Origin of the sequence: Achromobacter sp. ACM04 (assembly GCF_014851465.1) — a bacterium.
GTDB classification, from domain to species: domain Bacteria; phylum Pseudomonadota; class Gammaproteobacteria; order Burkholderiales; family Burkholderiaceae_B; genus Achromobacter; species Achromobacter aegrifaciens.
The window spans coordinates 2034512-2092182 of sequence record NZ_JACUZS010000001.1; the positions used below are offsets into that span (position 1 = coordinate 2034512).

A 57671-nucleotide genomic window follows, 5' to 3' on the forward strand; every position below is an offset into this window, starting at 1 on the left:
TGCAACTGGAACTGGTGGTCTTCAAGTCGGCCGGCGAATCCGTCAATGCCGTAGCCGCAGAAGAGGCCGACGTGGGCTTCTTCGCCATCGATCCGCTGCGCGGCGCGCAGATCGCATTCACCGCGCCCTACGTGGTCATCGAAGGCGCGTACCTGGTGCGCCAGGACTCGCCCATCGCCAGCATGGACCAGGTGGACCGCAAGGGCCAGCGCGTGGTGGTCGGCAAGGGCAGCGCCTACGACCTGCACCTCACGCGGGAACTCAAGCAGGCGGAGATCTTCCGCGCGCCAACCTCGCCCGCCGTCGTCGACACCTTCATGCAGGAAAACATGGAAGTCGCCGCAGGCGTGAAGCAGCAGCTTGAAGCCGACGCGCAGCGCCTGGGCGGCCTGCGCCTGTTGGACGGCCACTTCATGCTGATCCGGCAGGCCATGGGCGTGCCCAAGAGCCGCGGCGACAAGGCCAGCGCCTACCTGGCCGCCTTCGTCGAGGCCATGAAGAAATCGGGCTTCGTCGCCGAAGCCCTGGCCCGCCACAAGATCCAGGGCGCCGCGGTGGCGCCACTGGAGGCCTGAGCCCGCTGCTCGCGCCTCGCAAGAACAAGGCCCCGCTCGAGCGGGGCCTTGTTTTATGCGCCATCGTCGCGTCCTCAGTGGCTGATCATCCAGGGCCTTGCGCCCGCGAACGACTTCGCCCCATCGGGCGTGGTGCGCGTCTTGCCCGCCGTCTTGCCGCCGGAGCAGCATCCGCAATTCATGCCGTGGCCGGAACGCGAACTGCGCGGCTCGTGGGCGCTGCGCTCATTGACCGCGCGCGCCCGGTTCACCGCGGAAGATAGCGCCGATATCGCCGGCGCCCCGCCCAGGATGCGGCCGCACATCGCGCCGCATTGCGGGCAGGCCGCGGGATCGCGCCACTGGGCCAGGGGCACCAGCGCCGCGAACTCGCCGCAATCGCCGCAGGCATAGTCATACATGGGCATGGGATGGCTCCTAGCGGTCGCGCGACAGCGGCATGTCCACGCCGCCCTGGATGTGCTTGACGGGGCCGGACGCTGACGGTTGGATGTCGAAGTCGAAAATCTCCGTCGGCAGCCACAGCGTGGCGCAGGAGTTGGGGATGTCCACCACCCCGCTGATATGCCCCTGCACCGGCGCGCAGCCCAGCAACGAATACGCCTGGGCGCCCGAATAGCCGAACTTCTTCAGGTACTCGATGGCGTTCAGGCAGGCCTGCCGGTACGCGACGTTCACGTCCAGGTAGTGCTGCTTGCCGGATTCGTCCACCGAAATGCCTTCGAAGATCAGGAAGTCCTTGTAGGCCGGCGTGATCGGGCTGGGCTTGAAGATCGGATTCCTGATCGCGTACTTGTCCATGCCGCCCTTGATCAGCGACACGCGCATGTGCACCCAGCCCGCCATTTCAATGGCGCCGCAGAACGTGATCTCGCCGTCGCCCTGCGAAAAATGCAGGTCGCCCACCGACAGGCCGCCGCCCTTCACATAGACCGGAAAGAACACGCGCGCGCCGCGCGAAAGATCCTTGATGTCGCAGTTGCCGCCGTGCTCGCGCGGCGGCACCGTGCGCGCGCCTTCGCCCGCCGCCTTGTCGCGCTCCGCTCCCTGCATGGCGCCCATGTGCGCCGTCTTCGGCGCGGGCGGATTGGCCAGCGGCGGCACGCGGTTGGGATTGGTGTCGATCAGCGCCTGCTCGCGCCGGTTCCAGGTATCCAGAAGCTTCTTGTCCGGCAGGCAGCCGATCAGCCCGGGATGGATCAACCCGGCGAAGTTCACGCCCGGGATATGGCGGGACGACGTGAACATGCCATGGAAATCCCAGATGGATTTCTGCGCGTGCGGAAAATGCTCGGTCAGGAAGCCGCCGCCGTTATTGCGGCTGAAGAAGCCGTTGAACCCCCACAGGCTGTCCGGCTTGGCGCCGATGTCCAGCAGGTCCACCACCAGCAAGTCGCCAGGCTCGGCCCCTTCCACGCCCACCGGCCCCGAGAGAAAGTGCACCGTGGACAGGTCTACGTCGCGGACGTCGTCGGCGCTGTCGTCGTTCTTGATTGCGCCGCCGGTCCAGTCATAGGTTTCCAGCACGAAGTCATCCCCGGGCTTGACCCACACGGCCATCGGAATGTCCGGATGCCAGCGATTGTGGATCTGTGCGTTCTCGTAGGGGGATTGGGCCAGGTCGACCTTGATGAGGGTATCGGTCATTCTCTTTCATCTCCAACGTAACTTGTTGATAAAACAGAAATTTCTATCTCCGACTGTCTCGCGAGCGCGCCAGGCGGCGTTGCAAGTCGTTGATATGTAAAGAACAGTAGGCGAGTTTCAGGCAACCGTAAACTGGGTTTTCGACCAGTAACCAGGGGATAAATTGGAGTAGAACTTAAGAGGCATGGGATGCGTCATGCGCCCGCTGCACCCCCACCTGCCATCACCTGATCCAGGGCCATCGCACAACACTCTTTCCATATATTCAATACAAAAAACTACACACGCAGGAAACATACCTCCGCCAGACTAATGGATCCGAAATTCAGTTCCTTTTCAAAGGGCAGTGAGCGTATCTATTGGATGCCATGTCGACCGCCCCCTCCGTCTCGTGCAGCACTGCGCGAAATTGTGCGATTTATATTTCCGGCGGCATCGGCGACGGAGTGCTCAGCATGGTTTTTGCCCGGGCATTGGCCGAACAAGCCGGAGGGACGGTCTCATTGCTCATGACTCAAAATGAGTCCGCGCAAGAACTGTTCCGCGCTCAGCCCTATGTAGGGGAAGTCATCTCGCTGCGATCGGAAAACCGGCTGCAAGGCTGGGAACGAATCACACGGGTGAAGCAGGTCCTGGCGGATCGCGCCTACGACAGCCTGTTTCTCTTTACCTTCCGTACTCACATTGCGCTGGCGGCCCGCTTGGCAGGAATTCCACGGCGCATCGGTTTCGTACGCATGCATCATCCGCATCTCGCGGCACTGCTCACGCATCGTCTCTGGGTACGCCGCAAAGGAACCCCGCACCCCGACATCTATACATGGCTGCCCTTGTTGTATGCCAAGGCTGGCTATCAGTATGAGCCACGTTATCCGTCGCTATTCTGTACGGATTCGGCGAGCAGCAAGGCCATCCAGTTCTGCCAAGCGCAATCGCGGACGGTTGGCTTCGGCTTGAATGGATCGATACCCTGTAAACGCTATAGCGGCAGAGCATTTGCGGAGGTCGCGCGCATCTTGCATGCGCAAGATAGCGGACTGCGTTTTGCATTGGTGGGCGGCAGCGATGTCCAGGAGATCGCCCAAGAAATTCGCAGCTTGCTGCCCGAGTCCATTGTTTTGTTGGACGCAACGCAACAGGCCACGGACATATGCGATAGCCAGGCGCTGATCGCGCGCTGTTCGGTGTTTGTTTCCAACGACAGCATGGGCATGCACATTGCGGCGGCCCACGGAATACCGACCATAGGTCTGTTCGGCGCCACTCCTGCGTTGCGGTATGTGCCCTGGCTGCATCCGATTGAAGCCGCCGTAAAGGGCGACATGGCCAGCATTGCGCCGCAGACAGTGGCCGAGGCGATCTGGAAGCATCTGGCGGCAGCGGGTTCGGACGGATCTGCCCATCCGGCGCACTGATGCTCGCGGCAGTTATGATGCTGCCCATTCAGTCGCATTCCCAAGGTATCCCCGCATGGCCGCTCTTGACCGACGCTCCCTCGCCGTCCTGCTCCTCTGCGCCGCCAGCGCCCCCGCCGTCGCGCAAGACTGCGTTGCGCAGGTCCAGGCAGAGCAGGCGCGCATCGACCGCGCGCAGGACGTGCAGCGCACGCGCGAAGCATCCAACGATCTGCAATTGAATCGCGAGCTGTGCCAGGGCCGGCTGGACCTGCTGGATGCGCGCTACGCCCTGGTCGACGACTTCGAGGCCTGCCGCCGCAAGGGGGTCGAGTTTCCGGCGAAGATGGCGCGCGCGCTGAGCGACGCGTCCGAGGAACTGGCCGACAAAAAGGCCGCATGGATCAGAACCTGCGGCCTGCAGATGAAGGATTGAGCGGCCCGCCAGCCGGCGGGCGCGCGGCTCAGGCGGCCTGCTTCTCAGCGCTGTGCGGGAAGAAGATGGCCCGGCTTGGATCGAAGCCGTAGCGGTGCTCGAACTCGGTCGCATCCGCGGCCAGCGCCAGCACCGAATCCAGGATGAAATCGGCTTTCTCGTCGGGCAGCAGCACGCTGAAGTTCAAGCGGATGAAGCCTGGCTTTTCCATTTCCCGGCCGTCCAGGATGGCCTGGCGCATCTGCTGCGATTCTTCAGCGTCGATATCCAGCAGGCGATGCACGTAGGGTCCCGCGCAGGCGCAACCGCCGCGCGCCTGGATGCCGAAGCGGTCGCTCAGCATGCGCGTCACCAGTTGCTGGTGCACGAAGCCGCCGCGTCCATTGCGCACCCGGAACGAGAAGATCGGCAGGCGCGCCGCCGTCAGCGAACCCAGCAGCTCCAGCTGCGCGATGCCTTGCCATCTGGCCAGCGCACGCTCCACGAAGTGTTGATTGCGCTGGCGCATGAAGTCGGCGCCCAGGGCTTCCTTCACCAGCAGCACCAGCGCGGCGCGGATATCGCCCACCACATTGGGCGTGCCCGCTTCCTCGCGCGCTTCCAGGCTGCCGCTGTAGTCGTGGCCCGCGGGCGAAACGAAGCGCACCGTACCGCCGCCGGGCCAGGTGGGCTTGGTGTCCAGCACCGCGTCGCGGCGCACGATCAGCACCCCAGACGCGCCCGGACCGCCGATGAATTTGTGCGGCGAAAAAACAATCGCGTCGATCGCCGCGTCGGCGGCGGGCGTCATCCGGATCGGCAGATAGGGCGCGCCGCCTGCGTAGTCCCACAGCATCTTGGCGCCCGCGGCCTTGACGCGCCGGGTCACTGCCGCCACGTCCGCCACGATGCCCGTCACGTTCGAAGCCGCCGACAGCGCGCAGACGACCAGCGCGCCCTTCCCGGCTTGCAGCGCCGCGTCCAGCTGGGCCAGCTCGGGGCCGCCTTCCGGGCTTTCCGCCAGCTCGACGACTTCAGCGCCGCATTCGCGCCACGGCAGGATGTTGGAATGGTGTTCGTAGGGGCCGATGATGATGCGCACCTTGCGGCCCGCGGCGATGGCCTCGCGCACGCCGAACAGATGCACCAGCCGGTTGATCCCCGCCGTCGCGCCAGACCCCGCAAAAATCACGGCATGCTCATCGCTCGCGCCGCAGCACCGCGCAATCGCCGCGCGCGCCTCGCGGCGCAGGCGGGTAATGAAACCGCCGCAGTATGACGCCTCGGTATGTGAGTTGGCGTAGTACGGCAGCACCTGCTCAAGAATGAAACGCTCGACCTGCATCAGCGCCCGGCCGGACGCAACGTAGTCGGCGTACACCAGCGGCTTGATGCCATAGGGCCCCTCGACCACCGCATCCTTGCCGATCAGCCCCTCGGCCAGCGCCGCGGCCACGTCGTCCGTCTTCAGGCTTTCCTGGAATTGCTGCAACGGAGTGATCTTGGCGGGGGTCGTTTTGGTAGGCGTATTCATGTCGGGGATGTTCCTGGGCACACCGAAATATCATACGATGGAAAGAAATTTGAAACCTCACCTAAATTTTGCCAAAAACCTAATAAATTGGGTCATTTGATCTTTTAAATGGAAAAAATAGATAAATTTGATCTGAATATCATCTCCTGCCTGCAAAAGGACGGCGCGCTGTCGCAACGCGAGCTGGCCGATCGCGTCGGCCTGTCGCAAAACGCCTGCTGGCGCAGGCTGCAGCGCTTGAACGCCTGCGGCATCATTCGCGGCACCCGGGCCGAGGTCAATCTGGTCGAACTGGGACTGGACCTGACGGTCTTCGTGATGATCCGCACCAGCCATCACGCCAAGGCCTGGGCTGACGGCTTTCGCCAACATGTGGAACGCCTGCCCGAAGTCACGGAGTTCTATCGCATCGGCGGGGACTGGGATTACCTGATCAAGGTGGTCTGCCGCGGCATGGCCGGGTACGACCGCTTCTACCAGAAGCTGATCACGGATTTCGAGCTTTCCACGGTGACCGGGTTCTTCAGCATGGAGGCCATCATCGAGAACCGGCCTCCGGATCTGGGGGGATTGGAGGGATAAGGCAGGCGGGGTACGACCCATGCGGACATGACAGAACCGTGACGCCGGGACGATCGGATTTGTAATTCCAATGACTGCGGATTGTCGGGCGACGGCCTGCACACTGGCCCTGCCAATCCGCCAGAAGACATGGTTTCCGTGGCTTCCGGTCGGTATGACGCATATCGATCTTCCCCGCTCACGGAGTCCCCATGAAAAAGCTATACGCCGCGGCGGCCGCCACGGCACTGTCTGGCGCCGCCTATGCGCAGCCCTCTTCCGTCACGCTCTATGGCCTTATCGACACCGGCATCGGCTACGCCAACGTCGACGGCGCCTACACCGATCCCGCCACCGGCAGCCGCACCCGCGTCGACAGCAGCCGCATCGGATCCACCACCGGCACCACCGCGGGTTCGCGCTGGGGCCTGCGCGGCAAGGAAGACCTGGGCGACGGCCTGTATGCGCTCTTTCAGCTGGAGTCCGGCTACGACAGCCGCAACGGCAACTCGCTGCAAAGCGGCCGCCTGTTCGGCCGCGAAGCCACCGTGGGCCTGGGCAGCGCCGACTGGGGCGAAGTCCGCCTGGGCCGGCAATACAACGTCGCCGCGCGCTACTTCACCGGCATGTTCGGCTCATCGTTCGGCGGCGGCTTCAATCAGTTGAACACCGGCGCGGGCCTGGGCTTCAGCTCGGCCTACTTCGTGCGCTACGACAACCTGGTCGTCTATGAAACCCCGTCGATGGGCGGCTTCAAGGGCGCAGTCGGCTATGCCTTCAACGCCGACGACCGCCGCCTGGCCCAGACAGGCTTCGCCACCGCCGACAACACCCGCGCCATCACGGCCGGCCTGCGCTACGACAACGGCCCCGTGATGGGCTTTGCCACCTATGACCAGCTCAATGCCTCGAACAAGCTGAGCCCAAGCCAGACCGACGCCACGCCGCGCTCCTACATTGTCGGCGGCTCCTACGACTTCGAGGTCGTCAAGGTCGCCCTGGCCTACAACCGCATGAGCGACGGCTGGTTCGCGGGCAAAGGCTTCCCCAATGGCGGCAGCATCGGCGGCTTCACCGGCACCCCGTCCTACGCATTCGTCAAGGGCTTCCGCTCCAACGCCTACATGCTGGCGCTGGCCGCCCCGGTCGGCAGATCCGGCGGCGCGTTCGCATCGTGGCAGCGCGCCGACGCCAACAACAAGCAGCTCACTGGTGGCGACGCCACCAGCAACACCTACAGCCTGGGCTACAACTACAACCTGTCCAAGCGGACCGATCTGTATGCGGTAGCGTCCTACACCACCAACTGGGCGTTCCTGGACAACGTCAAGGCGACCGAAGTGAACATGGGCATCCGCCACCGGTTCTAGCGCAAGCTTTCACAAGACGCTGTATGCAGGGAGTCCCTTGATCGCGCCCTCCTCCGCGAAGGGAAGGCCAGATGATCGCCGCGCGCCTTTCCGGCGCGCGTTTTTTTGACACCGCGCAGTTGCCCGCCGCGCATGAAGGCTTGTGCCGATCACAAAGGACCCGCCGCCAGCATATAGCTGCCGCCCCGTATCGTATGCAGCAGCTTGGGCCCCGGGCCTGCGTCCACTTTCTTGCGCAGCCTGCGCATGGCGACCGCAACCGCATGCGACTTGAAATTGCGCTTGTCGTGGATATGCAGCTTCATTTTCCAGACCTGCTCGGCCAGCTCCCATCCCACGCATACGACCCCAGGCCGCTGCATCAGAAAAGCCAGCAAGCCGAATTCCTTGGGCGTGAGCGGCAGGAACTGCCGGTCGCGGTAGGCGCGGCAACGCAACAAGTCCAGCTCCAGGTCGGCAAGCTGCAACCTGGGGCTGGACTCGGGGGGATTGATCACGGAGGATTCGGCCACGCCGGGCGCTCCTGCCGCGCCGGCGGCTATCGCCGCGACGCGTTCTGGCGTTGTACTTCAGCCTGGTACTCCGGCCCCGAACGCAGGCGGAAGTATTCGGTGAATGCCGCCTTGTACTCCGGGCTATAGATGTCCGGCGTCTCTTCGCCGCGCCAGAACCGGTCCACCCCCGCGCGCTTCCAGAGCGCCAGGTCGGCCAGCACTTCGGCGCGCGTCAACGAGGGGCCATAAGGATTGGCCAAACCAGCGGGCGGCGGCGCGGACTGCGCCAGCGCCGCGCCGGTAGCGGCGGCCGACAGTGCCAGGATGAATGCGGCTTTGCGGATGATCTGCATGCTTGTTTCCTATGTATCGTGGAGGGGACTGCACGATCAAATTCTAGGAAAGCGATGCGGACAGAAAGCGGATAGCGGGATTACGTTTTTGAAATGGCGGACCGCGGGCGCGTGGCCCGCGATGCCGCTACCAAGCCAGGCCCTGCTCAGCGAATCCCAGGCGCCGCGGCCTCAGGAACACATAGCAATGCTGGAATCCATCCGCCACGACGTGGCGCGCGCCCGTCGTCCCCGCGATACCGGGCTCGAATGTCTTGAAAACCTGAAACCCCTTGGCCTGCTCGACCACGAAACTCAGGCGCTCCGGTTTGTCGTTGTAGCCAAGCACCAGCATCCCATCGTCGGCCAGGACACGATGGCATTCAAACATCAGCTGATTGAATGCTTCTTCCGTATCCAGGCCGAAGCCGATCAGCCCATTGGCGAACACCACGTCAAAGCTATGGGGCGGATAGTAGGCAGACAGTTCAGTCGCCGAACCCACCACGTGCCTGTTGGGCGGGCCGTAGGCGGCGTTGCGCGGATTCAGGTCGATCGAATAGAAGTCCAGATCCAGCAGCCGGTCGTAATGCCAGTTGTGCTTGTCCAGGCCAATGAAAAGGCACCTGGCCGCCGGCGCCGCCGCGCCGCGGCGGAAATGTTCATTGACGTAGTCGAAGACCTCCTGCTCCATGAACATCCGGCTAGGCACACGCAGCCGGAAATCGACGCCTAGCGATTTGGCAAGAGCCGGAGAAGCCCTAAAAGCCGCGCGTTTCAGGGCATACGATATTTTTTTTATGAACTTCATGATCCCTAAAACCCCGAATAGCGCCTATATCCGAGTGGCCTTCCAGCAGGCCATCAGCGTCATTTTTTTGAATTCTAGGTTGAGGCTTTTTCTTCTATTCTGAGTTTTTCTGGACTCGTATTTACCTATTCTTGTAGCGGCAGCAGACCGCAGGTCCGGACCTGCAAGACAAGGCTCAAGGCGTCCATGATTCCTGGCGTCCGGCATTCACGTTGCGAACTGACTTGGCGTCGCGGGTCGTGAAATGGCCGTTCCGGGATCGATGAGAATGATGCTGTCAATCTCCTTTTTTTATCATCGCGGGCGGAGCTGCACGTCAACACCGGATTCACGGAACGTCCATCTCATAACTGAACACAAGCAGCGCCTGGCTCGGCACTGCGTTGCCATCCTGGATCGCGGGCATCATGCGCACCGCGCCCGAGGCTTCGACGGCAGCCTGATCCAAGGTGCGGTTCCCTGATGGGAACATCAGCGCGCTACGCAGCACCTTGCCCTGCGCATCCAGCATCACACGTACCCAGACTGTGCCCTTGGCCCCAGCCGACTTGGCCTGCGGTGGATAGGACAGCGCGGGAACGCCGGTAATGACCAGCGTCTTGGGCATGGCCGTCGGCCATGGCTCAGGCGACGCCTGATCCGCCTGCGCCACGGGACAACCCAACGGCGGCGAAAGCGGAGATCGAACCTGGCAGGGTTGAACTTCGGGTGCCGCGCGTTGCGCATGCACGGTCACCAGGCCATTCGCCAGTTGCTCCCGGGTCGGCCCTGGCTTCTCGTAGGTCGTGCCGTCGCGCGCGTCCCGGTACATCAAAACCAATCCCATGACGCAAATCGCCGCAAGCACCATCTTCAGCTTGTTGGCCGCCAACCACCGCAACGCGTTCCGGCCGCGGTCAAAGCGTGCGGAAGCCGCGCGCCATGCCTCGATGCGCGCCCATCCCAGGTCCAGCACCGACAGATCAGGCGCAATGCCCAACAACTGTGCGAAATCCCTTCCATGCCAGTACGCTTGTACAAGATTGGGTTCAGCCCACCTGTGCGCCAACCTCAGGACTGCATCCAGGCGCACACGCAAGGGCGGCGGCAGCTGGCTGTACTGCTCCATCTGGTCCAACAGCATGTCGACCCAATCGGATAGGTCCTGGTCATGCGGAAATGGCGCACTCAGGCCGTTCCAGCCGAACGCCCGGCGCGCGCCATTGAAGAGCGCCAGGCGGCCGTCCGGCTGCAGGCGCATCGCCCGGGCCAGGCTCCAGGCCAGAGCGTCCCTGGCCTCCAGATGGTCTAGCCGGCGGTCAGCCAGGGCGCTAGCGAGCATCTGCGCAACCTCGTCATCGGGCGCCTGCATCAGGCGGCCGGTCCAGTGCTCGATATCTGCTTCCAGTTCCTCTCGGGATGGCGGAAACCATTCTGCTTGAACCGCTGGCCCTGGCTCCTGCGCATGCGCTGGCGGTGCTTGCCTCGGGACCGCTTCCATCCCGGACTCGGGCGCGAACTCGGGCGTGTCCCCCGGCGCTGCGTCAGGTCCCGCTTGCGGCGCGTCGGACAAAGGCAACGCACTGCAAGCGGCGGATTCCCCTTCCTCGATCTGTATCTCGGCCCAGGATCGCGCATGCTCGTATGCGCCGCGCAGGTTGGCAAAGCCTTCCGGGTCAGCGGCCTGGTCGATCCGCTTGAGCGCCGCCGCATAGGCGCGGCGGATGACCTTCTGGTCGCTGGTGGGCTCGATGCCCAATCTGGTAAAGCTCGCTGCTGCCACCGTACTAGTCCTGTTGTGTGGGATCAAAACCTGGAGCAAACACGGCGGCCCGTTCAAGGACGTCGACCACGCGACGCAGCCGCTCTGCTGCACGCACGGCAAGCCGCTCCTCCTGGGTTTCCAGCGCCTGTTCAAACAGCACTATTTCGTGGGCGAGCAGTTCACGGTCATTGCCGCGCGCCACCTGGTAGACACGCTCGGCCCGCGCCACCAAGGCGCGGTTGACCGCCAGCTCCCGGGGATGGATCTTCAACTCGGCCAATACACCCAGGCGGCGCTGGATATCGGCGTCGCTCATCTGCGTGCCGCCGCCCTGAATCACCAGACGTTGTGCCGCGCCGCCCTGCGCCAGCGCAGCCTCGACCTCCAACAATCCGTTCACGTCATAGGTAAAACGCACATTGATGGCGCTTTCCAACCGCGACAAGCGCGGCAACGGCATGTTCAGGGTGCCTAGCAGGATGTTGTCGCGGACAAGGCGGGACTCTCCCTGGTAGATGTGCAGCTCGACCTCGCCCTGGCCGTCTTCCATCGGCATGTATGTTTCCTGGCGGCTGACCGGCACGATGGTGTTGCGTTCGATGATGGGCGAAAACTGGCCCGGCAAACGCTGTCCAGACGAGGTGGTGCGCGTGGTGCTGATGCCCAGCGTGTAGGGACATACGTCGGTCATCACGACCTCTTCCAGCGCCTGGTCCTTCATCTTTAGCCCCGCCATCACCGCAGCGCCTGCCGCCACCACTTGATCGGGATCCATCTCGGCATTCGGAAAGCGGCCGAACATGCGCGTGACCAGCTGGCGCACCAGCGGCATGCGCGTGGCGCCGCCCGCCAGCACCACGGTGGCGATGTCATGGCTCTTGATGTTGGCATCGCGCAATGAGCGCTCAACCGGCATGCGCAAACGCGTCAGCAGCGGCGTGCACAACTGCCCAAGCAGTTCCTGGCTCAATTCGAACGCATATTCTTCGCCGCGCCAGTCCAGCGCAATGCGGGCTGCAGCTTGCGTCGACAACTGGCGCTTGGCGCTTTCAGCCTGCGCCAGCAGCCGTTGCATGAAGCGCCGGTCCTCGCGCGCAGCCGCCGCCCGCGCATGGGTATCGAAGAATTTCTGAACGATCTCATTGACGAAATCCTCGCCGCCAAGGAAGTTGTCGCCGGCGGTGGCGCGCACCTCCATCACGCCTTCAAACAGTTCCAGCACCGACACATCGAACGTGCCGCCACCAAGGTCAAAAACCAGGAACTGAGTCTCGTCCTCGCTCTGGTGCAGACCATAGGCCAGGGCGGCCGCGGTGGGTTCGTTGACCAGACGTTCGACGGTCAGGCCCGCCAACATCCCCGCGTTGCGCGTTGCCTTGCGCTGCGAGTCGGAAAAGTAGGCCGGTACGCTGATCACGGCCTCGGTAACCGGGTGGCCCAGCACGGCTTCGGCGTCTGCCTTCAGCGCGCGCAGCACCAGCGACGATAGTTCTTCGGCGCGGAACTCCTTGTCGCCCAACTGGAACAGCTTGTCGCTGCCCATGTGCCGCTTGAACAACGCGGCGGTGCGCTCGGGATGCGTTTGAAGGCGCTCTTGGGCGGCCTGCCCCACCAGCACACGGCCATCTTCATCCAGGCTTACGCAGGAGGGTGTCAGAAAGCTCCCCAACGGATTGGGCACCAGGCGCGCCCGGCCGTCCTGCCACAGGGCCGCCAAGCTATTTGTCGTACCCAGGTCGATACCGATGATCATGAGAAAAGCCTGTTCCGGTTCCATAAATACGGGCGCTCCGCACAAGCGCGGAACGCCCCAAAGGACCTACGATTAACGGCCAGAAATGGGAAAAATGTAGCGGCCGCGACCCGGTCAGGCCGCAGCAACCAGATCCATCTGGCCCGCCGCATGACCCAAGCGCCGTGGACGAAGGAACACATAACAATGCCGGAACCCGTCCGCCACGATGTGACGCGCGCCAGTCATTCCTGTTATGCCGGGTTCAAAAGTCTTGAAGGCCTCAAAGCCTGCAGCCTGTTCAACCTTGAAGCTCAGACGGTCGGGCTTGTCGTTATAGCCCAGCACCAGCATCCCGTCGCTGGCCAGGACGCGATGGCATTCGAACATCAGCTGATTGAACGCTTCCTCGGTATCCAAACCGAAACCGATAAGCCCATTTGCAAAAATCACATCGAAGCTGTTCGGCGGATAGTACGAAGACAATTCGGTCGCCGAACCTACCACGTGCCTGCCGGGCGGGCCGTAGGCCGCATTGCGCGGATTCAGGTCTATCGAATAGAAGTCTAGGTCCAGCAGACGGTCGTAGTGCCAGTTGTGCTTATCCAAGCCGATGAACAAGCACCTCGCAGCCGGAGCGGTCGCCGCGCGGCGGAACTGCTGATTGACGTACTTGAAGACTTCTTGCTCCATGAACATCCGGCTAGGCACCCGCAAGCGGAAATCCAGGCCTAGTGTTCTGGCAAGGGCCGGAGACGCGCGAAAAACGGCGCGCTTCAGCCCGTAAGGTATTTTTTTTACGAACTTCATGATCCTCCAGAACTTCAAAAACAAACCCGTATGGCACCAAGTACCAAAGCAGCCCTCCGCAGGGTGCCAGCCTCACCTTTTTTGTGAGGTCTATTATTTATTCGAATTCTTCCTTGACTTTGGGGATAGCTGACGAATCGTAGCTATCTCAAGCTGGAATATTATTTATTCGAAGATTTGTCATTCCGATACCACTTCGGCAGTCGCAGGCCACGCCCCATTCGTCCAAAACCTTGGACATGAACAGGTTGCGTGGAGGGGAATCCTGGCTGGACCGTCCGATGGACGGTTATTTATTGATTCAATCTATCCAGCGTTCCCCCTATGCATCGCCCCGCAGCGCTGCATTGAGACAGGATTTCTACGCCCTACCGTTCCAGATGGAAGCCAAAAACCATGCCTTCTCTACTTATTCCTAACGGCAAGGCACGGCTATTCTTAATGCCGGTCTGATTTTTTATTTTTGGCCGAATGGCGCCAAAAAAAATAAACATAGTTTTATTAATTCTCACATACCCAACGCCACGCCCACTAACCGGCGTTGACAAGGCCGTCCGCCACCCCGCCTATTTAATTAAGGGGAAAAAAGGTGTCAGACTACATTTTCAGCTGTGAAAAATGTAGTCTGACACCTTTTTTTGAACGCCAACGGCGTGGCGTGCGGCAAGCATCGCGTCGCAAGACTGCGATGCCAGGCCGGCATCGAGGCGCTGCGCAAGCAGCGGTTTCGTCGGCTGGAGAAGCATTCGCTACTGGGGCCAGCCCCGAACCGCCTGCAACGTCAGTTCACCGTGCAATGTCCCAATAAAGTCTGGGTGGGCGACATAACGGTTGTACCAACACGGACAGGCTGGCTATATCTGGCCGTACTGCTGGATCTCTACTCTCGGTCGGTGATCGGCTGGAGCATGGCCGAGAAGGCCGACCGCAGGTTGTTGGTCCATGCACTTCAAATGGCCCTAGCCCGGCGCCGTCCCGATCCTGGACTGTTGCACCACAGCGATCGCGGTGCGCAGTACAGTTCGGCAGAGTACCGAGGCATGCTTAAGGACCACGGCATCATCATCAGCATGAGCGCCAAGGGGGATCCCTACGATAATGCCGTCGCAGAGAGCTTCTTCAGCAACTTAAAGAACGAATTAACGCATCACAAGGTCTTCCACAGCAGGGAGCATGCGCGGCTGGCGATCTTTAACTACATTGAGGTCTTCTATAACCGCCAGCGAATCCACCAGGGGCTAGGTTATCGAACCCCTGCCCAGGTCGAGGCCTCCGTGCCTTAACCAAACTGTCCGAGAAATCCGGGTCAGCTCAGTCTGACACCTTTATTGTGAAAAATGTAGTCTGACACCTTATTTTCTTCAGAGTCTGACACCATTTTTCAATCTCATATCTTATATTTTTTCTCAAGCTCTTTGCGAACATGTTTGGCCAATCCCAACATATCTTTATACGCTTTCAACGCAAAGTCAGGATAATGCTCCGACATAAAATCTTGTGAATTCCCTACATCCTCTCCCGCCATTGCAACCGCTTCGTCAACAAAAGCAGGACGAATCACCCAATTGACATCCGGAAACATCAATCTTTGGTGCGGAAACATCTTCCAAACCATATCTCCCTCGTAGCCTTCTACTGCCTTTCGCAGTTCTTCGACAAATTCTCGATTTTCACTCCTAAATCTAATTGTTGTAAACGGAGGGGCTTTGGAATTATCTCTCTGATAGACCCCTCCCCCTTTCAATCTAACCATTACCATTCTCGTCTGGAACTTTCTCCATTCCAAATCGGAAAACTCTTCTATTACTTTATATAGTTCATCACCATCAGCCAGACTCTTATTCATGCCGCCCCCTACTTAATCTTTGAAATTGAAATTCCGTCAGGATTGGTCCCTTTCATCAATTGAAGCCAATCACCTTGCGGCACCGGTCGTGACGACACTCGTGGATCGTATACGTACTGCCCATCGGAGTAAACTTGATGGTAAGTTTGCCTTTTTTCTAATACTCCATTTTCCAGAACGTTCAGGTTATTTCGCAGAGCTGGTTTAACATTCAATATTGCCCCCTTTTGTCCCGCCTCCTTATACAAGTAGGCCGCAATGTCCGAGCAATCTGCGCACGTAACATCCTTCACCATCTTCTGCACCTGCGGATCACTCATCGCTTCCACAACATTATGGTTAGGTGGAAAATCAGGATTTGGCTCACGAAACGGTCGACCAATCCCCGGTAGCGCTCGTTCTTCATACTCTGAGCCACCAAGATCGCCTTTATCAAATATTAACCATGGCCCGGGCTCATCCGGCAACGACGTAGTGGTCGTGACCCCCACCCACGGCCCCTTATTCTCCTTTCCCGGCACCCCACCACTCTCAGGCACATCCCCGACTTACCAGGCAACTGCGTATCCGGCACCGTTCCCACACCACCACCCGGCGGCACGCCCACCCGGTGGCACCGGGTCTCCGGGTTTCCCTGGAATGTTCTGTGGCTCGCCACCGGTGGCGATGTACTGAACAACCGCCAACAACAGCGCTTGGTCCTCCGATAAGCCAGGCGTCTTGCCCATCAAGTCTGCGGTCATCGCTGTGATCACTGCGAATGCAATTGGCCCGATCACCTTCTCTTCGCATGCCGGCGAACGGAAGCAAGCCCCTAGCGCCGCCATCCCACCGCGCTTGAGCAGGGTTGCTACCCCGTTGTTCTCCGTTTCCAGTCTGCCGCTGTTAACCACCGCACTCGGAAAAAAAGGTGTCAAACTACATTTTCAGGTGTGAAAAATGTAGTCTGACACCTTTTTTTTCCTGTCCCAGCCCCTTTTGCAGCTTAGGAACTAAAGTCTCAACTGCATCCTTACTTTCAGAGCAATATCTTTCACAATCTCACTCGGCCCACTGACGGTTAGACCGACAAAAGTCTCTGCCTCTACCGTTATCAAATCACTACCAAGCCTAACCACCAAAGCTTCAATCTCTTGAGATCCGCCAACACCCCAAGTTTTATCAACACCGACCGCTCCACTCTTTACAAGAACAATACGAAGAGCATCTCTGAGCGCATCATCATACTCATCACCGAGAATTATTTTTTCTATGTTCATACTCATTATTACAACCCTAAATCCTTACCCCCAGGTCGACTTGAGGATTCAATAATTTGCTCCCAACTCTTACCTTTAGCCCTAAGCCAATCAATTGTTGGCCCCAGCTTATCGCCATAGGTCTTGAGATTTCTAGCGTATATCACCTCAAGCTCTGGCGCAGGTGTCAGATCCTTGTACTGAACGCCCAAGTCTCGACGCATTTGATGGAGTTGACGAGCAACCTGCTCGGATGATGCCCCCGCAAAAAATATGGTGTCAGACTACATTTTCGGCTATGGAAAATGTAGTCTGACACCATATTTTTTGGACATAGATCATCCCCAATCGGTTCAGATGCTACTCCTGTCCACTGAACCCTGGTAACTCCAGTCTGACACCTTTTTTCTATATAAAAATAGAAAAAAATTTCCTCAAGATGCCACGAGCCGCCCATCCTCCTCGACCCATATCAATCCCGGCAATTCATAGAAATAATATTTTAAATTTTCGTCATTTTCATCATTAACCGAATCTGGCCACCGACTCCGCAAGAAACTTATTATTTCCGATACAGGCGCGCGCCATTGAGCTCCCACATTTTCGACTGTCAGCTTGGGATTTGGATTGGTCGGTGAAACATAGCAATCAGCCCCCGGCAAAATAAAAATCACTTTTCTCTCTATAAGCAACCTTTCCAGAATTAAAAAGAAAAACTCTTTTTTTTCGATAAAAGATGCATTTTTGTTCCACCCACACACAGCACTAAACAATCCAGATATCCACAAACCTAATGAATCCCTGACAATTTCTTTCTCATTTCTTACAAGCATGATCATCTCAAGAATTTTATTTCAGGATTGAAATTCTTACCCACAGAAGCACCCGGCAAATCAATCGTCCATGCTGCCCCGGTTTGGCTCGACGAGCTGGAAAAGTCTCGCAAAGTAAAATTCCCTTGTGGTGTATTGATCACATAAATATTTCCTCGCCCAGGAATATTCGTAGCAGCAGGCATGTCAGTGGCACCAGACAACTCCATAAAATATTGCCGAACTTGGTCATCCGTTGCCCCCCTGGAAAATGGCAGCATTTCCCGAATTAGGTACTTCTGTAAAAACCGTCGATCCAATTCGCGGAAAAAAAGGTGTCAGACTACATTTTCATATTTGGAAAATGTAGTCTGACACCTTATTTTAGGCCCTGCCATCGGACCGCAAGCAGCGAACGCGATCCTATCGATCATGCACAACAGGCGAATCAACTCAGCGGAGGGCCTGGCGGCATATCTGGGGCTGATTCCCGTACAGCGGCAATCCGGAACCAGCCTCAATGGCCGACCTTGTCTATCCAAGGCCGGCCGCCAAGAGTGAGAGCAACGCTGTACATGGCCGCGATTGTGGCCACGCGCTATAACCCGCATATTCAAGCCCTCTACGCCCGACTGCTAGACGCCGGTAAAAGCAAGATGTCCGCGCTCGGCGCTGCAATGAGAAAGCTTGCTCATCTCTGCTTCGGTGTGCTCAAAACGCGTTCATCCTATCGCCCCGATTACGCCTAATCTCTTGACGGGCAAGACGGTATCTTTTTTGACAATGCACGCCCTGTTCACATACGAGCGAGTCTTCAGACTTCGCCTCGCACCTCAAGCCTCTGAATTAAAATGGATTTCCTTGGAAGTTCCTGGGAAAACCTCAGAGTCTGATAACTTATTTTTGACACGTTTTCTATATCTGTATGGCACCATATTTTTCGGGATCAAACCCCATTGGCCACAGTGTCTTTGCATCATAAGTTGCGTCTACCCACTGAGCCTGCTCAGCATTCTCAACCCTCATATCAGCACCAACTATTTTCGCCCTATGAAAACACGAGAATCGTGCGTTGGCGTTAAAGCATGTCGCCCCCGTCAAATCGGCTCCCGTGAAGTCAGCTCCAACCAAAATTGCGTTATTCAGTTTCGCACCAAGCATTTTCGCCCCCATGAAGTATGCATTCATAAGCGAAGCGTCTTGCATTTTTGCACCAGAAATTTCAGCCCCAACAAATCCGGCGTTTCTCAATATCGCACCCGAAAAATCAGCATCTCGCAAGTTCATTTCATCGAAAATTATCCGATGAAAGTTTGCATTACGAAAATTCGCCCCAATCAAACTATTCAGATTAACCGTAAACAATTCGCCTGTTTGATATCTAAGAGTAATCAATGATTCCCCCAATCCGTCAGATCGATTGATATATTAGAGATAGAACTTCGCTTACTCTGCAACGATCCCGGCGACGCCCACTGAATCACTTCAACGTTGCGCCCTAATATTCGTGCTGCAATGTACCGATGATTTCCGTCGACGATCAAATCCCCATCCATCCTGATCGGCGGCGGCATCTCCCCTGCTAGCAGACGATCTACATAGCGCTGGATGGCGGGCAGGGAAACGGCTCCCTGCACTCCAAAGGCCGGGTCACCTCGTAAAGCCACCTCGACAATCTCCGGAGTTACTTCTGCGCCTGAGGAAACATATGGCCGCCCAGTTCGCTGCCCGTCTCCATGTTGGAATATTACTGTTGCCTCAGCAGTGCTGGGAATGGGAGTAATAGTAGTTGTCCCCCCCGCCGGCCCCTTGTTCTCCTGTCCCGGCACCCCTCCAATCTCAGGCACATCCCCCGACTTACCAGGCAACTGCGTGTCCGGCACCGTTCCACCACCACCCGGCGGCACACCTACCGGCGGCACCGGGTCTCCGGGTTTCCCTGGAATACTCTGGGGTTCGCCGCCTGTTGCAATGTACTGAACAACCGCCAGCAACAGCGCTTGGTCCTCCGACAAGCCAGGCGTCTTGCCCATCAAGTCTGCGGTCATCGCTGTGATCGCTGCGAATGCGATTGGCCCGATCACCTTCTCTTCGCATGCCGGTGACCGGAAGCAAGCCCCTAGCGCCGCCATACCACCGCGCTTCAGCAGGGTCGCTACCGCGTTGTTCTCCGTTTCCAGTCTGCCGCTGTTAACCACCTCACTCGCATCCGCTCCCAGCCCAACAGCGACGCCTGCCAACAGCGAGGACACCAGATTGCTACGAGCCTCCTTGTCTTCCGGTGACAAGGCCGAACCAGACTTGCCGCTGGCGGCATCCAACAAGGCGTTCACCACTGAGGCAGCTCCCGCGCCTAGCGCGGAAGCCCCGCAACCATCACCGCGTGCCGAGCCTCCAGCACATCCCACCAGCGTGTGCAGCGCAGCGCGTGCAGCTTGTGCTTCCGCACTGTCGCCCAACGCATCCGAGTAAAGCTTGACCTGTTGCGCAGTCAACCCCTGGAGGTAGTTGACTGCGCTGGCTTTTGCCACTTCAGAAACACCGCCGGTAACATTGCCTGTCACACCGCCCAGAATCGCGGTGGCGATCAGACGGTACTGGCCGCCGGGCTCCCACTTTGCCGCATCGCCCAGATCATCAGCTAGCTGGGCAATACGTGCAGAGTCCCCTCCACCGGGCTTCTTCAGTTCAGCGGTCAACTCATCAGAGAGCGCCTTGGTTTCCTCCGCCCGATTCGCCAAGAACTGCCCCACCTGGCGTCCAGTCTCTCCCACGATCTCGAAGCCCGCCCGCACTTCCTTCTCGTCAAAGATCGGATTCAAGCTGTTCAGCGTGTCCTTGGTGTCGCGATTCAGGCTAGCGATTGCCTCCGCTGCCGTCTGGCCCGTCTGCGCCTTCTGGCCCGTTTCGTCGCGTATGACGATCTTTCCGCCGCTGATGCCGCTAAGCGTCGTGGAGCTGGATTCGCCATTGGCGCCCATCGGTACAGGCGGGACCGTGCTGACGCCGTTGATGGCAGGCAGGTTCGAATTCGGCGTCGCCTTGGAGCCGCCCGCGGCTTCGCCCTTGCCATCCGTGCCGACGTTGTTCTTGTCCTTGCCGTCCTCCTTACCGCCGCCAAAGCTCACGCCTCCGCCCAATTGCAGGGACTGGCCTTCATAGCGGGCGCGGTTCTCGATGTCGCGGCTGGTCAGCGTGCCGGTGATCAAGACGTTCCTGGCGTCGGCTACAGCCTTGTCACTGCTGGCGATCACGCCGCCGATCAAGCTGGTGTTCTTGGCAACGTCCAGTTGGAAGCCGCCATCACCCGCCCATAGCCCGGTCTGTTCGGTGACGCTGGCGTACTTGCTGTCGATGTTGGTCTTGCCATAGTTGCCGCTTACCGAGCTGGCGCCATAGCAGATGGGCGGAATGCACAGGCTGACCTGCACGCCTACGCTGCGGTCGCGAGCAGTGAAGCTATTGATGTCCTGCAGGCTCTCGACGAGCAGATTGCCGCCCACGGTTGCCAGGATACGATCGCCGCTTGCCTGCGCGCCGCGCAGCACGGTGTCGCCGCCGGAGTTCATGGTCAGCGTGTTCCCGGCCTGGACGTGGGTGTTGTTCCAGGTAGAGGCTTGTCCATCGGACTTGCTCTTGCTGCCGCCCGCCCCGAGGTTGATGCTGAAGCCTTGCTGGCTTCCGCCCAGGGAGAAGCCCACGCCTATGCTGGCGTTGCTGCTCTTGCCGTCGGTTTTCTGGCTGGACGTGTTCTGCTGCGCAATAAGCAGCAGATCGCCTTGCGCGTCCAGCAGCACGTTGCGTCCAGCCGCGAGGTCAGAGCCGGCCACGATAATGTCGGATTGCTCGCCTTTGCCTGCCGCAATGATCATCAGGTCACGGCCGGCTGCAATGGCTGCGCCGCTGGCGGTGCTACTTTGTCCGGTGCTTGTCTGACTGGCGCTGCTGGCGCCCAGGTCCACGTTGATGCTGATGCCGCCTGCCCTGGCGGGATCCTTGGCCACGGCGTCATATGCGTTTTTCGCCGCGAGACCCGCCGCGACGCCGGCGATGGCCTGCAAGCGCCCATTGTTGCTTTCCTGGGCCGCCTCGCGCATGCGGTTGGTGCTCTGCACCGCGCTGACAACCGGATTGCTGGCGCTGACAGTCACGCCGATCTGGCTGGTCTCCTGGAATCGGCGATAGACGCTGGTGTCGTAGCTGCCGTCAATCGTGACAGTCTGCCCGCCCAACAACATGTCGCGGCCCGCGCGAATGTCGCTACCACGTATCAACAAGTCATCTTGGGCGATGATGGAGACGTCGCCCTGCCGACTCGTGATCGTGCTGCCTGCGGCGCTGGGCGTGCTGCTGCGTTCATCCAGACTGCCGCTGCTGCTGCGCACGCCCACCGTGAAGCCGCTGCCTTCGCGCCCCAGGTCCCCCACTGATTTGTTGCTGTAGCTGCTGCTGTGTTCGCGCGTGGCGCTCCCGGTATCAATGACGACCGATCCCTGCCGTGCAGTGAGGCCAACGTTGTTGATCGCGTCGATGGCGGAGCCGGCAATGCGGATATCGCCTTCACGGCTGTTCAAGCTGACGCTATTGCCGGTGATGAGCGAGGACGTCTGCCATGTGCCCGATGTCAATTCCTTGGAACGGGCGGATTCACTTCCGTAGGGGAACATCTTGACCCCGCCGGAGTTCGGTCCCCCATCGACGGCGCGCCCAATATCACCCAGGCTCATGCTTCCGAACGAGAAGCTGGTGCTCTTGCTGGATTCTTTGTTGTTCTGCGTCTGGCGATTGTCCGAACCGACGACCGCAATGTTGCGTTGGGCGTCCAGCACCACGCCCTCTTGGGCGCGCAATGTAGAGCCGGAGATGACGACATCGCCATCCAGCGCTCGTCCGGAGCCATCCCGCTCGCCGTTCCCCGTGGCGCGAATGCGGATGTCGCCTGCCGCGCTTAGCGAAGAACCGCTACTGACTTGGCTGTATGAGTCGAACGAACCGCTGCTCTTGCTGCTGCTGAAGGAGAATGCGACGCCCGGATTGGTGGCGCCGCTGTGCGCGATTTCCTGGACCTTGCCCTTCGTGGAGCCCGCTGCAGCCAGATTCTTGAAGGTGTCGATCACCGTCCCGACCACCGCCACGCCAAAGCTGCTTTGCTTGAGCGAATACTCGCTGTGCGTGTTTTCAACGTCGCGGCCCGCGATGATCGCGACGTTCTCTCCCTGGATGTCGATGTTTCCAGTCTCGCCGGCCAGGTCTTTTTCCGCCTTGCCCGCAACTAGGTCGCTGCCGGCAACTAATACATCCCGTCCAGCGGTCAGGATGACGTTGCCGCCCGTGGTTCCCAACAGGCTTCTCGCGTCGCTCTGTGTAGCGCCATCGACCGTCTGTTTGGATTGCGCGTCGCTGGTCTTGTAGGAAATTCCCAAGCCGCCTACAGAGAAGCCACTTTTCTTGATCCGTTCGTAGTGGCTTTCCGCGTGGGTATTGGTTCCAGCGGCGACCACGATGTCGCGGCCTGCATCGATCGTCAAATCCTTGTTTGTAAGAACCTGCGAGGCCGAGAGAGAGAAATCCCTCCCCGCCTGGAAAATGGCCTCATCACCGCTGAACGTCGATGCCTGCGCTTGCGTGGACGACTGCGAGTCGATCCTGTGCGTACTCTTGCTGGAGAGGAAACTGCGCGTCTTGAATGAGACTTCGTCGCGCGCGTAGGTCGATGCCTCTCCTGCACTGATGTTGATATCGCGGCCCGCCACGACGGCCAAGGTCTGTTCCGAGTTGACTTCGGCCGCACGCGCATTGACGTCCTGCCCCGCGACCAGCGCGAGATTTCCGCCCGCGGCGATGCTCGAGCCGACTTCCGAACTTGTGCTCAGATCGTGGCGATTTTTCTTGTTCAGAACCAGCGTTTCGCCATGGCTCTCCGTAAGCGTTTCCAGCGCGATATCGCGCCCGGCCTGCAGGCGTGCATCGTCCTTGACCGAGACTTGCGCCGCAGTCAGGGTGATATCGCGTCCGGCCTGCATGTTGAGGTTGTCGGCATCGACGCGGGCCACGCCGCTGACGTGCGTGCCCCAGGTGCTGCCGAAGTTCTCGGAGGCCGAGGTGGACGTCAGGGCGATGTCTCGTCCCGCCTTCAGGGCGACGTTGTCGCCCTTGATCAGCGACACCAGGTTGGTCAGGTCCTCGCGCGCGGCGAGGTCGACGGTGGCGCCCTGGATCAGGCCGCCGCCCTGGTTGACGATGTTGCCGGCGGTCATGACGGTGGCTTCGCGCGCGCCGATGGTGCCGCTGTTGACGATGTCGCCTTCGGCCTCCAGCTTGACGTTGCGGCCGGCCATGAGCGTGCCGTCGCCCTTCAGGTCGCCTTCGCGCACCAGCAGGTAGACCTGCGGGACCAGCACGGTCTCGGTGGTGCCGTCGGGCAGCGTGACAGTCTGTTCGACCAGCCAGACCAGGTCGGTGGTCAGTTGGCGCTGCTGCGCCTCGGTCAGCGCGACGCCGAGCTGGACGCCGTTGTCACGGGCGAATTGGGCGCCGGCGGCAAGCAGGGCCTTGTACTGGCTGTCGTTGTCGCTGTACTTGTCGAGGAAGCGTTGGCCAGTGGTGGCCAGGATCTGGTCGGACACGAGCTTCTGTTCATAGAAACCGTCGCCCAGGCGCTTGGGCTGGCCCGAGGGCGTCAGGAACTTGGCGCCCGCGGGCACCAGGGAATCCCAGCTGCCCAGGCGCGCGCCAGACAGGTTCTGGCCGTCGGCCGCGGCGGTGGCGCCGCTGGCGGACAGAGAACCGCCCGTGCCGAGCGTGGCGCCGGCGGGTCCCGATGCGCCCTGCGCGTCCAGGCGCTGGCCGTCCAGGCCGCTGCTGGCGCCGACGGTGGCGCCGGCTTGGCCCGCATGCGAGACCGAACCCGCGCCGACGCCCGCGTTGACGGGTCCGGAGCCGCCTTGGCCGTCCATACGCTGCCCTTCAAGGCCGCTGCTGGCGCCCACGGACGTGCCGCCTTGCCCCGGGGTCGAGACCGAGCCTGCGCCCACGCCGGCATTGACCGTGCCGGCCGTGCCGGGCTGGTCGTTGCGTTGGCCTGCCAGGCCGCCGCCCGAGCCGGCGCCGTTGCCGATGGTGGTGCCGGGCAGCGCGCCCGGCTGGCTCAGCAGGTCCAGCAGGTAGTCGCTGGAGACGGTCGGACGCTGGCCGACGAAGCGCGGATCGGTCGCGACGACGTAGGGCGCATCCGGCCTGCCGTTGACGGTGTAAAGCTGGCTGTCCGGAATGCCGGCAGGATTGGAGACGGTGCGCACCACCGTGCCGCCGGGCAGGCCGACGCTGGCGACAAGCACCGGCCCGGGCGCGGCGCCGCCATTGCTGGCGCCGGGCTTGGAGCCGTTGAGCTGGACAGCGACGTTGCCGCCGGACGTGCCGACTGGCAGTTCGATGGGCTGGCCGGCCAGGGTGGCGTTGTAAGCGCTGGAATACTCCTTGCGGTCGCGCGAACGCGCCTGGGTTTCCGTCATGGTCCCGGTCCGCGTGATGGTGCGCACGCCGCCCGCGCCGATGTTGTTGATGGCAGGGCCCGCCACTGTGAGCGCGCCGCCCGCGGCGATCTGGCTCTTATCGTTGGTGACGTCGCCGGTGAGCGTCATGGACCCGCCCGACAGGATTTTGCCGGGATCGGAGGACAGGGTGCGGGTCTCGGTGACGGTCTCCTGCACCCGGTAGTACACGAACGTGCCGACCAGGCGACTATTGAAGTCGGCGTTGAATTCCCGGATGCGCGCATCCAGCACCATGTGCGGCGCCTTGTACGCAGCATAGGCTTCTTCGTAGGCCTGGCGACGCGCTTTCTCGGCGTCGCAGGTGGCGCGGTTGTAGCAGGCCCGCTCAGGCTCCGTCCAGACCGGCATGGGGCCGGACGGCGGCGTCACGCCGAAGACGGACCAGATGCGCTCCTGGGCGCCGTACCGGAATTTTTCCGGAACGTCCGAGCAGGTCGCACCCGCATCGCCGCCGGGACCGTCACACACCATGGTGACCGGCGTATAGGTAGGCGTGATGGGCGAAGTCGTGCCGCCCTTGCCCTTCAGGCTGGGCGCGTAATCAAACGGCGGCCCATAACGCGACGCCGGATACTTGGTGGACGGCAGCAGGAACATGCGTTCCGGATCGTCGTCCAGCCAGGCCGGATCCTTGCTGCACATCGGCGTCACTTCGTCGCACAGCCAATTGGTCTCGGCGTCGTACATGTCGGTGGTGCCGGCCGGGGTGAAGTACACCTTGGACGTGCTGGACACCTGCACCGTTTCGTTGGTGTAGCGGTCGTTCTGGTTGCGGATGGACGCGGCCGAGATGTTGGCATTGCCGGCCGCTTCAATGGTCGCGGAGGCGTTCAGGAGCGAGCCGGCCTGGCCGATGGCACGGCCGGCGGCATCCAGCGCGCCGCCGATGCGCAGGTCGGCGCCCGCGTAGATCAGCGCGTGGTCGCGGTTGATGAGCGATCCCACGCCCAGGTCCATGTTCCCGCGCGACGCAATGACGGCGCCGCCGCCTGCGCCCGCGCCGTTGACCAGCGTGCCAGCCTGGATCGACACGGCATCGCCGTAGATGCGGCCGGTGTTGTCGACGCGGCCTGCGGTAATGCGGGTGGAACCGCCGTCGATGAGGCCGGCGTTGGTCAGGCCCTGCGTCACCGTGATGCGGTTCTGGCCTCCGGCCAGCAATTGGCCGGAGGCCTGGTTATTCAGCGAGTCCGCCGAGATGCTCAGGTCGCGGCCGGCGCTGATCTTGGCGCGGTTGTCCATCGCGCCGCCGACCGACAGATTGAGATCGCGGCCGCTGGAGATGTCGCCCTGCTGGTTCAGCGGGCCGGCATAGGCGAACGACAGGTCGCCCGCGGATTGCAGCACGCCCAGCCCTTGCAGCGCCTGCGCGATGACGGTCAGGCTCTTGCCCGCCTGCAGCGTGCCTTGGGTGTTCCTAAGCGTGTCCGCGACGATGCGCGCGTTGCCTTGGGAAGCGACGGCGCCGCCCGTGTTGTCCAGTTCTTTGGTGTTAAGGGTCAGGTCCTCGATTGCCTCGATGGAACCTCCCTGGTTGTTCACGCGGTCGGCCACGATGGAGACGACCTTGCCCAGTACGCCCTTGGGCGGCGAGCCGGCCGCGGTCACCGTGCCGCTGTTGTCCAGGCTGTCGGCCTTCAGGGTCAGCACGTTGTCGGCCTGGATCAGGCCGCCGCGGTTGTCCACCGCGCCCGTGGCGGTGATGGTCAGGTCGCGCGCGGCCAGCGTGCCGTCGCGGTTGACGATGTTTGCGGCTTCGATGCTTGCATTGCCTGCGGCTGCGATCACCCCGCCGGTGTTGTTCAGGCCGCCGCCCAGCTTGATCGCGGCATCGCCGGTCGACGTCAGTTTGCCGCCCTGGTTGTAGAGATTGGCGGCGCTGATGTCCAGGGCGCCGCCCTGCACGACCGCGTTGCGGCTGTCGACGTCGCCCGCCGTCGTCAGCGTGACCTTGCCGACGGCAGACAGTTTGCCGCCCGCCAGGTTCAGGCTGCCGGCCGACAGACTCAGATCGCGGCCGGCGAGGCTGGTGCCGCCATGAACGATGGAGCCTGCCGTCAGCGTGATGCTGCCCGGCTGGCTGAGCGCGCCGTCGGCGCCCACGCCGGCCACGAAGCGGCCGGCATTCGAAAGTTGTCCCAAGGCGGTGGCGATGAGATCGCCGCTGGCCAGCGCCGAGCCGGTGTTGTCCAGCGAGGATCCGGCCCACAGCTTGGCGTTCGTGCCTGCGGACGCGATGCCCGCGTTGAGCAGCGCGCCGCCCGCGCTCAGGTCCAGCGCCGCGCCGGACTGCAAGCGGCCGTCCGCCGTGATGGTGAGTTTGCCGCCGGCGCTGGCGACCAGGTTGCCAGTCTGCGTGGCGGCGATGCCGCCCAGCGTCGCGTCCGTGCCGGCCCGCAAGGTCATGCCTTGTTCCGCCGCAGCCGAGCCGAGCGCGGTCAACGCGCCGTTTGCCTGCGCGGTCAGCGCGCCCCCTGCCTGCAAGCGCGACGCCGCGCCTAATGCGATATCGCCGCGCTGCGCGGTGAGCGACAGGTCGCCTTGCAAGGCGGCGACCGTGCCGTCGACCGTGATCTTGTCGCCCGCGGTCAAGGCCTGCGAGCCACCGGCCAGCATGCGCCCGGCCGCCTGCAACGCGCCTTGCGCGGTGGCGGTCAACGTACGGCCGGCCTGCGCCAACCCGGCCGTGCCGACGGTCACGTCGCGGCCCGTCAGCGTCAGATTGGCATCGGTGGCGGCAGTGCCGTCCACTCGCGCGTCGCGCGCGGCGGCCAGCAGCATGTCGCCCACCGAACTCAGGGCGCCCGTTGCGTACAGGTCGCGATCCGCGCGGGCAGTCAGCGTGCCTGCGGCTTGCAGTTGGCCGTTCTGTTTGACGATGAGATCGCGTCCCGCGGTGATCGAGGCATTGCCCGCCGTGCGTTCGCCCAGGGCGGCAGCAAGGCCGCCCAACAGGACGTCTCCAGTTGCGGCGAGCGTCAGGCCGCCGCCCGCGGCAATGACCCCGTCTGATCCCAGGTTGCCGCCCGCGCGCGCGCTCAGGCCGTCGAAGGCCTGCATCCTGCCGCCCGCGCCGACGAGCAGGTTCGCGCCTGCGTCAGCGGTCAGGCCGCCTTCCAGCGCGGTGGCGATGCCGTCGATGCGGATGTCGCGCTGCGCGCCCAGGACGATGGGGGAACCGGCGGTCGCCGTGCCCGTGATGAAGAGGTCGCGGCCCGCCTGCGCCTGCAAGACGCCGCCCGCGGCGCCCGCGCCCGTGGCGGTGCCCGCCGTGCCTGCGATGCGCAGGTCCTGGCCCGCGCCCAGCAGCAGCTTGCTGCTGCCCTGGGCCAGGCCGGCCTGGCCGATGCTCAGGTTCCCGGCCGCGTCCGCGCGCAGCGTGCCGTTGGCGACGGTCTTGCCGTTCAGTTCGGCGTCCGTGCCGGCCTTCAGCGTGATGTCCTGCTCGCCCGAAATCGTGCCGTTTGCCAGCAGCTTGCCGCCGGCCTGTGCTTGCAGCAGTCCGCCTGCTTGCAGCGCGCTTGAGGCGCCCAGCGTCATGGCGCCGCCGCTGTCCACCTTGAGCGCGCCCGCATCGGCCAGGACCGTGCCGTCCACCGCCAGATCCTTGTCGATCCGCAGCGTCGCCGCTTGCCCGGCCACCAGCGTGCCCGCCAAGGCGGCGCTGTCGGCTTGCACATCGACCGAGCCATCGGCCTGCAGGCGCGCGTTCGCGCCGGTGGCCAGCGCGCCGCCGGCCTGTAGCGCCAGATTGCCGGCCGCCAGGTTCTGGCCGTCGAGGCTGATGTTGCCAACCGACTCCAGGATCAGATCGGCCAGCGAGGAAATCGTACCTGCCGCCGTCAGCGAACCGCCCGCCCGCGCTTGCAGCGCGCCGCCGGACAGCGCCCGGCTGCCGGCCGTCAAGACCAGGTCTTCACCCGCTTTCAGATTCAGGGCGCCGTTGGCGGATGCCGCCGTGCCGGACATATCCAGTCGCCCCCCGGCGTCCAGGCTTGCCCCCTTGTCGCCACGCACGACGCCGGCCATCTCCAGATTGCCCGCAGCCGCGATCCGCGCCTGGTCCGCGGCGTCCAGTTGCGCCGCCGCGCCGATGCGCAGATTGCCCCCTGCGCCGAAATCCAGCGCGCCGTCGGCGCCCAGCTTGCCGTCCACGCGCGCATCGCGCACCGCCTGGAGTTCCGCGTCCGCGGTGGACACCAGAACGCCGCCCAGCGCCAGGTCGCGCCCGGCGTCAGCCTGCACGCCCTTGCCTTGCAGCTGGCTACCCGCGCCCAGCAGCAGGTCATTGCCGCTCTTGAGCTGCAGCGCCCCGCCATAGGCGAGCGCATTGCCGTCCACGCGCAGGTCGCGCGACGCGTCCAGCGACATGCCGCCTTCGGCCAGCGCCGTGCCGGCGAGGTTCAGATCCTGCCCGGCCGCAAGCGTCATCGATGCGTCGGATTGCAGGTGCGAGCCGCCCGCCGCCGTCAGCGTCTGGCCTGCCTTCAGGTCCAGGCCGCGTGCCGCGTAGACCTGTCCCGCCACTGCCGCGTTGCGCGCGGCCTGTAGCGTCAGGGCGTCCAGCGAACTGAGCGCGCCCGCCACCCGGAGATCGCCCAGCGTCGTGACGTTGACCGCGCCCTTGGCCGCGACCCGCGCCAGCTCGCCCATCGACAGGTCGCCGCCGGCGTTCAAGCTCAGGCCGCCGGCGCTGGCGGCAAGCGTGCCGTCCACGGACAGCTTGCCCGCGGCATCGATGTTCATGTCGCCGTTGCCGCGCCAGGCGCCGGCCACCGTCATGTCCTGGCCGGCCTGGGCGCGCGAAGCGCCTTCGGCGTCCCATTGCGCCGTGTTGCCCATGGCAAGGTCACGCACTGCAATCAGCGACGTGTTGCCGGTGGCTGCAGCCTTGCTATCGATGCGCGCATCGCGTCCCGCGTTCAAGAGGATGTCGCCACGCGCGGCCATCACGCCGCCCGCCAGCAGATCGCCCATGGCGCGCGCCTCCACGCCCACGCCCTGCGTGCGGCTGGCGTCGCCCAAGCGGAGGTCCTTGCCCGCGTTCATGGCCAGTTGGCCGCCGTAGGCCAGCGCCGCCCCGTCCACCTGTACGTCGCGCCCGGCATCCAGCGTCAGGCCCTTGTTGGTTTCCGCCTCTCCGGCGAGCACCAGATCCTGGCCCGCGCGCAAGGTCATGGCGCCTTCCGATTGCAGGCGCGCATCCGCGCCGGCCTGCAACTGACCTATCGCCTCCAGCAGCAGCGGGCCGCCGGCCAGCAGCTTGCCCGTGACCGTTGCATCGGTTCCTGCTTGCGCCGTCAAACCGGCCAGCGAAGACACCGTGCCCGCCACGTTCAGCGCGCCCTTCGCGACCATGGACAAGGGACCGCCGGATTGGGCGCTGCCGCCCACCGTCATGTCGCCGTCCGAGGCCAGGGTCAATGCGCCCGAGGCCGCGCCGGCCGTGCCACTGACATCCAGCGCGCCTCCCGCGCGCAACTCCGTACCCTGGTTGCTGAGCAGGCTACCCGACAGCGCCACGTCTCCGCCAGCTTGCAGGCTGGCCGCGCCCGTGGTTTGCAGGTCGCCCGTGACCCTCGCCGTGTCCTGTGCGCGCAGCGTCAGGTCGCCGTCGGCGCCGAGCTTGGCGCCGAACACCGCATCGCGGCCCGCCGTCAGGGCGACCGATCCGGCGGCCACCATTTCGCCGGCCGTGACGAGGTCGCGCGCCGCCTGGACCGTGACGCCCTTGCCCTGCGTCTTGCTGGCTGCGCCCAGCAGCAGGTCGCTGCCGGCAGTCATGGACAATTCGCCGCCGTAGGCCAGCGCGCCGCCGTCCACGCGCAGCTCGCGCGCCGCGTCGATCGCGATGCCGCCATCGCTCAGGGCAGCGCCCGCGAGGCTGGCGTCCTGGCCCGCGCTCAGCGTCATGTTCTTGGACGATTGCAGTTGCGCGGCCTGTCCCGTGCGCAGGTCCTTGCCTGCCCGCAGCGACAAGGCGTCGCCGGACAGCAGCTTGCCGTCCACCGTTGCGCCGGCCACCGATACGAAAGTCAACGCGCCCTGGCCGGCCAATTCACCGGCGACCGACAACGCGCCGCCGCTCTCACCACGCAGTGCGCGGCCCGCCAGCGCCTTACCGGCGCTTCCCACCGTCAGATCGCCGCCCGCGCGCAGATCGATTGCGCCGGATGCCGCGGAAGTTACGCCGTCCAGGCGCAGGGCACCGGCTGCCTCGATGCGGTTGCCCAAGTTGCTGCGCACAGCACCCGCCAGCATCGCATCCTGCCCCGCCTTGAGTTGCGCCTTGCCTTCCGCGTCCAGTTGCGCGGCTTGGGCGATGGCCAGATTGCGCCCGCCATCCAGCTTCAGGTCGCCTGCGGACACGGTCTTGCCGCCGAGGCTGGCATCGCGGCCCGCGACCAGTGCGATATCGCCGCGCGAAGCCATGGTTCCCTCTGCCAGCAGATCGCCGCCGGCGCGCGCGGCTACGCCCTCGCCCTGCGTGCGGCTGGCGTCGCCCAAGCGCAGATCATTGCCAGCGTCCATCGACAGTTGGCCGCCGTAGGCCAATGCCGCACCATCCACGCGCATCTCGCGCGCGGCGTCCAACGTCAGACTCTTGTTGGCTTCCGCCTCGCCTGCCAGGACCAGATCCTGGCCCGCGCGCAACTGCATGGCGTCTTCCGATTGCAAGCGCGCATCCGCGCCTGCCACCAACCGGCCCAGCGTTTCCAGCAGCAGCGGACCGCCGGCCAGCAGCTTGCCATTGACCGTCGCGTCGCCGGCGGCCTGAGCCGTCAAACCGGACAGCGAGGACACCGTGCCCGCCACGTTCAGCGCGCCCTTCGCGACCATGGACAAGGGACCGCCGGATTGGGCGCTGCCGCCCACCGTCATGTCGCCGTCCGAGGCCAGGGTCAATGCGCCCTGCGCTGCACCCGCCGCGCCGCTGACGCCCAGCGCGCCCCCAGCACGCAGTTCCGTGCCCTGGTTGCTGAGCACGCCGCCCGACAACGTCATGTCGCCGCCGGCTTGCAGGCTGGCCACGCCGGTCGCTTCCAGCTGGCCCGTGACTTGCGCCGTGTCTTGCGCACGCAGTGTTATGCCGCCGTCGGCGCTGAGCCTGGAACCGATGACCGCGTCCCGGCCCGCGGTGAGCGTCACGGAACCCGGCGCCACCATCTCGCCGCCAGCGCCCAAGTCGCGCCCCGCCAGAGCGGTGATGCCTTTGCCCTGGGTCTTGCTGATATCGCCCAGCCACAGATCGCGACCGGCGCTCATCGACAGGCCGCCGCCGTAGGCCAGCGCGCTGCCGTCCACGCGCAGCTCCCGTGTTGCGTTGATCGCGATGCCGCCATCGCTCAAGGCAGCGCCCGCAAGACTGGCGTCCTGGCCCGCGCTCAGCGTCATGTTCTTGGACGATTGCAGTTGCGCCGCCTGGCTCGTGCGCAGATCCGTGCCCGCGCGCAGCGACAGGGCGTCGCCGGACAGCAGCTTGCCGTCCACCGTAGCGCCGCCCACCGATACGAAAGTCAACGCGCCCTGGCCGGCCAGTTCGCCGTCCACGCGCAACGCGCCGCCGCTTGCGCCGCTGAGCGCGCCGCCCGCGTATGCCTTGCCCTGCGCGCCCACGGACAGATCGCCGCCCGCGAGCAAATCGATGGCGCCCGCGACCGAGGAGGTTTCTCCGTCCAGCCGCAGCTTGCCAGCGGCGTCGATGCGTATGCCCTGATTGGTGCGCACAGCGCCAGCCAGCGTGGCGTCCTGCCCAGCCTGGATTTGCGCCGAGCGTTCCGCCTCCAGCTGCGCGCCCTGCGCAATGGCCAGGTTGCGTCCTCCCGCCAGCGTCGCATCGTTGGTGGCGACCGTCTTGCCGCCGAGCTGCGCATCGCGCCCCGCGGTCAACGCGATATCGCCGCGCGCGGCCATCGCGCCGTCCGACTGCAGGTCACCGCCCGCGCGCGCCGACACGCCCTCGCCCTGCGTGCGGCTGGCATTGGTCAAACGCAGATCCTGGCCCGCATCCATCGACAGGACGCCGCCATAAGCCAGCGCCGCGCCGTCCACGCGCAGGTCGCGGCCCGCGCCCAGTGTCAGGCCGGCATTGGTTTCCGCCACGCCGGCCAGAAGCATGCTCTGGCCAGCACGCAGCTGCATGGCGCCGTCCGATTGCAGACGCGAGTCCGCGCCCGCCGCCATCTGGCCTATCGCTTCCAGCAGCAGCGGACCGCCAGCCAGCAGCTTGCCGTCGACCGCGGCATCGCGCGCGGCCTGGGCCGTCAATCCGGCCAGCGAGGAGACCGTACCCGCCACGTTCAGCGCGCCCTGCGTGCTCAACCTGACCGGGCCGCCTGCCTGCGCGCTGCCGCTGACCGACAGGTCGCCGCCGGAAGCCAGCGTCAGTTCACCCGCTGCCGCGCCCACCGCGCCGCTGATGGCGAGCGGGCCCGCCGCGCGCATGTCCACGCCCTGATTGCCGCTCAGGCTACCCGCAAGCGAAATGCCTGCTCCGGACTGCAGCCGCGCGCGGCCCAGCGCTTCCACCTGTCCGGTGACGGCCGTGGCGCCTTGCGCGTTCAGGTCCAGATCGCCGCGCGCCAACACCCGGGCGTCCACCGCGGCTTCGCGTCCGGCCTTCAGTTCAGCTGCCGTCTCCGACACCAGTTCGCCATCGGCTCGCAGATCGCGCGCCGCATCGATTCCCACACGCTTGCCCTGCGCCTTGCTGGCCGCGCCCATGCGCAGATCGCCGCCGCTCTTCAGATCCAGCGCACCTCCATAAGCCAGCGCGCTGCCGTCCAGACGCAGGTCGCGCGTGGATTCGACCAGCATCGCGCCATCGGTCAGGGCCGCGCCGGCCAGCGTGACGCCTGAACCCGCGCGTATGGTCATGCCTCCTGCCGACTGCAGCTGCGCGCCGGCCTCCGACACCGCGTCCGCGCCCGCCTGCGCCTGCAACACGCCGGACGCATAAACCTGGCGCGACAACAGCATGTCGCGTCCCGCCTGCAGCGTGACGCCTTCCTTCGCGGAAACCACGCCACCCGCCGTGGAAACGCCGCCGCTCGGCTCGCCCGGCGCGGACGGGTCGGGAGTCTTGCCGGGCTCGCCGCCGGTGGCCGATCCAGATCCAGTTCCCGATCCGGCGCCGGAGCCCGAACCATTGTCGGTTCCTGCCCCCCCGCCGGTCCCGCCACCCGTGTTCCCGCCTTGCCCCGGCTGCGGCGCGACCGCCTGGCCCGCCACCTTCAGATTGCGTCCGGCTTGCGCACGCAAGTCCTGATCCGAAGTCAGCAAGCCTCCCGACAAGGAGAGATCCTTGCCCGCCGCCATGCGCAAGGCGCCTTGCGTGCGCAGGCTGCCCTGCGCGCCGACAGCCACATCGCCGCCAGCATCGAGCGTCAAGGCGCCGCCCGCGCCGGCCGCGCCCTGCACGGAAACGTCGCGCGTAGCCGCAAGCGCGGCAGTCCCGCCGGCCTGTGCCGCGCCTTGGACAGACAGATCGCCGCCGCTGTCCACGCGCAGATTGCCCGCCGCCTGCGCGGTGCCGCGCGGCGCAATCCGGACGTCGCCCGCCGCCGTGACCTGCAGGTCGCCGGTCAGCGCCACCAGGTTGCCGCCGATGTTCACGCCCACGCCGGCCTCGGTGCCGATCAGGCGCACGCTGTTGGCATACATGCCGCCCAGCGCCGCGGTATCCAGCGCCACCTCGGGCGCCGCGCCTTCGCCCGCCTGGGCCGCAACGGCGCCCGATGCGTAATCGACGCGCGCCGCGCCCGCGGTCACGTTGAGCTTGTCGGCCCACACGTCCGCGTTGATCTCCAGCGTGCGCGCCAGCAGGTCCACCTGGCTGAGGTTGGCGCCGTTCAGGCCCGCGCCTTCCACGCGGATCTTGCCTGACGCGATGTCGAAGCCTATGCTGCCGTCCGGTCCGACCTGGGGCTTGCCCGTGGTCAAGGTGGCGCGGTCCGCATTCAGAAAGCCGCAGCCGTTGCAGGTAATGCCCGCCGGGTTGGCGACGATCACGTTGGCGCGGTTGCCGGCCACCTCCATCGTGCCCAGCAGTTGCGACGGGTTGGGCGCGGTGACCTGGTTGAGAATGGTGCTGGCGCGCTGATTGCCCAGCATGGGGTTGCCGCCGACCTGCCCCGCCAGTTGGGTCTGGCTGGCGCCGCCGCTGTTGTTGAGCACCGCGCCGGACGGGCCGACGTTGAACTGCGTGTAGCGGTTGTTGGACACGCCGCCCGCCGACGGCGGCGCGATGTTGATGACCGGCACGCCGTTGCTGACGCCGACGGAGGGCTTCGCTCCCGCCACGCTCTTGTCCACCGAAATCGGCAAGGTCTGCGCCAATACTGGCGACCAGACCTGGGTGAAGACGACGGACCAGACTATCAGGGAGCGAAGCTTGGACATCATGCGTATCCGGTTGGACTAAGGATGGACTGCGGTTTCGCGGCGCAAGGCCGCCGGATCAGAACTCGAACATCAGCACCGCCGCGAACATGGTCGAAGCGGTTTTCAGGGACTCGGGCTTTTTCAGCGGCCAGCCGGCAGACAGGTCATAGCTGGCATTGACATAGGGCATGGCGAGCCGTCCACGCAGCCCGGCCACGGCGCCGACCAGCGTGCGGCCGGATAGCGACGCCGCCGACGGACCGCCCACCCGGCCCACGTCCAGGCCCGTGTACAACTGGTGGCCGGGCACGCGCAGCAGCTTGTCCAGGCCCAGCGACAAGTCGTTGCGCAAGGTCCAGCCGTCCTCGGCGGCCAGCGTCATCTGCCCGTCGAAACCCCGCACCGCATAGCGGTTGCCGATGGTGAAGTAGTCGGACGGCACGATGGGCGTCTTGGCGTGCTGGATCTGCCAATTCAGCTGGTAGGCCAAGGGCTGCTCCGCCAGTTCGAACGGCAGATACAGGCCCGCATTGGCCGAAAGTATGGTGCTGCGGCCGTTCCAATCCGGATCGCCATAGACGTAGCCCGGCTGGTCGGACAGCCCGGTCAGCGTGCCGCGCACGCCGCCGCCGACGTCCAGCGCTGCGCGGCCCAGATAGTGGCGATGCCCCAGGTTGAACTCGTAGCCGGTGACGTCGCGCCGCTGCACCTCGATGTCCACGTCGTTGAGCGTGCTGGTGGTGCGCTTGCGCAGCAGGGTCAGCGATGCCGTGCCCTTGTAGGTGGCGCTGCGATACGGCACCACCGAGACGCCTGCCTGCACCTGCTTGGTCGTGCCGCCGTAGATGATGGGTTCATCGAAGCCGGCCACGGTCTGGCGGTAGGTAGATTTGCTGGCGCCGGCAAAGAAGGTCCAGTAGCCGAAGGGAATGCTGTAGTTCAGCGAGGCGGCGCGCGTGTTCGACTCGGCGTCACGCCAGCGCGCATTGCTGTTCCACGACACCGACAGCTGGTCGTACAGGAACAGGGGCGAGTCCAGGGTCAGGCCGGCGTTGACCTGGTACTTGCCGATGGCGTCCATGCCGGCGTTGTCGCCGCCGATGTATCCATGCCAGCGCTTGCCGGTGCCGGGACGGATGAGGATGTCGGAATCGCCCAGCTCCGGCCCGGGCGCGACGTCGATGGACGCATCGGCCTGGCTGCCCAGCCTGCGAATGTTTTCCAGCGCCTGGTCCAGGTCGCGCTGGTTCACTTCGCCGCCCGGCCCCGTGGGCAAGGCCGTGCGCCACCAGCCGATGGCACCCTCGCCTTTGACGGCGGATATGCGGCCCGGCAGGTAGCGCAGCGTCAGCGTGCCCGCGGCCAGGGATTGTTCCGGCACGACCACCCGCGCCGTGACGAGTCCGCGATCGATCAGCAGGCCGATCAGATGTTCCTGCAAGGCCCGCAACCCCAGGCCGCCCACGCAATGGCCAACGACGGCATCGGCTGCGCGCGCCAGCGATTCAGCGGGCTGCGCTCCGTCCCAGACGACTTCCTTCAGGGCGAAGCAAGGCGTTTCGACCGGCAGGACCAGGCCGCCGGCGGTGGGCGCGGCGGGCGACAGCACGTCCGGCCGTTCGGCCGCTCGGGCGCGCTGCGCTCCAAGTTCCTGTTCTTGGCGACGTTCGATTTCGGTGGCGCGCACCGCTGCTTCGGGCAGCGGCTGCGCACCGGATCCAGCCGGGAAAAAGCCAGCCGCCAACATGCCCGCGGCCATGCGCAGGCGCCAATAGTGATTCATGCCGGTATGGCGCCTGCGGACGTGCGCGGCGCTCCTTGTTATCTCTGTGTGAAACTAAATGTTTTTCGAGTTTGCCTTAAAACACAATTAATAACAATAGATATCCGAATGTATAAATTCAAAAATTAGCGTACTTAGTTGAACTTAGCGGATAAAGAACAGGCAATTGGTGCACAAAGACCATAGTTCCGCATCTCGGAACTATCATCTCTACAGCAAGGACGATTTGATGTGAAACAAACCGCAAGTGACTCGGAGCAAGCGAGCCTGCGGAATCTTTTACGTGGAGAGGTGCAGCGAATAAATAGGGCGAGTCTGAAAACCGGCGGTAGAGCCTGGGACCAGCTGGTTGCACGCGGGTTATCCCCGATACGGACATATCAACAAATCGTCAATAATTCGCCAACGTTTTATCGCCGATCCGTCCCCTTCCCCTCCCAGCCCATGCCTGTATCCGTCCGGGACGCCATTGTTTCCTCCTCCCATCTGGCCTCTTCAGCCCCCGAGCTTTCCGAAGTCGAATTCGGCCTGATCATCGCCTCGCACGCGTTCAACCGCTGGATGGTGCGCTGCATGGCCTGTGCGGGACTGCCAGAGCTGACCTCGCTGGACATCCTGGTGCTCAACCACGTGTTCCACCGCGGCCGGGGCAAGAAGCTGGCGGACATCTGCTTCACGCTCAACGTCGAGGACACCCATCTGGTGAACTACTCGTTGAAGAAACTCGAGCGCCTGGGCGTGGTGCAAAGCGCCAAGACGGGCAAGGAAGTGATCTACACGGCGACCGACGCCGGCGCGGCCGCCATCCAGCGCTACGCCGAAGTGCGCGAGCAATGCCTCGTCAAACCCTTCATCGACTCCCCCGCGGCGGACGACGCCAGCCATCAACTGGCCAACACTCTGCGCGCCCTCTCGGGCCTGTACGACCAGGCCGCCCGCGCCGCCACCTCCCTGTGAGAATCCAAGTTGTCTAGCACCACCGCATCTACTTCCGCCCCGCTGCTGTCCGTGCGCGGCGTGTCGGTCGACTTCAATACCGAAAACGGCGTGTTCCGCGCCGTCGACAACCTGGATTTCGAGGTGCGCCCCGGCAGGACGCTGGCCATCGTCGGCGAATCGGGCTCGGGCAAGTCGGTCACGTCCATGGCCATCATGCGCCTGACGGACTACACCAACGGGCGCATCGCCACGGGACAGATCCTGTTCCGCGACAGCGCCGACCGCGAGATCGACCTGACCGCGGCTTCCGACGAAGACATGCGCGCCATCCGCGGCAACGACATCGCGATGATCTTCCAGGAGCCGATGACTTCGCTGAACCCGGTGTTCACCGTCGGCGACCAGATCGTCGAGGCCATCATGCTGCACCAGCAGCTGTCGCGCTCGGCCGCGCGCCAGGCGGCGCGCAAACTGCTGGAGAAGGTGCGCCTGCCGGACGCCGAACAGATGCTGGACCGCTACCCGCACCAGCTGTCGGGCGGCATGCGCCAGCGCGTGATGATCGCGATGGCGCTGTCGTGCCAGCCGCGCCTGCTGATCGCCGACGAGCCGACCACGGCCCTGGACGTCACCATCCAGGCGCAGATCCTGAACACCGTCCGCGAACTGCAGCGCGACCTGGGCACCGCAGTGATCTTCATCACCCATGACATGGGCGTGGTCGCGGAAATGGCCGACGACGTGGTGGTGATGCTGCGCGGCAAGAAGGTCGAGCAAGGCACCGTGGACGAGATCTTCAACACGCCCAAGCATCCCTACACCCGCGCGTTGCTGGCGGCGGTGCCGCGCCTGGGCAGCCTGACGGGCCGCGACCTGCCGCTGCGCACGCCGCAGACCGTGCTGGAAGGCGACACGCTGCGCGAAGTGGGCGAGACGCGCGAGCAGGACACCGCGCGCTACGACGAGCCCGTGTTGCGCGTGGAAAAACTGACCACCCGCTTCGACGTGGGCCACAACTTCTTCGGCCGGGTCACGCACCGCGTGCACGCCGTCGAGGAAGTGAGCTTCGACGTCTACCCTGGCGAAACGCTGGCGCTGGTGGGCGAGTCCGGCAGCGGCAAGTCCACCATCGGCAAGACCTTGCAGCAGCTGGTGGCACCGACCTCGGGCGCCGTGCGCTACAACGGCCAGGACATTTTCTCGATGGACAGCGCCGGCCGCCAACGCCTGCGCCAGGAGATCCAGTACATCTTCCAGGATCCCTACGCCTCGCTGGATCCGCGCAAGACGGTGGCGTTCAGCATCGCGGAACCGATCCGCACGCACGGCCTGTTGACCAGCGAAGACGCCATTGCCCGCCGCATCGGCGAACTACTGGAGCAGGTCGGCCTGAAGCCCGAACACGCCAAGCGCTACCCACATGAATTTTCGGGCGGGCAGCGCCAGCGCGTTTGCATTGCGCGCGCACTGGCCAGCAATCCCAAACTGATCATTGCGGACGAATCCGTGTCGGCGCTGGACGTGTCGATCCAGGCGCAGATCCTGAACCTGCTGATGGACCTGCAAAAGGACCGCGGCCTGTCCTATCTGTTCATCACGCACGACATGGCGGTGGTGGAGAAAGTCAGCCATCGCGTCGCGGTCCTGTACCTGGGCCAGATCGTCGAACTCGGCACCCGCCGCCAGATTTTCGAATCGCCGCAACACGCGTACACGAAGAAGCTGCTGGCCGCCGTGCCGGTGGCCGAGCCCGGCCGCCACATCGACACCTCGCTGATCGAAGGCGAGATTCCCAGCCCGGTACGGCGCGTCGGCGACGAACCCGCCATCATTCCCCTGGTTGAATTCGCGCCCGGCCACCAGGTGGCCCGCGCGGCTTGAGCCGCATATCCTTTTTCACGTCGGTCCGTCCGGCTTCCCGTTCCTGGAGTTGAACATGCTCTCCCTACGCAAAACCTACACCGCCACCGCCCTGGCTCTGGCGCTGGGCGGCGCGCTGCCCGCAGTCTTCACGACCGCTCACGCCGCCGGCACGCTCAATGTCGCCATCAACCAGGACCCGGGCAGCTGGGACCCGATCGACACCTTCGTGACCTTCTGGGGTTCGGTGGGCAGCAACCTGTATGACGGCCTGACCATGCGCGGCGCCGACCTGAAGCTGCAGCCGGGGCTGGCCACCAGCTGGGAATACCTGGACGACAACAAGCGCCTGCGCTTCAAGCTGCGCGAAGGCGTCAAGTTCCACAACGGCGAACCCTTCAACGCCGAAGCCGTGAAGTTCACCTTCGAGCGCCTCTTGGGCGCGGAAGGCGCCAAGGGTCCGCAGAAGTCCAACTACGACTCGATCGGCGAGATCAAGGTGGTGGACGAATACACCGTGGACTTCATCCTGAAGCAGCCCGATCCGGTCCTGCTGACCAAGCTGGCCGGCTATGGCGCCATGATCGTGCCGCCCAAGTACATCAAGGAAAAGGGCGAAGACAACTTCAACACCAACCCGGTCGGCACCGGCCCGTTCAAGTTCGAAAGCTACCAGCCCAAGGTCAACGTGACGCTGGCGCGCAATGACGACTACTGGGGCGGCAAGCCTAAGCTGGACAAGGTGGTCTACCGCTTCATCGGCGAGCCGGGCACGCAAGTCGCCGAGCTGCAGGCTGGCCGCATCGACGTCGCCACCCTGATCCCGCTGGGCCTGATCGAAACCGTGAAGAAGTCCGGCAACGCCGATGTCATCTCCACCGGCGGCCCGGTCGCTTTCGCGCTGCGCTACAACACCAAGAGCGGCATCACGCAGAACCGCGACGTGCGCCGCGCGCTGATCATGGCCGTGGACCGCGACGCCATCGTCAAGCAACTGCTGCTGGGCCAGGCCAAGACCATCGCCAGCTTCCAGGGTCCGCAGTCCTTCGGCTACAACCCCGAGCAGAAGCCCCTGCCCTTCAACCCCGCCGAAGCCAAGAAGCTGCTGGCCGCCGCCGGCGTGAAGCCTGGCGCCACCGTGCAGATCGACGTCCGCGGCAGCGATTCGAACTTCCGCGAAGTGGCCCAGGCCGTGTCGGGCTATCTGCAAGGCGTGGGCGTGCGCGCCACGATCAAGCCGTATGAAACCGGCGTGCTGCTCAACGACATCATCCCCGGCGGCAAGACCGGCGAAATGTGGCAGAACCAGTGGGGCGGCTGGACCTACGACTACGACAACACGGCCTACCTGATGTACCACACGGGCCAGAAGTGGAACCCGTACGACAACGACGCCAAGCTCAACGGCATGCTGGAAGCGCAGCGCACGGTCTATGACGTGAAGAAGCGCGAAGCCATGCTGCAGGAGATCGCCGGCTACGTGGCCGATCAGGCGCTGGAAATGCCGCTGTACAGCCTGAACACGATCGTCGGGGTGAACAAGCGCGTGAAGGATCTGGAGGTTCCGGGCGACATCCGCTTCCGGTTCCTGAACGCCTCTGTGGACTGACGCCCCCCCGAAGCGCTGCGCGCTTCCCCCCAGGGGGCATGCCTGCGGACCGGCAAAGCCGGCTCCGCGGCATCCCGCTTGGGGAGGACCGGTTGCTATTGGCGTGATGACGCTATGAACAACCGGCACTTTTTTGGAATGCTTTTGGCGCTGCCTTGAGGCATTAACCTTACCGACCCGTTCCGGCGCAAGCCGGGACGGCGATTTATGACCGGATTTCTCATCAAACGCGTGTTGCAGGCCGTCTTCGTGATTGTCGCGGTGACACTGCTCGTCTCCTATGCCGTGCGCCTGACCGGCGACCCTGCGCTGATGCTCAGCCAGGGCTCGGGCAGCGTCACCGAGCAGGACCTGGCCAATATCCGCCAGGCGCTGGGGCTGAACCGTCCCTTCTACGAGCAGTACCTGTCCTATATGCAGGGGCTGCTGCATGGCGATTTCGGCCGCAGCTTCATGGGTGGCACGTCGGTCGCCAAGCTGATCGGCGATGCGTTGCCCGCCACGCTGATGCTGGCGTTCACCTCGCTGCTGGCGTCGATCCTGATCTCGCTGCCGCTGGGCATCCAGGCCGCGATCAAGCGCGGCAAGACCACGGACCAGGCGATCCGCATCCTGTCGCTGGTGGGGCTGTCCTTTCCCAACTTCTGGCTGGCGCTGATGCTGGTGCTGCTGCTGTCGATCACCTTCCCGCTGTTGCCGCCGTCCGGCTGGAGCGGGCCGGCCAGCCTGGTGCTGCCGTCGCTGACGATGGCCATCATCCTCAGCGCCACCAATATCCGCCTGGTGCGCACCACCATGCTGGAAACGCTGTCGGCGCAATACATCATGGTGGCGCGCAGCAAGGGCCTGAAGGAACGCGTGGTGCTGTACAAGCACGCGCTGCGCAACTGTGCGATTCCGCTCATCACCTACCTGGGCCTGCAGTTCGGCGGCCTGATCGGCGGCATCGTGGTCATTGAAATGGTCTTCAACTGGCCCGGCCTGGGCACGCTGGCGTTCGACGCCATCTCCGGCCGCGACTACCCGGTGCTGCAGGGCACGGTCACCGTGCTGGCCTCCGTCATCGTCCTGGTCAACCTGATCGTCGACATCGCCTACGGCATCGTCGACCCCCGCATCCGCACGCGCTGAGCCTTATGCAGACTACTACCCCCACCGCCGCCGCTCCCAAGGCGGCCAAGCCCCGCAGCCGCTACCGCTCGCTGGAATTCGTGCTGGGCGCGCTGCTGACTGGCACCATGATCGTGCTGGTGCTGACCTCCGGCTGGCTGTTTCCCGACGGCGGCGAAGCCATGGACCTGGCCGCCCGCCTGATGGCTCCCTTTACCTCTGCGGCCCACCCCTTCGGCACCGACCCGCTGGGCCGCGACGTGCTGGCCCGCGTCATCGTCGGCGGCAAGATCTCGCTGACGGTGGGCTTCGCCTCGGTCGTCGGCGGCGCGCTGCTGGGCATCGTCATGGGCCTGATCGCCGGCTACTACCGCGGCTTCTGGGACATGATCGTCATGCGCTTTGCCGACGTGCAGCTGGCGCTGCCGTTCATCCTGGTGGCCATCACCTTCATCGCCATCCTGGGCGGCGGGCTGTTCAACGTCATCTTCTTCATGATCGTGTCGCAGTGGGTGCAATACGCGCGCCTGGTGCGCGCCCAGGTCCTGGCCCTGCGCGAGCGTGAGTTCGTGCTGGCCGCCCGCGCCTTCGGCGTGCGCGACCTGGCCATGATCCGCCACCACATCGTGCCCAATCTGCTGGGTCCGCTGGTCATCCTGATGACGCTGAACGTCGCCAACAACATCCTGCTGGAAAGCAGCCTGACCTTCCTGGGCCTGGGCGTGGACCCCATGATCCCGAGCTGGGGCGGTATGCTTGCCGACGGCCGCACGTATATGCAGACGGCCTGGTGGGTCAGCGTCTTCCCGGGCCTGGCCATCATGCTGACGGTGCTGGGCCTGAACCTGCTGGGCGACTGGCTGCGCGACCGCCTGGATCCGACCGGCAAGGTCTGAAGCCGCCCCGGTCCGCCTGAAAGGAATATCGAGTATGTCTTTGCTGGAAAAAACATTCGACCGCACGCTGGACGCCTGGACCCACGCCTACATGGCGCCGGCCTGGCGCGGCGCGGTCGTGGAAGGCTGGCTGTTCGAAGGCGTGGAAGCGCGCCGCGCGGCCCAGGAACGCCTGGCGCAAGCCGGCGTCACGGCGCGCTTTCGCAGCGCCTACAAGCCGCTGCTGCACTACTTCCTGGAAGAGGTCGAGCGCGAAGGGCTGGCGTCCGTCGTGGTGCGCTATCCGCTGCACGAACATGCACAGGCCAAGCGCTTCACGCTGGAAGCCTACCCGCTCATCGCGCTGCTGCAAGGCGTGGACGTCGCCATGCAGCCCGGCGCCGATGACCTGCACTATGACGTCAGCCTGCGCTACGCCGATGGCCGCGAGCTCGATACCCGCGTCTATGCGCCCAACCAGGTCGGGTACGCCCAGGACGGCACGCCCGAACTGTCGCCCACCGGCTGGCTGCGCGTGCGCGACGCCGAAGGCGCGCTTCAGACCGATGCCGCCCAGGCCACCGAATACCAGCAGGCGTTCCGCGCCATCTTGGACACGGTGCGCAACCATGCCTGGGGCGCGCACGAGCCCTATTTCGAACGCCTGGAAATCCGCGTGGATCTGCCGGGCATCGACTTCGCCCTGCCGGTGGACGAGGAAATCGTCAGCACCTTCGAGGCGCTGCACGAAGACATCTATTTTTCGCTGCTGGAACATTTCCAGAAACACTCGGGCCGCCCGTCCGGCGACCGCGGCCTGCAACCCGGCCAGATCATTCCCGACATCCGCCGCCACGACGGCGCGGCGCGCGTACAGATCTCGCTGGAGCATTTCGGCGCCCTGGCGCCCGTTGCGCCCGCGCCGCTGGCTGCACCGCTGGCCCAGGCCCGCGAACCGCTGTCGGCAGGCCAGATCGCCAGCTGCATGGCGGCGTTCGGCGGAGACTCCTTCCAGGCCGTATCGCGCCAGGGCCGTCCGGTGCTGGGCACCTACCTGCGCGGCCCCGGTCCCGCGGTCTTCATTTCGGGCGCGCAGCACGCCAACGAAACCTCTGGCGTCGTCGGCGCCCTGCGCGCGGCGCAAACGCTGGCCGAGCGCGGCGACGCGCACTTCGCCCTGATCGCCGCCGAAAATCCCGATGGCTACGCGCTGTTCAACCGCCTGCGCGCGCACCACCCGCGCCACATGCTGCACGCCTCGCGCTACAGCGCGCTGGGCGACGACATCGCCTACCGCGAGCGCGCCCCGTTCTTCGAACGCGAAGGCCGCCACCAGGCGCATGCGATCAGCGGCGCGCAGCTGCACATCAACCTGCACGGCTATCCCGCCCATGAATGGACCCGGCCGCTGTCCGGCTACCTGCCTCGCCATTTCGAGCTGTGGACCATCCCCAAGGGCTTCTTCCTGGTGCTACGCCATCACCCGGGCTGGGGCGACCGCGCCCGCCGCCTGATCGAGGGCGTTACCGCCAGGCTGGCCCGCACCGTTCCCGGCCTGGTCGAGTTCAATGCGCGACAACTTGAACTATTCCAGGCGCACGCGCTCGAAACCGGATTCGACGTGCTGAACGGCATCCCGGTGCAGATCAGCGAAAGCGACCGCGAGGACCTGCCCATGGCGTTGATTTCCGAGTTTCCGGATGAAACCGTCTACGGCGACCGCTTCGTTTTCGCGCATACTGTGCAGATGGAAACCGTCCTGGCGGCGACCGAGCTCTACCGCGCAGGGCTCTAGCGGCAAAAAGACCGGCGTAGCCAAGGACCGCGCCGGCACCCGACCTGTAAAACCATTAGAAAAATGAATATCCGAGAACGCAACCACGGCGATGACCTGGCCCTGGTGGACATCTGGCTCCGTTCGGTACGCGCCACCCACACGTTCCTGACGGAAAAGGAAATCCAGGCCATGTACCCGCAGGTGCTCAACACCGACCTGCCTTCGGTACGGGTCTGGGTCTGTGAGGACGATGCCGGCGAAGTCGCTGGCTTCATGGGCCTGAACGGCAACAAGGTCCAAATGCTGTTCGTGGATGCCAACAAGCGTGGCAAGGGAGCGGGCCGGCGCCTGCTGAACTTCGCGCGCTCGCTGCACGGCACCCTGGTGGTGGACGTGAACGAACAGAATCCCCAGGCCCATGGCTTCTACAAGCACTACGGGTTCGAGGACGTGGGCCGCTCGGAGCACGACGACGCGGGTCGCCCTCGTCCCATCATCCACATGAAGCTGGCGGGCTGACGCCTGCCCGCCGCGCCAGGCGCCTAGCCTTTGGATTGCTCCGGATGCCTGGCCCGCCAGGCTTTCAGCGCTTCCCGGTAATCGTCCATGGCTTCGTTGTAGGTGTCATAGACACAGGGGATGCAGCCGCTGTTGCAACACTCTTCGGGTTCGGGCGCGACGGGCGGAACGGGTTGCGGGTCGTCGTCGGGGATCTGCTTGGTGCTCATACCCGAATCTTAGCGCCGAAGCCCGGCGCCAGCCGCCGCGTCCGCCTCTGGCAGCGGCCATTCGGCGCGGCGGATTTCGTAGCGACGCTTGCCAGCGCCGCCCGCTCCCGCGCCCCCGATCTGGCGCATGCCGCATTTTTCCAGCACCCGGCAGGACGCGGCATTCTCTTCCAGCGCCACGGCCGACAGCGCCTCGACCGGCAAGCGCCCGAATCCCAACGACAGCAGCGCCTGGGCGATTTCGGTGGCATATCCCATGCCCCAGCTCGCGGGGAGGAAGGCATAGGCGACCTCGACCTCGTCGCAGCCCCGCGACTGGGTGCGCTTCAAGCCCGCGCGGCCCGCCAGCGCGCCGCTGGCGCGGTCGGCCAGCACATACATGCCGTAGCCCAGCTCGGCCCAATGCTCGACGTTCTGCAACAGATAGCGGCGGCTGGCCGAGTCCGTCCGGGTGCCTCCCATGGTGGCCATGAGGCGCTCGTCCGCATGCATCGCGGCAATGAAGGAAAAATCAGTTTCGTCCATGCGCCGGGCTTGCAGCCGGGCGGTCTGGAAAGTGTCGGGGAGCAGTGCGGCGGACATGGCGGGCGGAAGGAATGGCGTGACGGAAATGATACCGGCGGACGGCCCGCCGGCCCATCGTCCAACGGACGAATCCCCCGGGCCGAGGCCGGCCCCGGGGCGTGGCTTTCAACTGCGGTGCACGTCCGCGAACGCGATGCTCTCGTACTGGTCCGCCAGGGCCGCGGCGTTTTCACCGTAGCCCTGCGTGCCGGAAGCCCCTGTCATTGCTGGGCTGCCGGCCGAGCCTGGATCGCCGCGGGCGGCCAGGTGGCCTTGATGGCGTCGTAGATGCGCTTGCCCACGCGGCCGTCTTCCGGCAGCTTGCGCTTGACCTGTTCTTCGCGCACGGCATCGCGGGTCTTGCTGCCCGGAATGCCGTCGGCCACGCCTACGTCATAGCCCAGGCCGTAGAGCATCTCCTGGAGCTCCTTGATCTGCGCGCGCGACAGGCCGGGGTCGTCCGTGGGCCAGGCCGCGACGAGATCCGGACCGCCTTGCAGGCGATTGAGCAGCATCGACACCGCCAAGCCATAGCGGCGCGACTGGTTGTAATGCAGGATGGCGTCGAAATTCACGGTCGCCAGGAACACCGGGCCAGCAGAACCCGTGGGCGCGAACAGATAGGCCTGCTCCTCGTTGCCCGACGCCAGCTTCAAGGCCGAGCCGTTGCCCTGCTTCACGCCGGCCTGGGCCCACTGGGCTATCGTGCGGCGGTCCTGCGAGCCCACGTATTCGGCTTCGGGCGAGGCCGGAATGGCAGAGGCCAGCTCGGCCGGCACACGCACTTCGATCACGGCGGGCAGGCTGTGCGTCCACTTGGCGCGGCGCTTGCGCAGGTGATTGGCGGTCGACGCCAACGCGTCGGGCAGCGAGTTGTAGAGATCGATCTTGCCGTTGCCGTCGCCATCGGCGGCCAGTTCATAGAACGAGGTCGGGATGAACTGCGTCATGCCGAAGGCGCCGCTCCAGGAACCGACGAAGCTGTCCGCCGGCACCACGCCGTCGCGCAGCAGGCGCACCGAGGCGTAGGCGTTCTTTTCCCACAGCGACTTGTTCTCGGTGCAGGCGCGCGTCAGCCAGGCGTCCAGCACATTGGTCCTGCCGACCTGGCGGCCGTAGTTGGTCTCGATGCCGAAGATCGCGACCAGCGTGGCCGGATCCACCTGGTATTGCTGGCTGATGGCCGACAGTTGCGGACCATACTTGGCGAGCACCCCCAGGCCGTCGCGCACGCGCTCTTCGTCCACGGTCTTGGCGATGTAGTCCCACCAGGCCTCGCGCCCCTCGGGCTGGCCCTTGGCCGATGCGACCGTGGTGGGCAGCAGCTTGGCGTTGGCGGTGTATTTGTCCCAATCGGCCACGGTCAGGCCGTTGGCCGTGGCGCCCTTGCGCAGCTTGGCGATGCAGGCCTTGGTGTCGAGTTCGGTCGGGATGATGACCGTGGGCGCGGGGGTGGCGGTGGCGGCGGGCGCCGCGGTGGCAGCCGGCGCAGCCGTTGCGGCAGGCGCAGCGGTCGCCGCCGGGACGGCAGCGGCCGGAGCCGCCGCGGGCGCGGGCAAGCTTGCCGGCGCGGGCGCAGCCGACCTGGGAGGCAACACCTGGCCGGCCCGGTCATCGGCCGGAGCCGCCGGCGCGGTGGCGGCTGGCGCGGGAGCGTCGTCGAAGCTGCGTTTGGGCGTCAGGGCCGGCAGGGTCTGCACCGGCACCGACGGCTGGGCGCGCGATCCAGTGGCTGAAGCAGGCCCCTGCGCCTGAGCGGCGCCGGCTGCGGCGGCGGCAAAAGCCGCGGCCAGCAGCACACGGGAGAAGGTGTCGATTCGAAGGCGTACGGAACGCTGACGCATGGCAATCCTGAAAAATCGAAGTCAGCCGGGATCGTACCGCGACCGGCCGTCAAAATCGAACGGCCTCCTGGGCAGGCCCGCCCGCATTGCCGCCCAAACGCCTTGCAGGCTGGAAGCGACTTCGCGGCGCCCTAGACGACTCTCAGCCGAGGCTGCCCGGAGCCATCCGAAGCGCAGCCCCACCGGGGCGAGCATCGGAATGGCGCAGGGTGGCCTCGGCGGCTAAAGGACTCTGACATCCGCAAGCTCGAATCCCTGCCACCCGCACTTCGGTTTTGGGAAGCACGGTTCTTGAGCCGCCGGCGTCCGGACTGCGGGATTCCGATGCTCGCCCCGGTGGGGCTGCGCTTCGGATCCCTCCGCCCGGTCACCGGCTCACGGCATCTACCCATGAAGGGGATCCGAAAACAGTGCATTAGGCAGCCTGCCGCGCTTGCGCCGCCGCGCTCGCGGGCGGCGCGCGCAGCACGCGCCGGCACAGCAGCATGGCGATCAGGCTGAACAGGGCAAAGCCCACGGTCTGCCCCGCCAACACGCCTTCCGGGCCGCCGTAATGCGCGCCCAGCCAGACGAAGGGCAAGGTGCCCACGGTAGCGCGCAGCCAGCCGATGGCGGTGGAGTACGTGGCATAGCCCAGGTTGTTGAACACCGCGACGGCGACGAAGTACAGGCTGTTGAGCGCCCAGGCGAAACTGCCGTAGCGGCAGAAAAAAACGATCAGGTCGCGCCCAGGTCCGGTCACCTGGAACAGATCCGGCATCCAGGGCGCCAGCAAGGCCAGCAGGACCGCTACGCCGAAGCCATACGTCAAGGACCAGCGCGCGGTCACGCGCGCCGTCTCCTGTACGCGGTCCCATTGCCCTGCGCCCAGGTTCTGCCCCAGGATGGGTCCGATGGCGCCGGGCAGTACGAAGAACAGCGCGTAGGCCAGTTGCAGCACCCGGTCCACCACGGTGGCGCCCGCCATCACGCTGGAGCCGAAGCCGGCGTATGTGGACAGGGTGAAGATGACTGCCGCGGGCGTGGCCAGCGTGGTCAGCGCGGCAGGCAAGGCGATCCGCCCAATTGCGGCCAGGTGCGCGCGCAGCGCGGCGCCGGCGGGCCAAGTCACCAGGCGATGCTTGCCGAACACCAGCCAGGCGCCCAGCGCCACCGTGACCAGGCGGCCCATGCCGCCGGCCCAGGCCACGCCCTCCATGCCGCCGTCCAGCACGAAGATGACCAGCGGGTCCAGCGCCGCGACCGCCGCCGTCCCCGCCAGCAGCACCCACATGGACTGGCGGCCATGGCCGGCGGCGCGCAACAGGTTGGACAGCATCATGCCCACGCCCATCACGACCGCGAACGGGGTCGTGATGAGCACGTAGGACAGCAGATGCGCGCGCACGTCCTCCGCCAGGTCGATGGCTGCCGTGTAGGGGCCGATCACGGCCAGGAACAACGCGCCGGACACGAGCGCGGCGGCAACCATCAGCACCAGCGAGGCGCCCGCCAGCGCGCGGGCGCGCGGCGCATCGCCCGCCCCCAGCGCGCGCGACACCAGGGCAGTGCCGCCCACGCTCACGCCGATGCAGACCGAGATGATGGTGAACTGCGTCATCGATCCGAAGCCCACCGCGCCCAGCACCGCCTCGTCCTTGAGCGTGCCCAGGTACAGCAGCGACAGGAACTCCACCGCGAACACGGCCAGCATGCTGGCCCAGCCGGTCAGGACCATTTCCAGCACATGCGGGCCCATCGGCCCGGAGACGAAGCGGGCGCGCGGGTCGGATGCGGCGGAGGACAGGTTTTCAGAGGTCATGAGGCTCGTGGATGGAGCGCGGTCAGACCGCGCGGTGAATTGCCAGGCCCGCGTTCAGCGGCCCGCGGGCGCGAACCAATACTGGTACACGCTGCCCTCATTCGAATACCAGGGCAACAGGCCGATGGTGTCGGATTCCCGGCCCACCGTCACCAGCAGGCCTCCCGCCTCGGGCCGCAGCAGCGCCACGTGGCGCCGCACACCCATGGACTCGTACTGGCGCCAGTCGTGCCGCACGCTGATCCACAGCCGGCCCTGCGTGCAACCGCCAAGGCGCCGGATGCCATCCGGCCTCGAAGGCTGGGCCGCGCCAGGCAGGGCGGCAGGATCCTGCTCGCCGTTCAACTGCGGCAGGCGGCCCAAGGCGCGCGCGCCCTGCCCGTCCAGCGCCAATATCTCCCATCCGTCCGCGGCGGCCGTGAAAGCCACAGTGGCCTCGGGTCCGGAACGCCATTCCGGCAACGGGTTGTCGGACATGCCCGGAAGGTCCAGGGGATACTGCAGGAACTTGCGCAGGTCCATCGATGCGCCGGCCTCGCGGTCGCCAGACACGAACTCGCCTTGCGCCCGATAGACGCCGGCCAGATCCGGGCATTCGGCCGGATCCGATGGCAGCGCCGCAAGCGTCCCGTCCCGAAACGGAGGCCAGGCAACCGACACCCCGTCGACCCGGGATGCGCCGCAGCCGCTCAAAGCCAGCGCAGCCAGCGCCGCCGCTGCAAGCCTGCTCACTCTCCACGCGCCGCACACCGCTGCCTTCATGCCTGCCCTCTGCTCTTGCCGGCCGCCGCGCTGGCCCAGGCCGCGCGTCCGACTATCGGTCTGGCGCGAACTATATCCGAATCCCGGCCGGCCGAATCCCGGCCGGCCGAATCCCGCACCGCGTTGCCAAGCGCGCGCCGGGAGAGAATAATCGGCTACTCCCCTCCGACCCGCGCCATGACACCGTTCCGAGGCAAGCTCCGCATCCGGCATCTGGAAATCGTGCTGACCGTCGCCGAATTGGGCAACCTGTCCAAGGCCGCCACGCAATTGCACAGCACACAGTCGGGGCTGTCGCGCGCCATCGCCGAGATCGAAGAGCTGGTCGGCGCGCGGCTGTTCGAACGCACCGCCCGCGGCACCACCTGCACGCCGCTGGGCGAAACCATGTGCCGCCATGCCCGCCTGCTGCTCACCGACTTCCGCAAGGCCGAGATCGATCTCGCCGCGGTCTCGCGCGGCGACGAGGGCAGCCTGACGGTAGGCTGTTTTTCGATGTTCGCGGGCTGGCCGGTGGCCGAGGCCGCGCGCGCCTACCGCCAGGCTTATCCGCGCATCACGCTCACCATCGAAATCGGCACGCATGAACGGCTGATCGAGGACCTGGACGCCGGCGCGCTGGACGTGCTGATCAGCCGCTTCTCGTCCACCGTCAATCCGCAGATCTACCGCTCCACCACGCTGCTGGAAGATCCGGTAGTGCTGGCCTGCGCCACGCATCATCCGCTGGCCGGCCAACCCGGCGCCACGCTGGCCGACTACGTGGCCTATCCCTGGATCACCGCCCTGCCCGGCAGCCGCATCCGCGGCGAACTGGAAATGTCGCTGCGCCAGGCGGGGCTGGCGATTCCGGATATGATCGGCGCCCTGTCGCTGGAATTCGGCCGCGAAATGCTGCTGGACGGCCTGTATCTGTGGATGCTGCCCGGCAGCGTGGCCGCTATCCGGCAGGCGCGCGGCGAGCTGGTGGTCCTGGCCGACCGGCCGGTCCTGCGCAAGTCGCCGCTGGCGGCCATCTGGCGCCGCGACCGCCCCAGCACGCGGCAGGCGCGCGCCTTCGCCGCCCAGCTCCAGCTCGCCATCCAGGCCGACGCCGTCGCATTGACCGCCTGAGCCTGCCGGCGCGTTGCGCGTTATTCTGGACAGGCAACACTTTTTGATCGGAGCACCCATGTACGACTGGCTCAACGCACTGCCCAAGGCCGAATTGCACCTGCACCTGGAAGGTTCGCTCGAACCCGAGCTGCTGTTCCGGCTGGCGCAGCGCAACGGCGTCGCGCTGCCGTGGCCGGACATCGAGTCCCTGCGTGCGGCCTACGACTACGGCAATCTCCAGGAATTCCTGGACCTCTATTACCGCGGCGCGGACGTGCTGCGCACCGAGCAGGATTTCTACGACCTGACCTGGGCCTATCTGCTCAAGTGCCGCGAGCAGAACGTCGTTCATACCGAACCGTTCTTCGACCCGCAGACCCATACCGATCGCGGCGTGCCGTTCGACGTAGTGCTGACCGGCATCAACCAGGCCCTCGAAGACGGCCGCAAGCAGCTGGGCGTAAGCAGCGGACTGATCCTGAGCTTTCTGCGCCATCTGCCCGAAGAGCAGGCCATGCGCACGCTGGAAGCCGCCCTGCCCCACCGCGACGCGTTCATCGCCGTCGGCCTGGACAGCAGCGAAATGGGCTTTCCGCCGCGTCTGTTCCAGCGCGTGTTCGACCGCGCCCGCGCCGAGGGACTGCCGGGCGTTGCGCACGCCGGCGAGGAAGGCCCGCCGGAATACATCTGGGAAGCGCTGGACCTGCTGAAGGTGCTGCGCATCGACCACGGCGTGCGCGCCGCCGAAGACCCGAAATTGATTGCGCGCCTGATCGACGAGCAGATCCCGCTGACGGTCTGTCCGCTGTCCAACACCCGGCTGCGCGTGTTCCAGCACATGCGCGACCACAACATCCTGTCGCTGCTGGACGCGGGCGTGAAGGTCACCGTCAACTCCGACGATCCCGCGTATTTCGGCGGCTACGTCAACGAGAACTTCCACGCGCTGTACGAGCATCTGGGCATGTCGCGGGCGCAGGCCCAGGCCCTGGCGGACAACAGCCTGGACGCGCGCATCCTCAAGTAGCCGGCGCTCCGGCCCCAGCCATGCGGATTGCGCATGGCAATGTTCAAAACCTGCATGCCTGGCGCGGCCCATTCCTCCCTACCATAGTCCGACCGCCGCGGCGCCTGCCGCGGCCGGGCTACAGACCAGAAACAAGGGGCAGGATATGAGTCAGTTCGTGGAAGCGTCGCTGCAGGCAGGCACGCTGACCGGCGTGCAGGAGAGCGGCGTGTGCCGCTACAGCGCCATTCCGTACGCGCAGGCGCCCGTTGGCCGCCTGCGCTTCGCACCGCCGCAGCCCGCAGCATGGCGCGGCAAGCTTGACGCCACCCGGCCGGGACCGGTCGCGCCGCAACAGCCCTCGCGCCTGCGCGGCGCCATGGGCGACTTCGACGCCGAACAATCCGAGGACTGCCTGCACCTGACCGTATGGACGCCCGCCGCCGACGGCAGGCGGCGGCCGGTGGTCGTGTGGCTGCATGGCGGCGCCTGGCAAAGCGGCGGCGGCGCGCTGGACTGGTATGACGGCGCGAACCTCGCGCAGCGCGGCGACATGGTGGTGGTCGCGGTCAACTACCGGCTGGCCGCGCTGGGCTGGCTGTACGTGCCTGGCCAGACGGCCAACGCAGGCCTGCTGGACCAGGAAGCCGCCATCGATTGGGTGCTGGACAACATCCAGGACCTGGGCGGCGATCCCGAGCAAGTCACCGTCATGGGCCAGTCGGCGGGCGCATCCTCGATCTGCGCCATGCTGGCGCGCCAGCCGCGCTTCTCCCGCGCCATCCTGCAAAGCGCGGCGCTGGGCCGGGGGTTTCGCAGCGCAAAGCAGGCCGATGCGCTGGGACAGGCCTTCCTCGCGGCCGCGGGCGCCGATTCCCTGGATGCCGCGCGCGCACTGCCCGTGGCGGCATTGCTGGCGGCGCAGCAGGCGCCCGCCGTCGCCGAAACGCTGCGCGCCGAAGGCAGCAGCCGTAGCCAGTTCGCGCCGGTGCTCGACGGCGCAATACTGCCGCACGATATCGCCCCCGCGCTCAAGCGGGCCTCGTCCCGCGCGGACGTGCTGGTCTGCTACACGCGCGACGAAATGGCCGCCTTTCCCGGCAATGGCCGCACAGCTGCCGACCAGGACCTGGGCGACGAGGTATTCGGCGCGCCCTCGCGCCAGTGGGCCGCCGACGCCGCGGCCCAAGGCCGCCAAGCCTGGCTGGCGCGCTTTGACGTGGCGCCCACGGCGGCCTTCGGCGCCTGCCATTGCATCGAGCTGCCCTTCGTCTTCGACACATTGGCGGCATTCGCCGGCGCGCCCATGCTTGCCGGCCTGCCGGCGGAACAGGCGCGGCAGCTTGCTCACGCCACGCAGCAGGCGTGGATCGCGTTCATCCGCGGCGACGCGCCAGGCTGGCCGCCGGCCCCCCACATGCAGATCCTGGCCTGAACCGGGACGGCATGTGCGGGGCCGCGGGCGGACGCTGCCCGCGCATCAAACACACCAAAACAAGGGGAATTCCATGTTCAAGCAAACCGCGCTCGCGCTGGCGCTGCTGGCGCCGCTGGCGGCTGCCGCCGCCTATCCCGACAAGCCCGTCAAGATCATCGTGTCCAACCCGCCCGGCGGTCCCGTGGACGTCATGCTGCGCGTGCTGGCCAGCAAACTGGGCGCTGCCTGGGGCCAGCCCGTGGTGGTGGAGAACAAGCCGGGCGCGTCCGGCATCATCAGCACCGGCGCATTGGTCAAGTCCGCGCCCGACGGCTACACCTTGGGCATGGTCGTGGCCTCGTCCGTCACCATCGTGCCCTTCGCGGTGGACAGCCTGCCATTCGATACGCAGAAGGACCTCAAGCCGATCTCGCTGGTGGCGCGCACGCCCTTCATCTTCATCGTGCCCAAGGACAGTCCGCTCAAGACCTGGGAAGACTTCGTGCGCGAAAGCAAGACGCGCAACCTCAGCGTGGGCTCGTTCTCCATCGGCACGGCATTCCACCTGGTCTGGGAACAGACGGCGCGGCGCGCCGGCATCAAGGCCTTGTACGTGCCCTCGTCTTCGTCGGGCAAGACGCAGAACGACCTGATCGGCGGCCAGCTCGACGTAGGCCTGGACGCGCCTTCGAGTTCCAAGGGCCTGATCGACAGCGGCCGCCTGCGCGCGCTGGCGATCACCAGCCCGGAGCGCTTCGGCGGCCTGCCCGACACGCCCACGCTGAAGGAATCCGGACTGAAGGACTACGCGCCGCAGCCCTGGATCGGACTGATGGCGCCCGCCGGCATTCCGGACGACCGCGTGGCGCTGATCCAGAAATCAGTGGCGGACATACTGAAGGAACCCGCGATGCGCGCGCAGATGGAAACCCTGGGCATGATTCCCATTGGCAGCACGCCAGAGGAACTGGCCGCGACCATCGAAGCCGACCGCGCCGACATGGGACCACTGATCAAGGAACTGGGCATCAAGCTGCAATAGCGGCGCTTGCAGCGGCGCGGGTTTGAAGACGCGCCCTTCAGGCCGCGCCCAGCGTGCGCAGGAACATCGCCGACAAGGAGCCGGACAACGCTTGCGCGTCGCGCCGGCCCTGCGCGATGGAGGCGTCCACCGCGCCATGCATGCCGTGGTACAGGACGATGGCGGCCAGCGCCGCATCGTCCAGCTTCCAGCAGCCGGCACGCGCGCCGGCCTCGAGTATCGCTTCCAGCTGTTCCAGCACGGCGCTTTTTTCAGCCACGCCGCGATCGGGATGCTGGGCGTCGTGGAACACCACGTCATGCAGCTCGTAGCCGTCGAAGTAGGCCTCGACGCCGGCGCGGGTCCAGGCCCGCAGCCGCGCCACGCCATCGTCCGGCGCACAGGCCCGCACTTCGCTGTCGATATGGTCCAGGAACCCTTGCGAGAACTTGGCGCGCAGCGCCGCCAGCATGTCGTTCTTGGACGTGAAGTAGTGATAGAACGTGCCCTTGGCCACGCCGGCGCGTTCCACGATCTCGTTGATGGTGGTGGCCTCGACACCCTTCTGGATGAAGAGCGCTTGCGCAGCCGCCATCAACTCGTCCAGCCGCACGGCGGCCGGCTTGGTGCGGGGCTTGGGAGCGGCGTCCGTGCCAGGCAGGGAAAGCGGGTCGGCGGGAGCAGCGGGCATATCGTCCAGGGTAAGGTCAGCAGCAAGGCGCCAGTGTAGAGGAGGCACAGGGCCGCGATCAAAAGCTGAGAATCGTTCTTCTTTTCATTGACCGACGGTCGGTCGATGCATAGAATACACCTTCCCCCACTCAGCATCCCGCCATGCATCCCGCACGCCGCCGCGCCCTGGTCCTCGCCGTCAACCTGGGCAGCTTCATCACCATCCTGGACATCAGCATCGTCAACGTGGCGCTGCCCACCATGCAGGCGGCCCTGCGCATCGACATGGCCGGACTGCAATGGGTGGTGGACGCCTACGCCCTATTCCTGTCGGCCTTCATGCTGTCCGCTGGGCCTTTGGGCGACCGCTATGGACGCAAGCGTTCCTGGCTGGCCGGCGTGCTGCTGTTCACCGCGGGATCCGCGCTGTGCGGCCTGGCGGACAACCTGACGGCGCTGCTGATCGGCCGCGCCGTGCAGGGCGTGGCCGGCGCCCTGCTGGTTCCAGGCGCGCTGTCGCTCCTGACCCAGGCCTTTCCCGATCCCAAGGAACGCGCCCAGGCCATCGGCATCTGGGCCTCGTGCAACGCAATTTCGCTCATCGTGGGGCCCATGCTGGGCGGCGTGCTGGTCGCCCACTTCAACTGGCAGAGCATCTTCCTCATCAACCTGCCGGTGGGCGCGCTGGCCATCGCGCTGGGCGCCTGGAGCATCACGGAAAGCGCCCATCCCGAACACGCAGCCTTCGATCCCGCGGGCCAGGCGCTTAGCGTGCTGTGGCTGGGCGCGCTGACCTATGGGCTGATCGCCGCCGGCGAACACGGCTGGGCTGCACCGCAAGCCACGGTCGCGCTCGCCATCGCCGCCGTCGGGCTGCTCGCCTTTCTGTGGGTTGAGCACCGCGCCGCGCGGCCCATCCTGCCGTTGGGATTGTTCCGCGATGCCGGCTTCGCCATCACCAACTTCGCCTCCTTCGTGCTGGGCTTTTCCGCCTACAGCAGCCTGTTCTTCTTTTCGCTCTATCTGCAACACGTTCAGGGGTTGTCGCCGCTGGCCACCGGCTGGCAATTGGCGCCGCAGTTCGCCGCGGCCGGGCTGGTGTCGCTGGTGTTCGGCCGGCTCAACCTGCGCTTTGGCCTGCCGCGCCTGATGATCGCGGGCTTCGCCTTCATCGGCCTGGCCATGCTGGGCATGACGCGCTTCGAAGCGCACACGCCTTACCTCGTGTCCGGCTCCCTGCTGGTCCTGTTGGGCCTGGGCACCGGCCTGGCCGTGCCGTCGACCAGCATGGCCGTGATGGCCACGGTGCCGCGCGAGCGTTCCGGCATGGTCTCCGCCACCATGAATGCGCTGCGCCAGACCGGCATGACGATAGGCATCGCGCTCCTGGGCGCGCTGATGAGCGGACGCGCCATCGAAGCGCTGACGGCCTCGCTCGCGCAACGGGGCGCGCCCGACGCGCAGGCGCTGGCGCGGGCCGCCATCACCTTGCATGAACTGCCGGCGCAACCCGCCAATGCGGCCGAACTGGCCGCCGCCGCGCTGGCCGGCGGCTTC

The 57671-nt window shown here is 65.0% G+C and carries 41 protein-coding genes and 1 pseudogene (2 of these 42 running past the window's edge); 19 read left to right on the forward strand and 23 right to left on the reverse strand.

All coding sequences use genetic code 11. The features are described from left to right. Positions 1 to 575, forward strand: the 3' portion of a protein-coding gene (locus IB259_RS09515) for an ABC transporter substrate-binding protein (protein WP_119449266.1). It extends 163 nt beyond the left edge of the window; the window shows 575 of its 738 coding nt (coding positions 164-738); its start codon lies off the left edge, out of view; it ends in the stop codon at positions 573 to 575. A gap of 74 nt (positions 576 to 649) precedes the next feature. On the opposite strand, the gene IB259_RS09520 is transcribed toward IB259_RS09515, so the two are convergent. Together IB259_RS09520 and fmdA are read right to left on the reverse strand one after the other, a co-directional pair. Continuing rightward, positions 650 to 982 (reverse strand): FmdB family zinc ribbon protein, encoded by a 333-nt coding sequence (locus IB259_RS09520; RefSeq protein WP_125472600.1) that lies wholly within the window; start codon positions 980 to 982, stop codon positions 650 to 652. A 10-nt stretch (positions 983 to 992) separates the two neighbouring features. After that, positions 993 to 2222: a formamidase gene (gene fmdA, locus IB259_RS09525; protein WP_054452573.1), complete on the reverse strand. Its 1230-nt coding sequence runs from the start codon at positions 2220 to 2222 to the stop codon at positions 993 to 995. A 368-nt stretch (positions 2223 to 2590) separates the two neighbouring features. Here fmdA and IB259_RS09530 point away from each other — a divergent pair, with 368 nt between their 5' ends. Both IB259_RS09530 and IB259_RS09535 read left to right on the forward strand, forming a co-directional pair. Continuing rightward, positions 2591 to 3637 carry a glycosyltransferase family 9 protein gene (locus tag IB259_RS09530; protein ID WP_175164267.1) on the forward strand — a complete coding sequence of 349 codons (1047 nt, stop codon included), beginning with the start codon at positions 2591 to 2593 and terminating at the stop codon, positions 3635 to 3637. Positions 3638 to 3692: 55 nt separating this feature from the next. After that, positions 3693 to 4052 (forward strand): hypothetical protein, encoded by a 360-nt coding sequence (locus IB259_RS09535; RefSeq protein WP_054452577.1) that lies wholly within the window; start codon positions 3693 to 3695, stop codon positions 4050 to 4052. A 28-nt stretch (positions 4053 to 4080) separates the two neighbouring features. Here the strand turns inward: IB259_RS09535 and IB259_RS09540 are convergent, their stop codons facing one another. Further along, positions 4081 to 5565, reverse strand: a complete 1485-nt coding sequence (locus IB259_RS09540; protein ID WP_192328639.1) for an aminotransferase class V-fold PLP-dependent enzyme — start codon at positions 5563 to 5565, stop codon at positions 4081 to 4083. Between the two features lie 108 nt (positions 5566 to 5673). Between IB259_RS09540 and IB259_RS09545 the strand changes: the two genes are divergently transcribed. After that, positions 5674 to 6147, forward strand: coding sequence for an Lrp/AsnC family transcriptional regulator (locus IB259_RS09545; RefSeq protein WP_054452588.1), 474 nt, complete (start codon positions 5674 to 5676; stop codon positions 6145 to 6147). 191 nt (positions 6148 to 6338) lie between these two features. After that, entirely contained in the window at positions 6339 to 7496 is a 1158-nt protein-coding gene (locus IB259_RS09550; RefSeq protein ID WP_175213738.1) for a porin, read from the forward strand. Between the two features lie 149 nt (positions 7497 to 7645). Here the strand turns inward: IB259_RS09550 and IB259_RS09555 are convergent, their stop codons facing one another. The 6 genes from IB259_RS09555 to IB259_RS09580 all read right to left on the reverse strand — a co-directional run bounded on the left by IB259_RS09555 (position 7646) and on the right by IB259_RS09580 (position 13419). Next, positions 7646 to 8008: a winged helix-turn-helix domain-containing protein gene (locus tag IB259_RS09555; protein ID WP_088141465.1), complete on the reverse strand. Its 363-nt coding sequence runs from the start codon at positions 8006 to 8008 to the stop codon at positions 7646 to 7648. A gap of 26 nt (positions 8009 to 8034) precedes the next feature. Further along, on the reverse strand, positions 8035 to 8343 hold the full coding sequence (locus IB259_RS09560) for a DUF4148 domain-containing protein (RefSeq protein WP_119449262.1): 309 nt from the start codon (positions 8341 to 8343) through the stop codon (positions 8035 to 8037). Positions 8344 to 8470: 127 nt separating this feature from the next. After that, entirely contained in the window at positions 8471 to 9133 is a 663-nt protein-coding gene (locus tag IB259_RS09565) for a class I SAM-dependent methyltransferase (protein ID WP_192328641.1), read from the reverse strand. A 328-nt stretch (positions 9134 to 9461) separates the two neighbouring features. After that, positions 9462 to 10895, reverse strand: coding sequence for an energy transducer TonB (locus tag IB259_RS31220; RefSeq protein ID WP_192328644.1), 1434 nt, complete (start codon positions 10893 to 10895; stop codon positions 9462 to 9464). Between the two features lie 4 nt (positions 10896 to 10899). Continuing rightward, the gene (locus IB259_RS09575; RefSeq protein ID WP_119449360.1) at positions 10900 to 12630 is read right to left on the reverse strand and encodes a molecular chaperone HscC; all 1731 of its coding nucleotides are present in this window, start codon (positions 12628 to 12630) and stop codon (positions 10900 to 10902) included. A 114-nt stretch (positions 12631 to 12744) separates the two neighbouring features. Next, positions 12745 to 13419: a class I SAM-dependent methyltransferase gene (locus IB259_RS09580; protein WP_119449359.1), complete on the reverse strand. Its 675-nt coding sequence runs from the start codon at positions 13417 to 13419 to the stop codon at positions 12745 to 12747. 638 nt (positions 13420 to 14057) lie between these two features. Between IB259_RS09580 and IB259_RS09585 the strand changes: the two genes are divergently transcribed. Continuing rightward, positions 14058 to 14702, forward strand: a complete 645-nt coding sequence (locus tag IB259_RS09585) for an IS3 family transposase (RefSeq protein ID WP_125472608.1) — start codon at positions 14058 to 14060, stop codon at positions 14700 to 14702. A 104-nt stretch (positions 14703 to 14806) separates the two neighbouring features. Here IB259_RS09585 and IB259_RS09590 read toward each other — a convergent pair whose 3' ends face one another. The 5 genes from IB259_RS09590 to IB259_RS09610 form a co-directional block, all read right to left on the reverse strand. Beyond that, complete coding sequence (locus tag IB259_RS09590; RefSeq protein WP_192328646.1) at positions 14807 to 15265, reverse strand: hypothetical protein; 459 nt, start codon at positions 15263 to 15265, stop codon at positions 14807 to 14809. An 8-nt stretch (positions 15266 to 15273) separates the two neighbouring features. Further along, a complete protein-coding gene (locus IB259_RS09595; protein WP_175214077.1) occupies positions 15274 to 15756 on the reverse strand; it encodes a hypothetical protein in 483 nt (160 codons plus the stop codon). Between the two features lie 501 nt (positions 15757 to 16257). After that, a complete protein-coding gene (locus IB259_RS09600; protein ID WP_125472611.1) occupies positions 16258 to 16530 on the reverse strand; it encodes a hypothetical protein in 273 nt (90 codons plus the stop codon). A 407-nt stretch (positions 16531 to 16937) separates the two neighbouring features. After that, the gene (locus tag IB259_RS09605; RefSeq protein WP_125472612.1) at positions 16938 to 17336 is read right to left on the reverse strand and encodes a hypothetical protein; all 399 of its coding nucleotides are present in this window, start codon (positions 17334 to 17336) and stop codon (positions 16938 to 16940) included. Positions 17337 to 17338: 2 nt separating this feature from the next. Continuing rightward, positions 17339 to 17596, reverse strand: coding sequence for a hypothetical protein (locus tag IB259_RS09610; protein WP_217481788.1), 258 nt, complete (start codon positions 17594 to 17596; stop codon positions 17339 to 17341). Positions 17597 to 17705: 109 nt separating this feature from the next. Between IB259_RS09610 and IB259_RS31225 the strand changes: the two are divergent. After that, positions 17706 to 18064, forward strand: a pseudogene (locus IB259_RS31225) (transposase); the annotation flags it as partial. Positions 18065 to 18230: 166 nt separating this feature from the next. On the opposite strand, the gene IB259_RS09620 reads toward IB259_RS31225, so the two are convergent. Genes IB259_RS09620 through IB259_RS09630 form a run of 3 tightly spaced genes read right to left on the reverse strand, consistent with a single transcriptional unit; the run spans position 18231 to position 37034 of the window. Further along, the gene (locus tag IB259_RS09620; protein WP_166738406.1) at positions 18231 to 18710 is read right to left on the reverse strand and encodes a pentapeptide repeat-containing protein; all 480 of its coding nucleotides are present in this window, start codon (positions 18708 to 18710) and stop codon (positions 18231 to 18233) included. After that, positions 18707 to 35269, reverse strand: coding sequence for a hemagglutinin repeat-containing protein (locus IB259_RS09625; RefSeq protein WP_192328648.1), 16563 nt, complete (start codon positions 35267 to 35269; stop codon positions 18707 to 18709). Before IB259_RS09625 ends, IB259_RS09620 begins: the two co-directional genes overlap by 4 nt. Positions 35270 to 35327: 58 nt before the next feature. Beyond that, positions 35328 to 37034 carry a ShlB/FhaC/HecB family hemolysin secretion/activation protein gene (locus IB259_RS09630; protein WP_192328651.1) on the reverse strand — a complete coding sequence of 569 codons (1707 nt, stop codon included), beginning with the start codon at positions 37032 to 37034 and terminating at the stop codon, positions 35328 to 35330. A gap of 444 nt (positions 37035 to 37478) precedes the next feature. Here IB259_RS09630 and IB259_RS09635 point away from each other — a divergent pair, with 444 nt between their 5' ends. The 7 genes from IB259_RS09635 (at position 37479) to IB259_RS09665 (ending at position 45723) form a co-directional block, all read left to right on the forward strand. After that, positions 37479 to 37991, forward strand: a complete 513-nt coding sequence (locus IB259_RS09635; protein WP_035360603.1) for a winged helix DNA-binding protein — start codon at positions 37479 to 37481, stop codon at positions 37989 to 37991. Between the two features lie 9 nt (positions 37992 to 38000). After that, entirely contained in the window at positions 38001 to 39854 is a 1854-nt protein-coding gene (locus IB259_RS09640) for a dipeptide ABC transporter ATP-binding protein (protein ID WP_225588763.1), read from the forward strand. A 55-nt stretch (positions 39855 to 39909) separates the two neighbouring features. Continuing rightward, on the forward strand, positions 39910 to 41442 hold the full coding sequence (locus tag IB259_RS09645) for an ABC transporter substrate-binding protein (protein WP_125472617.1): 1533 nt from the start codon (positions 39910 to 39912) through the stop codon (positions 41440 to 41442). Between the two features lie 207 nt (positions 41443 to 41649). After that, the gene (locus IB259_RS09650) at positions 41650 to 42573 is read left to right on the forward strand and encodes an ABC transporter permease (RefSeq protein WP_054452620.1); all 924 of its coding nucleotides are present in this window, start codon (positions 41650 to 41652) and stop codon (positions 42571 to 42573) included. Between the two features lie 5 nt (positions 42574 to 42578). After that, the gene (locus tag IB259_RS09655) at positions 42579 to 43448 is read left to right on the forward strand and encodes an ABC transporter permease (RefSeq protein WP_118934718.1); all 870 of its coding nucleotides are present in this window, start codon (positions 42579 to 42581) and stop codon (positions 43446 to 43448) included. Positions 43449 to 43482: 34 nt separating this feature from the next. Further along, on the forward strand, positions 43483 to 45222 hold the full coding sequence (locus IB259_RS09660) for a peptidase M14 (protein ID WP_175163983.1): 1740 nt from the start codon (positions 43483 to 43485) through the stop codon (positions 45220 to 45222). A gap of 63 nt (positions 45223 to 45285) precedes the next feature. Then, positions 45286 to 45723: an acetyltransferase gene (locus IB259_RS09665; protein ID WP_054452633.1), complete on the forward strand. Its 438-nt coding sequence runs from the start codon at positions 45286 to 45288 to the stop codon at positions 45721 to 45723. A gap of 23 nt (positions 45724 to 45746) precedes the next feature. On the opposite strand, the gene IB259_RS09670 is transcribed toward IB259_RS09665, so the two are convergent. The 5 genes from IB259_RS09670 to IB259_RS09695 all read right to left on the reverse strand — a co-directional run bounded on the left by IB259_RS09670 (position 45747) and on the right by IB259_RS09695 (position 50873). Continuing rightward, positions 45747 to 45932 carry an oxidoreductase-like domain-containing protein gene (locus IB259_RS09670; protein ID WP_054452636.1) on the reverse strand — a complete coding sequence of 62 codons (186 nt, stop codon included), beginning with the start codon at positions 45930 to 45932 and terminating at the stop codon, positions 45747 to 45749. Between the two features lie 9 nt (positions 45933 to 45941). After that, positions 45942 to 46514: a GNAT family N-acetyltransferase gene (locus tag IB259_RS09675; protein WP_192328654.1), complete on the reverse strand. Its 573-nt coding sequence runs from the start codon at positions 46512 to 46514 to the stop codon at positions 45942 to 45944. A 203-nt stretch (positions 46515 to 46717) separates the two neighbouring features. Then, positions 46718 to 48340: a lytic murein transglycosylase gene (locus IB259_RS09685; protein WP_192328657.1), complete on the reverse strand. Its 1623-nt coding sequence runs from the start codon at positions 48338 to 48340 to the stop codon at positions 46718 to 46720. Between the two features lie 415 nt (positions 48341 to 48755). Continuing rightward, complete coding sequence (locus IB259_RS09690; RefSeq protein ID WP_225590297.1) at positions 48756 to 50141, reverse strand: MATE family efflux transporter; 1386 nt, start codon at positions 50139 to 50141, stop codon at positions 48756 to 48758. Between the two features lie 54 nt (positions 50142 to 50195). Next, positions 50196 to 50873 carry a hypothetical protein gene (locus IB259_RS09695; RefSeq protein ID WP_082400867.1) on the reverse strand — a complete coding sequence of 226 codons (678 nt, stop codon included), beginning with the start codon at positions 50871 to 50873 and terminating at the stop codon, positions 50196 to 50198. 207 nt (positions 50874 to 51080) lie between these two features. Between IB259_RS09695 and IB259_RS09700 the strand changes: the two genes are divergently transcribed. The 4 genes from IB259_RS09700 to IB259_RS09715 all read left to right on the forward strand — a co-directional run bounded on the left by IB259_RS09700 (position 51081) and on the right by IB259_RS09715 (position 55463). Then, a complete protein-coding gene (locus tag IB259_RS09700; protein ID WP_192328660.1) occupies positions 51081 to 52016 on the forward strand; it encodes a LysR family transcriptional regulator in 936 nt (311 codons plus the stop codon). A 58-nt stretch (positions 52017 to 52074) separates the two neighbouring features. Further along, positions 52075 to 53025 (forward strand): adenosine deaminase, encoded by a 951-nt coding sequence (locus IB259_RS09705; protein ID WP_054452656.1) that lies wholly within the window; start codon positions 52075 to 52077, stop codon positions 53023 to 53025. Between the two features lie 145 nt (positions 53026 to 53170). Beyond that, positions 53171 to 54439, forward strand: a complete 1269-nt coding sequence (locus IB259_RS09710) for a carboxylesterase family protein (RefSeq protein WP_192328663.1) — start codon at positions 53171 to 53173, stop codon at positions 54437 to 54439. 73 nt (positions 54440 to 54512) lie between these two features. Continuing rightward, positions 54513 to 55463, forward strand: a complete 951-nt coding sequence (locus IB259_RS09715; protein ID WP_119449940.1) for a tripartite tricarboxylate transporter substrate binding protein — start codon at positions 54513 to 54515, stop codon at positions 55461 to 55463. 37 nt (positions 55464 to 55500) lie between these two features. Here IB259_RS09715 and IB259_RS09720 read toward each other — a convergent pair whose 3' ends face one another. Continuing rightward, positions 55501 to 56133, reverse strand: a complete 633-nt coding sequence (locus IB259_RS09720; RefSeq protein WP_192328666.1) for a TetR/AcrR family transcriptional regulator — start codon at positions 56131 to 56133, stop codon at positions 55501 to 55503. 143 nt (positions 56134 to 56276) lie between these two features. On the opposite strand from IB259_RS09720, the gene IB259_RS09725 reads away from it, so the two are divergent. After that, positions 56277 to 57671: the 5' portion of an MFS transporter gene (locus IB259_RS09725; protein ID WP_192328669.1), read on the forward strand. The gene runs 99 nt beyond the window's last position; the window shows 1395 of its 1494 coding nt (coding positions 1-1395); the start codon lies at positions 56277 to 56279; its stop codon lies beyond the right edge, outside the window.

What these genes read in the sequence shown, in the direction of transcription:
- IB259_RS09685 (WP_192328657.1), bottom strand. Translation starts at nt 48,340, where the DNA reads ATGCGTCAGCGTTCCGTACGCCTTCGAATCGACACCTTCTCCCGTGTG.
- IB259_RS09655 (WP_118934718.1), top strand. Translation starts at nt 42,579, where the DNA reads ATGCAGACTACTACCCCCACCGCCGCCGCTCCCAAGGCGGCCAAGCCC.
- IB259_RS09625 (WP_192328648.1), bottom strand. Translation starts at nt 35,269, where the DNA reads ATGTCCAAGCTTCGCTCCCTGATAGTCTGGTCCGTCGTCTTCACCCAG.
- IB259_RS09645 (WP_125472617.1), top strand. Translation starts at nt 39,910, where the DNA reads ATGCTCTCCCTACGCAAAACCTACACCGCCACCGCCCTGGCTCTGGCG.
- IB259_RS09575 (WP_119449360.1), bottom strand. Translation starts at nt 12,630, where the DNA reads ATGATCATCGGTATCGACCTGGGTACGACAAATAGCTTGGCGGCCCTG.
- IB259_RS09650 (WP_054452620.1), top strand. Translation starts at nt 41,650, where the DNA reads ATGACCGGATTTCTCATCAAACGCGTGTTGCAGGCCGTCTTCGTGATT.
- IB259_RS09600 (WP_125472611.1), bottom strand. Translation starts at nt 16,530, where the DNA reads ATGAGTATGAACATAGAAAAAATAATTCTCGGTGATGAGTATGATGAT.
- IB259_RS09665 (WP_054452633.1), top strand. Translation starts at nt 45,286, where the DNA reads ATGAATATCCGAGAACGCAACCACGGCGATGACCTGGCCCTGGTGGAC.
- IB259_RS09580 (WP_119449359.1), bottom strand. Translation starts at nt 13,419, where the DNA reads ATGAAGTTCGTAAAAAAAATACCTTACGGGCTGAAGCGCGCCGTTTTT.
- IB259_RS09690 (WP_225590297.1), bottom strand. Translation starts at nt 50,141, where the DNA reads ATGACCTCTGAAAACCTGTCCTCCGCCGCATCCGACCCGCGCGCCCGC.
- IB259_RS09670 (WP_054452636.1), bottom strand. Translation starts at nt 45,932, where the DNA reads ATGAGCACCAAGCAGATCCCCGACGACGACCCGCAACCCGTTCCGCCC.
- IB259_RS09700 (WP_192328660.1), top strand. Translation starts at nt 51,081, where the DNA reads ATGACACCGTTCCGAGGCAAGCTCCGCATCCGGCATCTGGAAATCGTG.
- IB259_RS09590 (WP_192328646.1), bottom strand. Translation starts at nt 15,265, where the DNA reads ATGAATAAGAGTCTGGCTGATGGTGATGAACTATATAAAGTAATAGAA.
- IB259_RS09520 (WP_125472600.1), bottom strand. Translation starts at nt 982, where the DNA reads ATGCCCATGTATGACTATGCCTGCGGCGATTGCGGCGAGTTCGCGGCG.
- IB259_RS09605 (WP_125472612.1), bottom strand. Translation starts at nt 17,336, where the DNA reads ATGCTTGTAAGAAATGAGAAAGAAATTGTCAGGGATTCATTAGGTTTG.
- IB259_RS09660 (WP_175163983.1), top strand. Translation starts at nt 43,483, where the DNA reads ATGTCTTTGCTGGAAAAAACATTCGACCGCACGCTGGACGCCTGGACC.
- IB259_RS09610 (WP_217481788.1), bottom strand. Translation starts at nt 17,596, where the DNA reads ATGCTGCCATTTTCCAGGGGGGCAACGGATGACCAAGTTCGGCAATAT.
- IB259_RS09540 (WP_192328639.1), bottom strand. Translation starts at nt 5,565, where the DNA reads ATGAATACGCCTACCAAAACGACCCCCGCCAAGATCACTCCGTTGCAG.
- IB259_RS09720 (WP_192328666.1), bottom strand. Translation starts at nt 56,133, where the DNA reads ATGCCCGCTGCTCCCGCCGACCCGCTTTCCCTGCCTGGCACGGACGCC.
- IB259_RS09545 (WP_054452588.1), top strand. Translation starts at nt 5,674, where the DNA reads ATGGAAAAAATAGATAAATTTGATCTGAATATCATCTCCTGCCTGCAA.
- IB259_RS09715 (WP_119449940.1), top strand. Translation starts at nt 54,513, where the DNA reads ATGTTCAAGCAAACCGCGCTCGCGCTGGCGCTGCTGGCGCCGCTGGCG.
- IB259_RS09530 (WP_175164267.1), top strand. Translation starts at nt 2,591, where the DNA reads ATGTCGACCGCCCCCTCCGTCTCGTGCAGCACTGCGCGAAATTGTGCG.
- IB259_RS09565 (WP_192328641.1), bottom strand. Translation starts at nt 9,133, where the DNA reads ATGAAGTTCATAAAAAAAATATCGTATGCCCTGAAACGCGCGGCTTTT.
- IB259_RS09675 (WP_192328654.1), bottom strand. Translation starts at nt 46,514, where the DNA reads ATGTCCGCCGCACTGCTCCCCGACACTTTCCAGACCGCCCGGCTGCAA.
- IB259_RS09535 (WP_054452577.1), top strand. Translation starts at nt 3,693, where the DNA reads ATGGCCGCTCTTGACCGACGCTCCCTCGCCGTCCTGCTCCTCTGCGCC.
- IB259_RS09635 (WP_035360603.1), top strand. Translation starts at nt 37,479, where the DNA reads ATGCCTGTATCCGTCCGGGACGCCATTGTTTCCTCCTCCCATCTGGCC.
- IB259_RS09710 (WP_192328663.1), top strand. Translation starts at nt 53,171, where the DNA reads ATGAGTCAGTTCGTGGAAGCGTCGCTGCAGGCAGGCACGCTGACCGGC.
- IB259_RS09550 (WP_175213738.1), top strand. Translation starts at nt 6,339, where the DNA reads ATGAAAAAGCTATACGCCGCGGCGGCCGCCACGGCACTGTCTGGCGCC.
- IB259_RS09630 (WP_192328651.1), bottom strand. Translation starts at nt 37,034, where the DNA reads ATGAATCACTATTGGCGCCTGCGCATGGCCGCGGGCATGTTGGCGGCT.
- IB259_RS09705 (WP_054452656.1), top strand. Translation starts at nt 52,075, where the DNA reads ATGTACGACTGGCTCAACGCACTGCCCAAGGCCGAATTGCACCTGCAC.
- fmdA (WP_054452573.1), bottom strand. Translation starts at nt 2,222, where the DNA reads ATGACCGATACCCTCATCAAGGTCGACCTGGCCCAATCCCCCTACGAG.
- IB259_RS09560 (WP_119449262.1), bottom strand. Translation starts at nt 8,343, where the DNA reads ATGCAGATCATCCGCAAAGCCGCATTCATCCTGGCACTGTCGGCCGCC.